This is a genomic window from Pseudomonas boreofloridensis (assembly GCF_030580795.1).
Taxonomy (GTDB): Bacteria; Pseudomonadota; Gammaproteobacteria; order Pseudomonadales; family Pseudomonadaceae; genus Aquipseudomonas; species Aquipseudomonas boreofloridensis.
In genome coordinates, this window is record NZ_JAUQOQ010000013.1 from 1 (window position 1) to 55395 (window position 55395).

A 55395-nucleotide genomic window follows, 5' to 3' on the forward strand; every position below is an offset into this window, starting at 1 on the left:
GGGGTGGAGGCGAAGGACCTCGATGTTTTGAACGGGTTTTACGGCGGGGGTTTGTTATGGTCGCGGGTGTGTGCGGGTGTGCGATCACTCGCAGACGCGAACTCACCCGTAATCACCGACAAAGCCGCTGTCACCACTCAATGCTCCGCCACCACCTTGCGCCGCCGGCCCCGGGCGCCCGGCTCGGCCTCGTTCTTCACCGGCACTTCGTGGCCCTCGGCATCGAACAGCTTGCCGTCCTTGAAGTAGTCGCCGTCACGCAACTGCGAGATGTCCGAGTACTGGATGGTGCGCTCGTAGCCGGCGGCGAACACCGACTGCTGGTCCGAGTTGCCGGTCTTGAGGTGGTTGAAGATCAGGTTGAGCACGATGGCCATGATCGCCGCCGAACTGATGCCAGAGTGGAAGATGGTCTCGAACCAGCCGGGGAACTGGTGGTAGAAGGTCGGCGCGGCGATGGGGATCATGCCGAAGCCCAGCGAGGCGGCGACGATGATCAGGTTGACGTTGTTGGTGTAGCTCACCTTGGACAGGGTACGGATGCCGCTGGCCGCCACCGTGCCGAACAGCACGATGCCGGCGCCGCCCAGCACGGGCGTGGGCACGGCGGCGATCACCCGGCCCATGATCGGCAGCAGGCCGAGCACCACCAGGATCAGCCCGCCGGTGGCCACCACATAGCGGCTCTTCACCCCGGTCACCGCCACCAGGCCGACGTTCTGGGCGAACGCGCTCTGGGTGAAGGAGCCGAAGATCGGCGCCAGGATGCTCGAGGCCATGTCCGCGCGCAGGCCGTCGCCCAGGCGCCGGGAGTCGACCTTGGTGTCGATGATCTCGCCCACGGCGAGGATGTCCGCCGAGGTTTCCACCAAGGTCACCATGATCACGATGCACATCGACAGGATCGCGGCGATATGGAAGGTCGGCAGGCCGAAGTGGAAGGGCGTGGGGAAGGCCAGCAGCGGGCCGTCGCCTACTTTGCTGAAGTCGGCCATGCCCAGCGCCCAGGCGATCAAGGTGCCGGCGACCATCGCCAGGAGGATCGACAGGCGTGAAATGCTGGCGCTGCCCAGCTTGCTCAACAGCAGCACGATGGCGAAGGTCAGAGCCGCGAGGCCGACGTTGGCCATGCTCCCGAAGTCGGCGGCGGCGCTGTTGCCGCCCATCACCCAGCGCGCGGCCACCGGCATCAGGGTCAGGCCGATGGTGGTGATGACGATGCCGGTCACCAGCGGCGGAAAGAAGCGGGTGATGCGCGAGAACACGGGGGTGATCAGCAGGCCGATCAGCGAGGCGGCCATCACCGCGCCGAGCACGGCCGGCATGCCGCCGCCATTCTGGCTGCCGAGGATCGCGCCCATGGTCGCCACGCCGGCGAACGACACCCCTTGCACCAGCGGCAACTGGCAGCCGAAGAACGGCAGGCCGAGGGTTTGCAGCAAGGTCGCCAGGCCACCGGCGAACAGCGAGGCGGCGATCAGCAGGCCGATCTCCGCCGGCGCCAGTCCCGCCGCCTGGCCAAGGATCAGCGGTACGGCGACGATGCCGCCGTACATGGTCAGGACGTGCTGCAGGCCGTAGGCCAGGTTGGCCCCGACGCCGAGGTTTTCGTCCTCGGGGCGCCGGGCGGGAGACGTGCTGGAAGACGTGGTCATGGGAGCAGGCTCTCTGTTTATTGTTGTGCCGCTACTGTAGACAGCTCTTACAAATCATTGCCACATGAATTGTATACAATATTTTGATCAAGCCGCCCCCAGGAGCGCCAGGAAGGGGTGCCTAGCGCTAATGCAGAATGCGTTCCAGGTGAGGGAGACGGTGCCAGAGGGGTGTGTACAAAAAACCAGACACCCCATTGAAAGCTGTCTGGTTGGGCAGGATTTGCGACGTGGCTAGATGCTTAGCGAGCTAACAGATTTCAATATTCGATCAGTTCACGCAGCTCGCGCATCATTTCGGTGCTGTCGGCCAGGTTCAATTCCACAAGTCGGTGCAGGTGGGACATGGATTCCAGGTCGATGTACAGGCAGATGAAACCGAGTCGCTCAGGCTCTTCGTGGCGAAGTTCGACCTGCATCCTCACCTCGGTGGCCTTGTCCAGGTGGATGATGGCTTCGAAATCCTGGCTCAAGTCCGCTTCCCAGGCTTCGGGTCGCTCCACCAGCAGGCCTTTGAGGGAGAGGTCGAGCAGGGTCACCGGCCAACGGCGCTCGCCCTGGCGCAACTCGGTGGGGGCATCGAAGGCAATGCGCTGGAAACGTCGACGCTCGTCATGGTCGCTCATGGGACAGTCCTCGGCGTTCGGCCTGGGGGAGAGTAGAAGGGCGTAATCGGCTCGCAGAGGCTCTAGACCAAAGCAAGTATGGCAATGCGTAATGACTGGCTCTAGACTCGAAAGGCGGTCTAATTCCAATTCACCAGCTGGAAGCCAACCATGAACAACAATAATAGCCTGCTCCGCCACATTCCGTGGCTGGCGCTGGCAATCATAGGAGCCTGCGCGCTGGGTGTGGTCGCCCTGCGTCGCGGTGAAGCGATCAATGCCTTGTGGATCGTGGTCGCGGCAGTGGCCATCTACCTGGTCGCCTACCGTTACTACAGCCTGTTCATCGCCACCAAGGTGATGCAACTCGATCCGCGTCGGGCCACCCCGGCGGTCCTCAACAACGACGGCCTGGACTACGTCCCGACCAACAAGCACATCCTCTTCGGTCACCACTTCGCCGCCATCGCTGGCGCCGGTCCCCTGGTCGGCCCGGTCCTGGCCGCGCAGATGGGGTATCTGCCGGGCACCCTGTGGCTGATCGCCGGCGTGGTCCTGGCCGGTGCGGTGCAGGACTTCATGGTGCTGTTCCTGTCCACCCGCCGCAACGGCCGCTCCCTGGGCGACATGGTGCGCGAGGAGATGGGTCGCATCCCCGGCACCATCGCGTTGTTCGGCTGCTTCCTGATCATGATCATCATCCTCGCGGTGCTGGCGCTGATCGTGGTCAAGGCCCTGGCCGAGAGCCCATGGGGCATGTTCACGGTGATGGCGACCATCCCGATCGCCATGTTCATGGGTATCTACATGCGCTATATCCGCCCGGGGCGCATTGGCGAGATCTCGCTGATCGGCGTGGTCCTGCTGCTCACCTCCATCTGGCTGGGCGGTGTGATCGCGGCGGATCCGACCTGGGGTCCGGCGTTCACCTTCACCGGCGTGCAGATCACCTGGATGCTGGTCGGCTACGGTTTCGTCGCTGCCGTGCTGCCGGTGTGGCTGGTGCTGGCGCCGCGTGACTACCTGTCGACCTTCCTCAAGATCGGCACCATCATCGGCCTGGCCATCGGCATCCTGATCATTGCGCCCGAGCTGAAAATGCCGGCCCTGACCCAGTTCACCGACGGCACCGGGCCGGTGTGGAAGGGCACCCTGTTCCCGTTCCTGTTCATCACCATCGCCTGCGGCGCGGTGTCCGGCTTCCATGCCCTGATCAGCTCGGGCACCACGCCCAAGCTGCTGGACAACGAAACCAACGCCCGCTACATCGGCTACGGCGGCATGCTCATGGAGTCGTTCGTGGCGATCATGGCCATGGTCGCGGCGTCGGTCATCGAACCGGGCGTGTACTTCGCCATGAACAGCCCGGCGGCCGTGGTCGGTGGCGACGTGGTGGCGGTGGCGCAGACAGTCAGCAGTTGGGGCTTCAGCATCACCCCCGAGCAGCTCGAGGCGACCGCCCGTGACATCGGCGAGCACACCATCCTGGCCCGTGCCGGGGGCGCGCCGACGTTGGCGGTGGGGATCGCGCAGATCCTGCACCAGGTACTGCCGGGTGAAAACACCATGGCCTTCTGGTACCACTTCGCGATCCTGTTCGAAGCGCTGTTCATCCTGACCGCCGTGGACGCCGGCACCCGCGCCGGACGTTTCATGCTGCAGGACCTGCTGGGCAGCTTCGTGCCGGCGCTCAAGCGCACCGAGTCGTGGACCGCCAACCTGATCGGCACCGCCGGCTGCGTGGCGCTGTGGGGCTACCTGCTGTACCAGGGCGTCATCGATCCGCTGGGCGGCATCAACACGCTGTGGCCGCTGTTCGGCATCTCCAACCAGATGCTGGCAGGTATCGCCTTGATGCTCGGCACCGTGGTGCTGATCAAGATGAAGCGCGAGCGCTACATCTGGGTCACCCTGCTGCCGGCGCTGTGGTTGCTGATCTGCACCACCACCGCGGGTCTGATCAAGCTGTTCGACCCGAACCCGGCCGTCGGCTTCCTGGCCCTGGCCAAGAAGTACAGCACCGCGCTGGACGCCGGCCAGGTGCTGGCCCCGGCCAAGGACATCGGGCAGATGCAGCACGTGATCTTCAACGCCTACACCAACGCCGGCCTCACCATCCTGTTCCTGGTGGTGGTGTTCAGCGTGCTGTTCTTCGCCATCAAGGTCGGCATCGCCGCCCTGGGCCGCAAGGAGCGCAGCGACAAGGAAACCCCGTTCCAGGCTCTGCCTGACGCTTGAGAGGACCGCTGCGATGTTCAACGACCTGGGACGACTGGGTAAGTACCTGGGGCAAGCCGCTCGGCTGATGGTCGGCATGCCCGACTACGACAACTATGTCGAGCACATGCAAAAGACCCATCCGGACCAGCCGGTGATGAGCTACGAGGCGTTCTTCCGCGAGCGCCAGGAAGCCCGCTACGGCGGCAAGTCCGGGCCCAAGTGCTGTTGAGTCGCTACCCTGCCTGACCCTGTGGGAGCCCGCGCAAGCAGGCTCCCACAGTCTTTTTTGGCTTCAAGGAGGCAAACGCGTGCATACCCCCATTCCCGTCACCGTGCTCACCGGCTTTCTCGGTGCTGGCAAGACCACCCTGCTCAAGCACATGCTCAAGGCCGAGCACGGCCTGAAGATCGCCGTGATCGAGAACGAGTTCAGTGACGCTGGCATCGACAGCCAACTGCTGGGCGACGAACCGGTACAGGTGATGACCCTGGCCAACGGCTGCGTGTGCTGCAGCATCCACGGCGACCTGACCCGTGCGCTGTACCTGCTGCTCGAGCGCCTGGACGCGGGCGAAATCGCCTTCGACCGTCTGGTGATCGAGTGCACCGGCCTGGCCGATCCGGCGCCGGTGGCCCAGACCTTCTTCATCGATGAAGAACTGCGCGATCGCTACATCCTCGACGGCATCATCACCCTGGTCGATGCCAAGCACGCCGAGTTCCACCTGACCCAGGCCATCGCCCAGGCCCAGGTGGGCTTTGCCGACCGCTTGCTGCTGAGCAAGACCGACCTGGTCGAACCGGCGGCGGTGGAGGCGCTGCGTGAGCGGCTGGCGCGTATCAATGGCCGCGCGCAGTTGCGGGTGGTCGAGCACGGTCGCATCGACCTGGCCGAGTTGCTCGATGTGCGCGGTTTCAACCTCAACCCGGACCTGGGCGCCAGCCTCAAGCCGACGCTACGCCCCGTGTTGAAGCCCGCCACCCCGGACCGTATCTCCACCCTGGTGCTGCGCAGCGACACGGCGCTGGACATCGACCAGCTCAGCGACTTCATGAATGGATTGCTCGAAGCGCACGGCAAGCAGTTGCTGCGCTACAAGGGGGTGCTGAACATCGCCGGCGAAGATCGCCGCCTGGTGTTCCAGGGCGTGCTCAAGCTCTACGGTTTCGATTGGGATGCCCCGTGGCAGGACGGCGAGGCGCGGGAAAGCGTGATGGTGTTCATCGGCGACGAGCTGCCCCAGGAGAAGATCCGCGAAGGCTTCGCAGCGCTCGGCCGCTGAGGGCTCCGGGGCCGCGAAGCTTGGCTGTCTGGTGCTTTCAGCTGGCGCTGAGCCAGTCGACCTCGCGCTCTAGGATCGTCAGACCCAAGCAAGAGGGCTCTGCCTGCGGCAGGCACGCCAGGAAGCCGCCGACCGGGTACATCAGCTGCGTGTAGAGGCGTTGCCCGGCTTCGCTGGTCATCGTCACGCGCAGCGTATCGCCGGCCTGCTGGAGCACGTCCAGGGGCGCACCGCCGCTCAGTTCGTCGATCTGCCAGTAGGTCGGATCGTGCCGCTCGACGGGGCTGATCTCCACCAGCCCGGACTGGGCGACGAACACACCCTGGCCATGCAAGGCGCCGCCGCGTACGTAAATCCGGTACCCACGTTCGCTGTCGCGAAAGTACAGCCGCAGCGGCGCGGGCTGCGGGGCCTTTTCGAAGGTGATCAGGCCCATTTCCTGGCCGTGGGCGAAGTCGCTTTCGCTGCCGTCCAGATAGCCCATTGCCTGGCCGCCATCGACCGCCGTGGCGGGGAGCGTGCCGGGTGTCTCCAGGACAACCGGCCCACGGGTCGATTCGGCAAAGCCGTTGAGGGGCTGCCCATTGAATGACAGGGTGGCGATGAATGAACGCTGCTTTGACATGCGCTTGCTCTCCTTGAAGGGGAGCCGAACGTTACGAAGCCGTGGCTGCGCGGCGAAGCCGGAATCAGTTCCTCGCCCCATGTCTTCAGACTTCATCGGGACTGCTCAACCACGGCACCTCACGTTCGATGACGGTCATGCTCCAGGTCAGCGGCGTCTGACCTTGTCCGCCAAGGTACTCGAAGGGCGATGGCAGGCGCTGTCGCGGATGGACGTGACCCTGCTCAGTGATCAGCCACACGGGGTGCTGTGACCCAGCCAACTCGCTCAGTGCCAGCGCATCACCTTGCAGGGTTTGCAACCTCAGGGTGGTGGGCGCCTGTTTGCGGGTCGAAACCAAACCTAGATGGCCGTGACCGTGCAGCCATACGCCCTTGCCGAAGTGCTCACCCGGGGTGCGGGAGTACAGACGGTAGCCACCCTCGCTGTACCGAAAATAGAGCAACACGGCCTGGTCGCCGACGCCCGGTTGGCAACTGAGCATCGAGGAATCGTTGCGCACGGTGCTGGCCAGCTGTGGCAGCGTCGAGGCGCCGCCGAACCAATTGACCCACGCGGGCTTGCCCAACAGCGCATCGAGCGTGTTGAGCGGGCGATCCTGCAGGTGCAAGGTGGCGAGGAAGGATTGTTGGCGGTCGGTGAGCATGGGCGTTTCCCTGTGCCGTCGGGCGCTGACATAGCGACCGTCCACCGAGGATGCTCAGAAGCGCGTGCAGGCAGGAAGCGGCAGGCATTGCCCAGGGACGGCCAAGCGCCGGCCGAAAACGACGAAGCCGCTGCACGGGCGGCAGCGGCTTCGGGTCAAGCGAGTGCCGCAGCAGCGGCCCTCAAACCTTGCTTGCGATCAGTTGCCGTAGACCGGCAGCTTTTTGCAGATGGCCTTGACCTTTTCCCGCACGGCGTCGATCACTGCCTCGTTGTTCAGGTCGGCGAGGATGTCGCAGATCCAGCCGGCCAGTTCGCGGCACTCGGCTTCCTTGAAACCACGGGTGGTGACGGCCGGGGTGCCGAAGCGCAGGCCGGAGGTGACGAAAGGCGAGCGTGGGTCGTTCGGCACCGAGTTCTTGTTCACGGTGATGAACGCTTTGCCCAAGGCGGCGTCCGCGTCCTTGCCGGAGATCTCCTGCTTGATCAGCGACAGCAGGAACAGGTGGTTCTCGGTACCGCCGGACACCACGTCGAAACCGCGCTCGATGAACACGCTGGCCATGGCCTGGGCGTTCTTCACCACTTGCTGCTGGTAGGCCTTGAATTCAGGCTGCAGCGCTTCCTTGAAGCAGATCGCCTTGGCCGCGATCACGTGCTCCAGCGGGCCACCCTGGGCACCTGGGAACACGGCGGAGTTCAGCTTCTTCTCGATCTCTTCGTTCTTGCGCGCCAGGATCAGGCCACCGCGCGGACCGCGCAGGGTCTTGTGGGTGGTGGTGGTGACCACGTCGGCGAACGGCACCGGGTTGGGGTAGACGCCTGCTGCGACCAGACCGGCAACGTGGGCCATGTCGACGAACAGGTAGGCCCCGACCTTGTCGGCGATGGCGCGGAAGCGTGGGAAGTCCAGCACCTGGGAGTAGGCGGAGAAACCGGCGACGATCATCTTCGGCTTGTGCTCGAGCGCCAGACGCTCCACTTCGTCGTAGTCGATCAGGCCGTTACCGTCGATGCCGTACTGGATGGCGTTGTACAGCTTGCCCGAGGACGACACGCTGGCGCCGTGGGTCAGGTGGCCGCCGTGGGCCAGGCTCATGCCCAGGATGGTGTCGCCGGCCGACAGCAGGGCCAGGTAGACCGCCGCGTTGGCCTGGGAACCGGCGTGCGGCTGAACGTTGGCGTAGTCGGCGCCGAACAGTTGCTTGGCGCGGTCGATGGCCAGCTGTTCGACCACGTCGACGTACTCGCAGCCGCCGTAGTAACGCTTGCCTGGATAGCCTTCGGCGTATTTGTTGGTCAGAACCGAACCCTGGGCTTCCATGACCGCTGGGCTGGTGTAGTTTTCCGAAGCGATCAGCTCGATGTGCTCTTCCTGGCGCAGGGCTTCTTGCTGCATGGCTTCGAAGAGCTCGGCGTCGTACTTGGCAATGGTCAAATCACGGCTGAACATGGCGGTCCTCAAGGATCGGGGCTGAAGTGGGGTGGCATTCTAACCCATTGCTCCGGGGGCTGGCACATGAAGTGGCGTCATGTCGCGGCGCAAAGGCGTTCAGGATCCTGGGCAGCCTTTGCAGAATCCAGCGCGCCTCGTGGCAGCCGCGGCCAAGCAGACGACGCGGGACTGCCTGACACACGGCGGGTGCTCGAATGACGGCCGCTTCGCGCCCGATCGCGACACAAGGCCGCTCCTACCGAGAGCGAGTGGGGCGGGATGGGGTCTCACGTTACTGGAACATGAACAGCGTTTCGTTGCTGAACTGGGCTTCGAACTGGTTCGCCGGCATCGGCCGACCGAACAGGTAGCCCTGCACTTCGTCGCAATCGTGCTCGCGCAGGAACTCCAACTGTTCGTGGGTCTCCACGCCCTCGGCGATCACCGCCAGGTTGAGGCTGTGGGCCATGGCGATGATCGCGCGGGCGATCTGCGCGTCCTGTTCGCCCTCGGGCAGGCCGTCGACGAAGGTACGGTCGATCTTCAGCACATCGATGGGGAACTGCTTGAGGTAGTTGAGCGACGAATAGCCGGTGCCGAAGTCGTCCACCGCGATGCTCAGGCCCAGGTTCTTCAGGCTGTCGAGGATGTGCATGGCCTCGTTGACCTCGCGCATCAGGATGCTCTCGGTCAACTCCAGCTCCAGGCAGGCCGGCGGCAGGCCGGTGGCCTCGAGAATGCTGGCGATCTGCGTGCCCAACTGGCCGTCGGAGAACTGCCGCGCAGAGATGTTCACCGACACCTTCGGTACCCGCACTTTGGCCTTGTGCCAGGCCTTGAGCTGGCGACAGGCCTCACGCAGCACCCAGTCGCCGACATCCACCACCAGCCCCAGCTCCTCGATCACCGGGATGAAATCGCCTGGCGGCACCAGGCCGCGACGCGGATGACGCCAGCGCAGCAGCGCCTCGGCGCCGGTCAGGCGCTTGCCGTCGCCGCTGAACTGCGGTTGGTAGTAGAGGATGAACTCGTTCTGCTCCAGCGCGTGGCGCAGGTCGCTCTCCAGCTCCAGGCGCTCCAGGGCGCTGGCGTTCATGTCGGCCTGGTAGAACTGGAAGTTGTTCTTGCCGCGCTCCTTGGCGTGGTACATGGCCGTGTCGGCGTTCTTCATCAACTGGCTCAGCTCGTTGCCGTCCTGCGGACTCAGGGCGATGCCGATGCTGGCGGTGACGAAGAATTCGCGGCTCTCCAGCACGAACGGCCGCACCAGGCTGCCGAGGATGTTCTCGGCCACATGGATCGCCCGGTTCAGGGCCATCTCGCGGCTGCTGCGCGGTTGCAGCAACAGGGTGAATTCGTCGCCGCCCATGCGCGCCACGGTGTCGTCTTCGTCGACGCAGGCCAGCAGGCGCTCGGCCATGTCCTTGAGCATGCGATCGCCAGCGGCGTGGCCGAGGGAGTCGTTGATCGGCTTGAAGCGGTCCAGGTCGAGGAACATCAGCACCACCCACGACTTGTGCCGTTCGGCCTGTTGCAACGCGGTGTGCAGACGGTCCTGGAACAGCGTGCGGTTGGGCAGGTGGGTGAGGGCGTCGTAGTAGGCCAGGCGGTGGATGCGCTGTTCGCTGGCCTTGCGCTCGCTGATGTCGGTGAAGAAGCACACGTAGCTGGCCAGGTCGCGTTCTTCGTCCAGCACTGCGGTAATGCCGACCCACGCCGGGTAATGCTCGCCGCTGCGGCGCTTGAGCCACACTTCGCCTTCCCAGGTGCCGCGCTGGTTGAGTTGCTTGAGCACGTAGCCCAGGTGAGCGTCCTGTTGGCCTTCGACGGTGAGCATGTTCGGGCGCTGGTCGAGCACCTCGTCCGGCGCGTAGCCGCTGACCCGGCTGAAGGCCTCGTTGACCTGGACGATGAACCCGGCCGGGTCGGTGATCAGGATCGCCGATGTGGAATGCTCGAACACCGTCGCGGCCATGCGCAGGTCTTTTTCGGCGCGGCGCTGCTGGCTGATGTCGCGGCCCACGCCGAGCAGGCCTTCGAAATGCTCCTGGTCGTCCCACACCAGCACCAGGCGCAGCTCGATGGGAATCTTGCGGCCATCGGCGCGCAGGCAGTCGAACAGAAACACCTGGGTCGGCAATTGGCTGCGCAGGGCCTGCAGTTGCTCGCGGTTGCCCAGGGCCTGGGTGAGCCGCTCCATCAGCGCGTGGATACCGCTGAGCTGGGCTGGGTTGGCCACCACCGTCGGCCAACCGTTCTCGAAGATGTAGTCCACCGAGTAGCCGAGCACGCTGTGCACCGACGGGCTGATGTAGTTCAGTTGCAGCGCGCTGTCGGTGGAGAAGATCACGTCGCTGATGCTCTCGGCGAGCATGCGGTAGCGCTGCTCGCTGTCGCGCAGCGACTGGCTGGCCTCGATCTGCACGGTGACGTCCTTGCCCACGCCGATGATCCGCGTGACTTGGCCGGCATTGTCGCGGGTCAGCGCCTGTTCGCGGATCTCGTAGCAGCGCCAGTTGCCGTCGCGGTGACGGAAACGCAACTGGCAGTGCAGCAGTTGGCTATGGCCGGTGTCTCGGCGCAACTGGCGCAGGCGCTGGTATTGGTCGGCGTCCTCGGGGTGCAGCAGCACCTCCCAGAAGTGATCGCCCATCTGCGCCAGTTCCGCGCGGTCGTAGCCCAGGGTCTGGCCGAGGTGACGGTTGCTGAAGATCATGCGCCGGCTGTGCACGTCCTGCACATACAACTGGTCGGGCACGGTGCGCACCACGTCCGACCAGAAGCTTTCGCGCTCCAGCAGCGACAGCTCCACCTGCTTGCGGCTGGTGATGTCGCTGATGCTCAGGATCACCGCCTGATAGTCGCGGCGCTGCTGCGGCAGGCGGGCCATCAGCCACAGGTGCAGGTCGCCGCCCTGGGGCGCGGGCAGGCGCACTTCCATCTCGAACTGGGCACGCTGCTCGATCAGGGCGTCGAGCAACTGCATGCCGATGCTGTCACGGCCTTCGCCGCTGCCCTCGATCAGCCGTTGCCAGGCCCCTTCGCTGTTGGACACATTGAGCAACTGACGGGCGACCTGGTTGATCTCGGTGATTTTCAGTTCCTGCAACAGGTTGCGCCGCAGGGTCGGCTCCAGCGCCAGGCTGTGCTTGAGCGCGGTGTGATTGCGCGTGTGGTGACGGTCGAGTTGAGCGGGCAGGCTGGAGAGGTCGAGCACGCACAGGGCCACGCCGGTACTGTCGAAGATGTCCTGATAGCGGCGACGGTCTTCCTGCAAGGCGCGGTGGCGACGGCGCATGTTGATCAGCGCCAGGCCCGGCAGCAGCGCGCAGAACAGCACCAGCAGGCTCTTGCCCAGCAGCGGCGGCAGCAGCTTGTTGCGCACGGCGTTGGGGTCATAGAGCCCGCGCAGTTGCCAGGTGCTGTTGTCGATGAAGGTCAGCAGGATGCTGTGCAGGGCCGACAGATCGCCACGCGCGCTCGCGCTGGTGTCGAGCACACTGCCATCGCGGCTGTTCTCCAATAGCCACAGCGGATGCCGGGCGCCATTGAATCGGCGAGTCAGCACCTGGTAGTAGTCGTTGGACAGGCGCAGCAGCCAGTAGCCAGAGGTCGGCTCGCTGGACTGGCGCAACAGCAGGTAGATCAGGCTCTGGTCGGCGGCATTGCCATAGAAGAAGCCGGCGCCCTGACTCTGGCGCAGCAGGCGCTCGATGGCCTCGCGGTCCGGGCTGGCGCTCAGGCTGTCGCTGCGCATCGCCCCGTCACGGTCCAGCCAGGCGAGGTCGCGCAAGCTGGGCAGTTGCTCGCGCAAGGACTGCAGCAGCGCCGGCAGGGCTTCAGGCGACGGTGGATTGCCGTAGGGCTGAACCAGGTTGATTGCCTGTTGCGCCTCAAGAGCCATGCTCAAGGTCAGGTGATTGGCCAACTCTTCGCCCGCTGCCACGCTCTGCTCGCGCACATCGATCTGGGTCTGGCGGAACTGCGAGAACAGTTGCCAGGCCAGCAGGCCGAGCAGCACCAGGGCCAGCAGGGCGAGCGCACCCTTGAGCGAGCCACGCAACGAGGCGGGCGACGCCGGTGACTCAATAGGCGGTCGAATGAAGTGGGTCAAGCGTTGGTCCTGCGATTGGGCTGGCGTAGGCAGGGGCAGGCATGCACGCGGCAGGCCGCCGTGGCGCACTATAGGCCGGTCGCACGAAAGCGGCTAGCATGCCTTGGATTATGGCTAAGTGCCAGCCCCTAAAACCGCCATTCGCCGGACGGTGTGACGTTCTGCACGGTGGGCAAGCTGTGCGAGAATGCCGGCCGTTTCATAGTCAATGCATCGGAGAAGCTCGGTTTGGTTACCCACTATTCCACCAATGGTCTCGATTCCGCCTGCGGGCGCAGCAGCCAGACGCTGGCCAGCACGGCCGTGGCCGAACAGGTGTCGTGCAAATCCTGTCAGCGCTCGTTCGCCAAGCCCGACGTGGCGACGGCGGTGCGCAAGAGTCCATCGCTGGCCGAGCTGCGCAAGTCGGCCAAGGCCGCGGTCGAGCCGGTGGCGGTGGCTGCAGCCGTCGCGGCTCAAGGCACGCCAGCGCCCGAGGCGGTGACCAAGTCCGCCAGCAAACCGGCTGGCAAGACCGTGCAGACGCCGGCCCGTGCGGGTGGGTTCAGCGCCAAGGCCGAATGGGCCGCACGTTTGGCCGAGCAGCAAGGGCAGTCGCGCCTGCCGCGTGGCAAGGGTAGGCAGCGGCTCGTCTGAGGTCGGGCGTTCGAGGGCTCCTGGCATGAACGTGACGTAGCCAGCGGCAATCTGTTCAGCAGTGCGCTGGATTCACGCCACCGCGCCGCCTTGCCCCAGTGCAGGTGCCGCGGTTGAGTTGGCACAGCGGGGCGGACATAATGCCCGGCTTGGCTGCGAGCGCCAGGACTTCCGAGCGCAGCGGGGCCAGTAGGCCTCCATTGGCGCGCCCAGGCGCGCGGCACGTGTTCTCTCCCATGCCGTCAACGCGTCCTGGCGCGGCTCAACGGGATTCACTCATCATCATCGAGGTGCCTGGAATGGCTCAATACGTCTACACCATGCATCGGCTGAGCAAGGTCGTGCCGCCGAAGCGGGAAATCCTCAAGAACATCTCCCTGTCGTTCTTCCCCGGCGCCAAGATCGGCGTGCTGGGCCTGAACGGCGCCGGTAAGTCGACGCTGCTGCGGATCATGGCGGGCGTGGATAAGGAATTCGACGGCGAAGCCCGTCCGATGCCCGACATCAACGTCGGCTACCTGCCCCAGGAGCCGCAGTTGGACCCGAGCAAGACCGTGCGTGAAGTGGTCGAGGAAGCGGTCAGCGTGATCAAGGACGCCCAGGCGCGCCTGGACGAAGTCTACGCGGCCTACGCCGATCCGGACGCCGACTTCGACAAGCTGGCCGCCGAGCAGGCCAAGCTCGAAGCCATCCTGCAAGCGGCCGACGGCCATAACCTGGAGCGTCAGTTGGACGTGGCCGCCGACGCCCTGCGCCTGCCGGCCTGGGACGCGCGCATCGAGCACCTGTCCGGTGGCGAGAAGCGCCGTGTGGCCCTGTGCCGCCTGCTGCTGTCGGCCCCTGACATGCTGCTGCTGGACGAACCGACCAACCACCTGGACGCCGACTCGGTGGCCTGGCTCGAGCGCTTCCTGCACGACTTCCCCGGCACCGTGGTGGCCATCACCCACGACCGTTACTTCCTCGACAACGTCGCGGGCTGGATCCTCGAGCTCGACCGCGGCGCCGGCATTCCGTACGAGGGCAACTATTCCGGCTGGCTGGAAGCCAAGTCTTCGCGCCTGGAGCAGGAATCCAAGCAACAGAGCGCCCACGAGAAGGCCATGAAGGAAGAGCTGGAGTGGGTGCGCAAAGGCGCCAAGGCCCGCCAGTCCAAGTCCAAGGCCCGTCTGCAGCGCTTCGAGGAAATGCAGTCGCAGGAATTCCAGAAGCGCAGCGAAACCAACGAGATCTACATCCCGGCCGGTCCGCGCCTGGGCGACAAGGTCATCGAGTTCAAGAACGTCAGCAAGGGCTACGGCGATCGCGTACTGATCGACAACCTGTCGTTCGCCATGCCCAAGGGCGCCATCGTCGGCGTGATCGGCGGTAACGGTGCCGGTAAATCCACCCTGTTCCGCATGATCATGGGCAAGGAGCAGCCGGACTCTGGCAGCATCGAGATCGGCGAAACCGTGCAACTGGCCTGCGTCGACCAGAGCCGCGAGGACCTGGACGGTGCCAAGACCGTGTTCCAGCAGATCTCCGACGGCTCCGACCAGATCCGCATCGGCAGCTACGAGATTCCGTCGCGTACCTACGTCGGTCGCTTCAACTTCAAGGGCGGCGACCAGCAGAAGTTCGTCAAGGACCTGTCCGGCGGTGAGCGTGGTCGTCTGCACCTGGCGCTGACCCTGAAGGAGGGCGGCAACGTCCTGCTGCTCGACGAACCGTCCAACGACCTGGACGTCGAAACCCTGCGTTCGCTGGAGGAAGCGCTGCTGGACTTCCCAGGCGCGGCCATCGTGATTTCCCACGACCGGTGGTTCCTGGACCGGGTGGCGACTCACATCCTGGCCTACGAGGACGACTCGAACGTGGTGTTCTTCGAGGGCAACTACACCGAGTACGAAGCTGATCGCAAGAAGCGCCTGGGCGATGCCGCTGCCCAGCCGCACCGCGTACGGCACAAGAAGCTGGCGCAGTAACTCAGTTTCGGATGCACAAGGATGGGGCCCTCAGGGGCCCCATTTTTGTGCCTGACCGCAAGGGTGTGTTGGCGTTGCAGCTGGGGTACTGCCGCTGAAAAGGCCGTTTCAGAGCGGGCCTGTGGCGTACTCAAGAATGCGGTAGCATTTGTATACATTTATATAATCGCACCAAAAAAATTCAGAAAAACGACATTTCGCCCTGTTGCAGTGCGATGGCTTCTTGCTAGAGTCCGGAAAAATCAATAAGTCCAATCCTCTTGGTGAGATGTCTACCATGATCGAATCCGTCGACCATTTCCTCGCACGCCTCAAGCAGCGTGACCCTGCCCAGCCCGAGTTCCACCAGGCCGTCGAAGAGGTGCTACGCAGCCTCTGGCCGTTCCTCGAAGCCAACCCCCATTACCTGCAGGCCGGCATTCTCGAGCGCATGGTCGAGCCTGAGCGCGCGGTGCTGTTTCGCGTGTCGTGGGTCGACGACCAGGGCAAGGTGCAGGTCAACCGGGGCTATCGCATCCAGATGAGCAGCGCCATCGGCCCGTACAAGGGCGGCCTGCGCTTCCACCCGTCGGTGAACCTGGGCGTGCTCAAGTTCCTGGCCTTCGAGCAGGTGTTCAAGAACTCCCTGACCTCGTTGCCCATGGGCGGCGGCAAGGGCGGCTCTGATTTCGATCCCAAGGGCAAGAGCGACGCCGAAGTGATGCGCTTCTGCCAGGCCTTCATGAGCGAGCTGTACCGGCACATCGGTGCCGACCTGGACGTACCGGCCGGTGACATCGGCGTCGGCGCCCGCGAAATCGGCTTCCTGTTCGGTCAGTACAAGCGCCTGGCCAACCAGTTCACCTCGGTGCTGACCGGCAAGGGCATGACCTACGGCGGCAGCCTGATCCGCCCCGAAGCCACCGGCTACGGCTGCGTGTACTTCGCCGAAGAGATGCTCAAGCGCCAAGGCCTGCGCATCGACGGTCGCCGGGTGGCGATTTCCGGCTCGGGCAACGTCGCCCAGTACGCCGCGCGCAAGGTGATGGACCTGGGCGGCAAAGTCATTTCCCTGTCCGACTCCGAAGGCACGCTGTTCTGCGAAGCGGGTTTGAACGACGAGCAGTGGAATGCGCTGTTGGCGCTCAAGAACGTCAAGCGCGGTCGCATCAGCGAGCTGGCCGAGCGCTTTGGCCTTGAGTTCCGCAAGGGCCAGACGCCCTGGAGCCTGCCGTGCGATATCGCTTTGCCGTGCGCCACGCAGAACGAATTGGACCTGGAGGACGCCCGCGCGCTGCTGAGCAATGGCTGCCTGTGCGTGGCCGAAGGCGCCAACATGCCGACCACGCTGGCGGCGGTGGACCTGTTCATCGAGTCCGGAACGCTGTTCGCACCGGGCAAGGCGTCCAATGCCGGCGGCGTGGCAGTGTCGGGGCTGGAGATGTCGCAGAACGCCATGCGCCTGCTGTGGACCGCAGGCGAGGTGGACAGCAAGCTGCACGCGATCATGCAGTCGATTCACCATGCGTGCGTGCATTACGGGGAAGAGGCGGATGGTTCGGTCAATTATGTGAAGGGGGCCAACATTGCAGGCTTCGTCAAGGTGGCCGATGCGATGTTGGCGCAAGGGGTGGTGTGATCCAACGCACGCAGGGCCGCAACGCGGCCCTGGCTCCATCAGCTATTGCATGACCGTCGGATCATTGCCTGGACCAATCTCCAGCACCTCGATGTGTTGATTACCGACAGGCCGGCGCCACAACACCTCATCGCCCGGCTTGGCCCCCAGCAAGGCACGACCCAATGGCGAGCCCCAGTTGATCAGGCCGTGTGCCGCATCGGCCTGGTCTTCGCCGACCAGCTGCACGGCATGCTCTTCATCCTGCTCGTCGACGAACCGCACGCGGCTGCCGATCTGCACCTTCTCTTGGGAATGGGCAGGCGGCACCACTTGGGCGCTTTGCACCCGCGTGCGGAAGTAGCGCAGGTCGCGCTCGGTGTCGGCCAACTGCTGTTTGTCGGCGCGTTCGCCTTCGGCCTTCAGGCGGCTGCGCAGGGTCTCAAGATCAGCGACGCGTTGCTGCAGTTGTGCCAGTCCGCTGGCAGTGACGTAGTTGGGTTGGTCGCTGACCTGGCGTTCCACCGGCTGGCTCGCCTGGGCGGCGGCCTGGTCCTCGTTGACGAATGCTCGACTCATGAATGGCCTCCTTTATCAGCAGACCATGGTGGGGGAGGCGGGGTTTCAGCGGATGCCTGTGGCCGACTCAGTTGTGGCGATAAGCGCGCGCAGCGTCACGGTCTTTTTCCTGTTGCCAATCGCGGTCACGCTCATCCCAGTAACGTTCGCGGTACTGGCGAAGGTCTTCACTGTTCTGCATTGCGTTGCACTGGCGGAAGCCATCGTCCCAGCCGGTTTCATACTGGCGTTCGTGCAGGTAGCGCGGCACGTCCTTGCGAAAATCGCCGACCATCAACCCCGCCGCCTGGCGACCGCTGCCGCAGCCGTCCTGGAAGCCGTCGGCGTAGGCGGGTGGGTAGCCTTGATGGAGCATCTGCTCGTGGGTCGACTGGCAGCCAACCAGCAGCAGGGTAAAGCACAGAGCGAAGCCATACCGCGACATGGACACTGGACCTCCGGGTGATAAGGAGAGTCTAGGCCGGGAATTGTCGCGGCGATGTCAAAATGCCGTAACCGGATTGCGATCTTTACGCGGTGCCTACCCAGGTGGTGTGTTCATTCGCGAGGCTGGCAGTCTTGGGGACCACCTCAGTACTGGTACCACTTCAACTCGAGCATCACTTCGTTCTGTGCGCTGGCCAGGTGGCTGAACTCGCGCTTGGCGCTGAGCCGCAGGCCCAGGTTCTGGGAAATTTCCCACTGCTGGTTCAGGCTCAGGCTGCGACGCACTTCGCCATTGGTGAAGTAGTCACCTTTGGCTTCCAGGGTCATGTTGCCCAAGCCGTTGCGCCATAACAGACCGCCATTGAAGCCGGCCGCTGGCGAGACGAATTCGGAGAAGTCGTTGTTGTGCTCGACGCGGACCGTGCCCAGGGCAAAGCCGAGCAGCCCATCGGCCAGTTGCCAGGTCCCACCGCCACCGCCGTTGACGTGGCTGACCAGCACCTCGTCGTCGTGTTTGCCCGGTACCCGTTCCAGGCCGCCTGCAACCTGCCAGGACCAGGGCTTGAGCAGCTCGTTGCGTGGCGTCAGCGAGCGGATGGTGGCCAGGTCCAGTCGCTGTACCTGCCATTCATTGTGTTCGTATTGACGCAGCTTGAGCTGGAGGATCTCGATCTGCGCACCCAGCGGGAAGCCATAGGCGTTGTCGTTGAGGTCGTGGTAGGCCATGCGCAGGCCGTACTCGGCGAAGGCACGATCCTCGCGGGTGCCGACGCCCAGTTGCCAGGTGCGTGACTGGTGACCGTCTTCGGGCAGGCCCGGGCGCTGGATGTCCAGCGGTGGTGGCGGATTGCGGTTGATCGCCCGCAGCAGCTCGAAGCTGCGCTTGGCTTGCTCGGGGTCGCGTTCCTGGCCGGTAGCGCGGTAACGCTCCAGGCGATAGGCGGCGTCCTGCACCAAGGCCTGGCGCTCGCGGGGCAGGGCGGTGAAGGCCGGGCTTTGCAATTGCGCGGTGTCGGCGCTGACCGCCAGCACTTGCTGTTTCTCGTCGTGATCGAGCGGCTCGGCGCGGGCCAGCAATTCGCGCTCGCGCGAGGGGCGGTAACGCACGTCCGAGACCAGGCCCGACTGCTTGACCGCCTTGACCGTGTCGGTGGGGATGGCGGTGAGCGGGAACTGCGAGGTCAGGTCCAGGCCGGGGCGGGCCACCTGCAGCAGCTCCAGCAATCGGTAGGAGCAGTTCTCGTCGAAGAAGAAATAGTCGAACTGCACCTGCTTGAGTTCCCACACGTGCTCGACCATGCGCCCGGTCTCTTCCGGCGTCAGGTCCAACTGGTACTCCCACAGGTCGCGGTTCTCCAGGCTGCGGTACTCGGAGAGTTTTTCCTGGTACGGCATCATCGCGAACAGTCCGGGGTAGCCGCCCATCAGGCCTTTCCAGGCGTAGAGGATGCTGTTGTCGCTGCCTTCGATGTAGGCGCCGAAGTTGATCGCGTAGCTGAGCAGCGTGGTGTCGTTGCTGCGGGTGTCGGCCTTGTCGATGCGCAGCAGGGTGTGGCCGAACATCGAGGACGGACTGTTCAAGTACGCCGCCGGGAAGATCAGCACCGCGCTGTGCGGCGCCACGTCGGCGTACCAGCGCTGGTATTCCTGGCAGTCCGGCGTGGGCAGGTCGGTGAGCTGCAGTTGCTCGCGCAGCCAGCGGGTGCGCGCCGGGAAAACGCATTGGGCGTGCTTGTCGCCCAGGCTCGCCGGCGCGTACAGCGCATCGATCGTGGCCCGCAGCTCGCGGTCCGGGTGATGGGCGCCATCGGCGGCGAGAAAGAATTTGTCATCGTCCACATAACTGCGCCAACCGCCGAGCTTGGCGGTCTCGTAATGGCCCAGGGCGATCCAGTAGCGATCGGCGGCCAGGCGTTGCACGCGGGCTTCGTCCAGCGAAGGGGTCGCATAGGCGGGCGCGCAGGCGCATAGCGTCAGGTAGGCGAGGCGTTTGAGCATGTGGGGCAACTACTTCTGAAAGGTGCCAAAGGAAGGCGAACGAATCCCGCCCCGTGTGGGGCGGGATGGGCCGAACTTACGCCTCGGTGGCGTACTTGGCCAGTTGCGGATCGTTTTTCAGGACAGCGATGGTGTTGCTGTGAACGTCTTCGGCAGTGACGTTGGCGCTGCTGAAGATCTGCTGGAAGTGGTCGTGGGTGACCGAGGCGAAGCGCGCGCGGTCTTCTGGTTTCACGCCCATGACCACGGCGTAGGTGGTCAGGGCTTCGCCCTGGCCTTGCGCCATGTCTTCGGACAGCTCGTTCATGGTGCCGTTCATGGCCAGCCAGGATTTGCCGCCGTAGGTCAGCGCAGCCTTGGTGGAGCAGCCGTTGGTGCCGGAGGTCATGCCGAAGGTGGCGTTACCGGAGGTGCCGTTGGTGGTGGAAGCCAGGAAGTGCGCCGGCGTGCCGCGCTGGCCTTCGAACAGCAGGTTGCCCCAACCGCAGTTCGGGCCGCCTGGCGCTTCTGCCATGGCGTTGATCGAAACCGCGGCGAACAAGGTACCCAGAAGAATCCGTTTCATAGCGTTATTCTCTTTTTCGATACGTATCAATGATCAGGGTTGTCTGGCAGTTCATTGCCAGGCGGGAAAGCATGAAACCCACCCGCGCAGTTTGGAGTTTAGGCGCTAACCATTAGTTGCGTCAGCGATTGCGAAAAATTCTATTGCACGCGCTTTTTGCGCTGCGACATAAAGTCTCGGCGAGCCTTGCCAGGCGCGCGCCCACAGCCCCAGAATGCCTTCATCCGCCCCGCCGAAGTAAGGAAACCCGATGCCCGATCCCGTTGCCGCGCGCCTGCGTCTGGCGCCCGAAGCCCTGACCCGGCGTTTCACGCCCGAGCAGTTCGCCTTCACCCACACCGACGATCTGGAGCCGTTTCGCGGAGTACTGGGCCAGGAACGTGCCGTCGAGGCCCTGCAGTTCGGCGTGGCCATGCCGCGGCCTGGTTACAACGTCTTCGTGATGGGTGAGCCCGGCACCGGCCGCTTCTCGTTCGTCAAACGCTACCTGAAGGCCGAGGGCAAGCGCCAGAAGACGCCCTCGGACTGGGTCTACGTCAACAACTTCGACGACCTGCGCGAACCGCGCGCCCTGGAGTTGCCGTCAGCCAGCGCCAGCGAGTTCATCGCCGACATGAATGGCCTGATCGGCAACCTGCTGGCGACCTTCCCGGCAGTGTTCGAACACCCGGCCTACCAGCAGAAGAAAGGCGCCATCGACCGCGCCTTCAACCAACGCTACGACCGCGCCCTGGATGTGATCGAGCGGGCGTCGCTGGAAAAGGACGTGGCGCTGTACCGCGACGCCAGCAACGTGGCGTTCACCCCCATGGCCGACGGCAAGGCGCTGGATGAAGCCGAGTTCGCCCAGTTGCCCGAAGAGGTGCGCGAACAGTTCCACGAGGACATCGCCGCGCTGGAGGAGCGTCTCAACGAGGAGCTGTCCAGCCTGCCGCAGTGGAAGCGCGAGTCGAACAATCAGCTGCGCGAGCTCAACGAAGAAACCATCACCCTGGCCCTGCAACCGCTGCTGGCGCCATTGTCGGAAAAATACGCCGAGAACGCGGCGGTGTGCGCCTACCTGCAATCGATGCAGTTGAACCTGCTGCGCACCGTGGTCGAGCAACTGGTCGACGATGCCAAGACCGACGCCGTGGCGCGCAAGATGCTCGAAGAGCAATACGCGCCGAGCCTGGTGGTCGGTCATCCGCTGGACGGCGGCGCGCCGGTGGTGTTCGAGCCGCATCCGACCTACGACAACCTGTTCGGGCGCATCGAATACAGCACCGACCAGGGCGCGCTTTCCACCTCCTACCGGCAACTGCGCTCCGGGGCTCTGCACCGGGCCAACGGCGGCTTCCTGATTCTCGAAGCCGAGAAAATGCTCGGCGAGCCCTTCGTCTGGGATGCACTCAAGCGCGCGTTGCAATCGCGCAAGCTGAAGATGGAGTCGCCGCTCGGCGAATTGGGGCGTATCGCCACCGTCACCCTGACGCCGCAGATGATCCCGCTCAACGTCAAGCTGGTGATCATCGGCTCACGCCAGCTCTATTACGCCCTGCAGGACCACGATCCAGATTTCCAGGAAATGTTCCGCGTCCTGGTCGACTTCGACGAAGACCTGCCGATGGTCGACGAGAACCTGGAGCAGTTCGCCCAGTTGCTGCGCACGCGCACCAACGAGGAAGGCATGGCGCCGCTGACCAGCGATGCGGTGGCGCGCCTGGCCACCTTCAGCGCACGCCTGGCAGAGAACCAGGCGCGGCTGTCGGCGCGCATCGGCGACTTGTTCCAGCTTGTCAGCGAGGCCGACTTCATTCGCCAATTGGCCGGTGACGAGATGACCGATGCCGGGCACATCGAGCGGGCGCTCAAGGCCAAGGCCACGCGCACCGGTCGGGTGTCGCAGCGAGTCCTCGACGACATGCTCGCCGGCATCATCCTGATCGACAGCGAAGGCGCAGCCATCGGCAAGTGCAACGGCCTGACCGTCTTGGAGGTGGGCGACTCGGCGTTCGGCATGCCGGCGCGGATCTCGGCCACGGTCTATCCCGGTGGCAGCGGCATCGTCGACATCGAGCGCGAAGTCAACCTCGGTCAGCCGATCCACTCCAAGGGCGTGATGATCCTCACCGGTTACATGGGCAGCCGCTACGCCCAGGAATTCCCCCTGGCCATTTCGGCGAGCATCGCCCTGGAGCAGTCGTACGGTTACGTCGATGGCGACAGTGCCTCGCTGGGCGAGGCCTGTACGCTGATCTCGGCGTTGTCGCGCACGCCGCTCAAGCAATGCTTCGCCATCACCGGATCGATCAACCAGTTCGGCGAAGTGCAGGCGGTCGGTGGGGTCAACGAGAAGATCGAAGGCTTCTTCCGGCTGTGCGAGGCACGCGGCCTGACCGGCGAGCAGGGGGTAATCATTCCGCGCGCCAACGTCGCCACGCTGATGCTCGACGAGCGGGTGCTGCAGGCGGTGGAGGCGGGGCGCTTCCATGTGTACGCCGTCAGCCAGGCCGACGAGGCGCTGAGCTTGCTGGTGGGCGAAGAAGCCGGCACGCCGGACGAAAACGGCGAGTTCCCCGAAGGCAGCGTCAATGCGCGCGTGGTGGAGCGCCTGCGGGTCATCGCCGAGATGATCAGCGAGGACGACATCAAGGACGCCGAGAAGGAACGGCTGGAAGAGATGGTGGCCCAGGCCAAGCCCGCCTGAGTCAACAAACCGGCGCTGACGGCCAGTGGCTACCGTTCGGCGCCGGTTTTCCAACTCGACCTGTAGGCGTCTAGGCTGGAACTAAGGACGCTTTCAGGGTTCAGGATGAAAACAGCCTGCCGGTCGCAGGCTGAACAAGGCTTTGAAGGAGGGGACGCTGCCATGCGCAACCTCAGCCTTACCCGCCAGTGCCTCGGCCTGGTGACCCGTATCGAGTGCAGCATTCGTCCGCTGGCCGGCGACAATGGCCTGTGGACCTTGCTGTTCGCCGCCGGCATGGCCGGTGAGCAGCCATCGGCCATCAAGGCCCAAGGCCCGTTCCACGGTCCGCAGGTGGCCGAATCAGTGATGAACGCCGTGGTCGACAGCCTCACCCTGCACGGCTACCAGCTCAGCGATGACCCACAGATCTGGTGTCTGCATTTGCAGGCGCAGTTGCGTCAGATCAATGGTGACCGCTGCCGCAACCTGGGTGACTACCGCTTCCGTCCGGACAACTGAACGTCGCTGAGGCAACGCTGCGGGCTTTTGCTGTCACAGGTGGCTGGCTATACTCGCGCGCCCTATGTGCGTCATTCACGAGTCCCTAGCCTCCATGGAACGTATTCTCGAAAATGCGATGTATGCCTCACGTTGGCTGCTCGCGCCGATCTACTTCGGCCTGTCCCTGGGCCTGCTGGCCCTGGCGCTGAAGTTCTTTCAGGAAGTGATCCACGTCCTGCCCAGCGTTTTCTCACTCAGCGAAGCCGACCTGATCCTGGTGATTCTGTCGTTGATCGACATGTCGCTGGTCGGCGGCTTGCTGGTGATGGTGATGATCTCCGGCTACGAGAACTTCGTCTCGCAACTGGACATCGACGACAGCAAGGAGAAGCTCAACTGGCTGGGCAAGATGGACTCTTCGTCGCTGAAGATGAAAGTCGCCGCCTCCATCGTCGCCATCTCCTCGATCCACCTGCTGCGGGTGTTCATGGACGCGCAGAACATCTCCACCGAGTACCTGATGTGGTACGTGATCATTCACATGACCTTCGTGGTGTCTGCGTTCGTCATGGGCTACCTGGACAAGCTCACCAAGCATTGAGCGGCAAGCTTCGAGCTTCAAGCGGCAAGAAAGAGCGGATAGGTGATGGGCTCTCGCTTGTAGCTTGTAGCTTGTAGCTTGTAGCTTGTAGCTTGCCGCTGGCAGCGTCCCGCTGCCCAATGTTAGGCTGCTCGCCCTTTTGACGAAGGGCGCGGATGTCAGGCGCCCTCAAGTGGAGCGAGCAATGTCCGAACTGAATCTGTCCACCGACGAAACCCGCGTCAGCTACGGCATCGGCCGTCAGTTAGGTGGCCAACTGCGTGACAACCCGCCGCCGGGCGTGAGCCTGGAAGCGATCCTGGCGGGCCTGACCGACGCCTTCAATGGCGCCGACAGCCGTGTCAGCGAGGCGGACCTGTCTGCCAGCTTCAAGGTCATCCGCGAAGTGATGCAGGCCGAAGCGGCGGCCAAGGCCGAAGCCGCTGCTGCCGTTGGCAAGCAGTTCCTGGCCGACAACGCCAAGCGCGACGGGATCACCACCCTGGCCTCGGGTCTGCAGTTCGAAGTGCTGACCGCCGGCAGCGGCGCCAAGCCGAGCCGTGAAGACAATGTGCGCACTCACTACCACGGCACCTTGATCGACGGCACCGTGTTCGACAGCTCCTACGAGCGCGGCCAACCAGCCGAATTCCCGGTCGGTGGCGTGATCGCCGGTTGGACCGAGGCGCTGCAACTGATGAATGCCGGCAGCAAATGGCGCCTGTACGTGCCGAGCGAACTGGCCTATGGCGCCCAAGGCGTGGGCAGCATCCCGCCGCACAGCACACTGGTGTTCGACGTCGAGCTGCTCGACGTTCTGTAAGACCACGGCGTATTCATCCCAGGGTAAGCCCGTGCCGGCAGGCTTCGGGTTCACCCTGGGATGTCGTCGGCCCTGCCACACTCAATTCCAATCGGTTCCGCCAGGGCGCAACGCCCGTGCATAGCAGAACAGGAACAGGTTGCGCACCACCTCTTTCAGTACCCCCGGTTCACTCGAATTCAGCCCAGTGAGATCCAGGTCGCCCTGGTCGCGCAGTTCGTCGAGCGCTTCTTCTTCGAGCACGGCGCAGACTTCGCCGGTCTCGCGGTGCAGGATGCGCAGGTAGGGATGGGGACGGTCGAGCCAGGCGTCGATCAGGTAGGTCATGGCAATTCTCCTTGGAGAGCGATTTCCAATGAGAATAATTCTTATTATCAGAATAGCAAGTGTCTATTAGCCGAATTCTGCCAAATGGTGCAGCGGACCCCGTTGCAGGACCCGGCCGGACCGCCTGTGGGCAGCCCGGCGGCGGCAGGTCAGACCTTGCGCACGAACTCGGACTTGAGCTTCATGGCGCCGATACCGTCGATCTTGCAGTCGATGTCGTGATCGCCATCGCACAGGCGGATGTTCTTGACCTTGGTACCGACCTTGACCACCAGCGACGAGCCTTTGACCTTGAGGTCCTTGATCACGGTAACGGTGTCACCGTCCTGCAGGACGTTGCCGACCGAGTCCTTCTTCACCACGTCGTCGCTGGCCACCTCGGCTTCGCCGCTGGCCGACCATTCGTGGGCGCATTCGGGGCAGATCAGCTGGGTGCCATCCTCGTAGGTGTATTCGGAGTTGCAGGCGGGGCAGGGCGGCAAAGTGCTCACTTCGGTTCCTTGGTAGATAGGGGGATCAAAGGCGCACATTGTATAAGGTTTTGCCACGCAGAGGTATTTTCTCTGGGCCAACGCAAGCGCGGGGCAGGCGCGCTCCCACAGGATGACGACGATCCTGGGAGCGGGCTTGCCCCGCGATAAGCACGATGGGGTCTATCGGTCAGTGCGTACGCGCGACCGCAAACTCGCTGAGCTCCACCAGCGCATCGCGATAGTCACTCGCCGGCAGCACTTCCAGGCAGGCGATGGCGCGGGCGACGTAGTCGCGGGCCAGGTTCGCGGTGTAGTCCAGCGCGCCGGAGGCTTCGACGGCCAGGCGGATCTGCTCGAGGTCTTCCAGGCCGCCTTTCTGGATGGCCTGGCGCACCAGTGCGGCCTGCTCGGCAGTGCCTTCGCGCATGGTGTAGATCAGTGGCAAGGTGGGCTTGCCTTCGGCCAGGTCGTCGCCGACGTTCTTGCCCAGGGTCTCGGAGTCGCCCTTGTAGTCGAGCAGGTCGTCGACCAGTTGGAAGGCCACGCCCAGGTGGTCGCCGAAGGTACGCAGGGCTTCACGCTGCTGCTCGCTGGCACCGGCCAGCGCCGCGGCGCTGTGGGTGGAGGCCTCGAAGAGCATGGCGGTCTTGCCGCGGATGACGTCCATGTACACCTCTTCACTGGTGCTGGCGTCACGTACCCGCGACAGTTGCAGCACTTCACCCTCGGCAATCACCCGGGTGGCCTTGGAGAGGATCTGCATGACCGACATCGAGCCCAGTTCGACCATCATCTCGAACGAACGCGAATAGAGGAAGTCGCCCACCAGCACGCTGGGCGCATTGCCCCACAGGGCATTGGCGGTGGAGCGGCCGCGGCGCATGCCGGACATGTCCACCACGTCGTCGTGCAGCAGCGTGGCGGTGTGCAGGAACTCGATGGTCGCGGCCAGCAGGCGCAGGTCGTCGCCTTCGCGGCCCAGGGCCTTGCCGCACAGCAGTACCAGCAGCGGGCGCAGGCGCTTGCCACCGGCCGATGTGATATAGTCGCCGATCTTCGATACCAGCGGCACGCGCGAGGTCAGCTGCTTCTTGATGATCTCGTCGACGGCACTGAAATCGTCAGCCACCGCGCGGTAGAAGGATTGGGGTTGCATCGGCTGCTCCATTGAGGTTGCGCGGCATGCTAGGTCGCGGGTCCCGGTGTGTCAAGGCGCGCCGCCTGCGCCGCAGGGCCGGCACTTGCAAGGCTTCGACCGGTTGCGTACAATCGCGCACCCTAACTTCCTGGGCAGCACCTGCCTTACGCAATTGCACCGGGCCGTTCCAGCCTTGTGCAGCCATGCCAGCCAATACTCATCATATAAAGCGCTGGGTGAGCAGGATTATCGGAGATTCAAAATGTCCTACGCAGTAATCGTTACCGGCGGCAAGCAGTACAAAGTCGCTGAAGGTGAATTCCTCAAGATCGAGAAACTGGAAGTCGCCACTGGCGAATCCGTGACCTTCGATCGCGTTCTGCTGGTTGCCAACGGTGACGCCGTCACCATCGGTGCTCCAGTCGTTGCTGGCGCTAAAGTAGTGGCCGAAGTCGTTTCGCAAGGCCGCCACGACAAGGTTCGCATCATCAAGTTCCGCCGTCGTAAGCACCACATGAAGCGCATGGGCCACCGCCAGTGGTTCACCGAAATCAAAATCACCGGTATCCAGGCTTAATTGCCACGATCCCCTGAATTTATTGGAGAATTGAACCATGGCACACAAAAAAGCTGGTGGTAGTACTCGTAACGGTCGCGACTCAGAATCGAAACGCCTTGGCGTGAAGATGTATGGCGGCCAGGTCATCAAGCCGGGCAACATCATCGTCCGTCAGCGCGGTACCGAATTCCACGCTGGCTACGGCGTTGGCATGGGCAAGGACCACACCTTGTTCGCCAAGATCGACGGCGTGATCAAGTTCGAGAAGAAAGGCGAGTTCAACCGCCGCTATGTGAGCATCGTCGCCGCCTGATCGCGACGTCGCTCCAGAAGCCCCGTCATGCGACGGGGCTTTTTCGTTTGTGGTGAGCCTCTTGCAAAGCTGTTTGTCTGGGCTGCCGGCGTTGGTTTCTGGTTCGTACGGGGCCGCCGCGCTCATTTTTGCAAGAGCCTCAAGGTTTTCTGGTTTTCAACTCGTCGTTCGGCGAGAGGCGGTTTTGAATGAAGTTTGTTGACGAAGTATCGATCCGGGTAAAAGCCGGTGACGGCGGTAATGGTTGCATGAGCTTCCGCCGCGAAAAATTCATCGAGAACGGTGGTCCCAACGGCGGTGACGGTGGCGACGGCGGCTCGGTGTTCATGGTGGCCGACGAGAACCTCAATACTCTGGTCGACTACCGCTACACCCGCCACCACGAAGCCCAGCGCGGGCAGAACGGCGGCAGCACCGACTGTACCGGCAAGAAGGGCGAGGACCTGTATCTGCGCGTGCCGGTCGGCACCACCGTGATCGACGCCTCCACCCAGGAGATCATCGGTGACCTGATTACCCCCGGCCAGAAGCTGATGGTCGCCCAGGGCGGCTGGCACGGCTTGGGCAACACCCGCTTCAAGTCCAGCACCAACCGTGCGCCGCGCCAGACCACGCCAGGCAAGCCGGGCGAGCAGCGTGACCTGAAGATGGAAATGAAGGTGCTGGCCGATGTCGGCTTGCTGGGTCTGCCCAATGCGGGCAAGAGCACCTTCATCCGCTCGGTCTCGGCCGCCAAGCCGAAGGTCGCCGACTATCCGTTCACCACCCTGGTGCCGAACCTGGGCGTGGTCAGCGTCGACCGCTGGAAGAGCTTCGTCATCGCCGACATCCCCGGCCTGATCGAAGGCGCTTCCGAAGGCGCCGGCCTGGGTATCCGCTTCCTCAAGCACCTGGCGCGTACCCGCGTGCTGCTGCACCTGGTCGACCTGGCGCCGCTGGATGAAAGCAGCCCGGCCGATGCCGCCGAAGTGATCATCAACGAGCTGGCGCAGTTCAGCCCGGCATTGGTCGATCGCGAGCGCTGGCTGGTGCTGAACAAGGCCGACATGATCATGGACGAGGACCGCGACGCGCGGGTCAAGGAAGTGGTCGAGCGCCTGAACTGGGAAGGCCCGGTCTACGTGATCTCGGCCATCGCCAAGCAGGGCACCGAGCAGCTCAGCCACGACCTCATGCGTTACCTGGAAGACCGCGCCGACCGCCTGGCCAACGATCCGGCCTATGCCGCCGAGCTCAACGAGCTCGACCAGCGCATCGAAGACGAGGCCCGGGCCCAGTTGCAAGCCCTGGATGACGCCCGCACCCTGCGCCGCACCGGGGTCAAGAGCGTGCATGACATCGGCGACGATGACGACTGGGACGACTTCGAGGACGACGAAGACGGCCCGGAAATCATTTACGTGCGCGACTGACCGGTTGCAGTACACTGAACGCCGCTCTTCGAGTAGTGTGCCGTGATCAGGCTTGGGCGTTGAGCCCATCGCGGGACGAGCCCGCTCCCACAGGTCCGCTGCGATCCTTGTGGGAGCGGGCTTGTCCCGCGATGGCCTCAACACCCTCTCACGGTACGCCGCTCGAATGAGCGGCGTTTTGGTATCTACAGATTCGACATGGGTTGGAAGAGAAGATGCGAAGCAAGGTGACGGGCGCCCGGCGCTGGGTCGTGAAGATCGGCAGTGCGCTGCTGACCGCCGACGGCAAGGGCCTGGATCGTGGTGCGATGGCGGTCTGGGTCGAGCAGATGGTGGCGCTGCGCGAAGCGGGCGTGGAACTGGTGCTGGTGTCCTCCGGGGCCGTGGCCGCGGGCATGAGCCAACTGGGCTGGACTGCCCGACCCAGCGCGATGAACGAGTTGCAGGCTGCCGCGTCCATCGGCCAGATGCGTCTGGTGCAGGCCTGGGAGTCGAGCTTCGGCGAGCACGGCAAGCACACCGCACAGATCCTCCTGACCCACGACGACCTGTCCGACCGCAAGCGCTACCTCAACGCCCGCAGTACCCTGCGCACCCTGGTCGACCTGGGTGTGGTGCCGGTGATCAACGAGAACGACACCGTGGTCACCGACGAGATCCGTTTCGGCGACAACGACACCCTGGCGGCGCTGGTAGCCAACCTGGTCGAGGCCGACCTGCTGGTGATCCTCACCGACCGCGACGGCATGTTCGACGCCGACCCGCGCAACAACCCCGAAGCCCAGCTCATCCATGAAGCCCGTGCCGACGACCCGTCGCTCGACGCCGTGGCCGGCGGCACCGGTGGCGCGCTCGGTCGCGGTGGCATGCAGACCAAGCTGCGCGCCGCGCGCCTGGCAGCCCGCTCCGGTGCCCATACCATCATCATCGGCGGGCGCATCGAGCGCGTGCTCGATCGGCTCAAGGCCGGCGAGCGCCTGGGCACGCTGCTGTCGCCCGAGCGCGGCATGCTCGCGGCGCGTAAACAGTGGCTGGCCGGCCATCTGCAGACCCGTGGCACGCTGGTGCTCGATGCCGGTGCCGTCAAGGCCCTGCGCGAGTCGCACAAGAGTCTGCTGCCGGTCGGCGTAAAGACCGTGCAGGGCAGTTTCCGGCGCGGCGAAATGGTGGTCTGCGTGGGCCCGGACGGTCTTGAAGTGGCACGCGGCCTGGCCAACTACAGCGCCCTGGAGGCGCAGAAGATCATCGGTCAGCCGTCCGATGCCATCGAGCGTCTGCTGGGCTACAGCGCCGAGCCGGAGCTGGTGCACCGCGACAATCTGGTACTGGTCTGAGGAGTTCGCACATGCTGAAAAGGATGATTGCCGTGGCCGCGCTGGCGCTGGCGCTGCCGATGCTGGCTGGGGCCGATGAAATCGGTCAGGTGTCGACCGTGTTCAAGTTCCTTGGGCCGAATGACCGTATCGTGGTCGAGGCCTTCGACGATCCCAAGGTGGAGGGTGTGACCTGCTACTTGTCGCGGGCCAAGACCGGCGGGGTGAAGGGCGGGCTGGGCCTGGCCGAAGACCGCGCTGAGGCCTCCATCGCCTGTCGTCAGGTCGGGCCGATCAGCTTCAAGACCGAGCTCAAGGACGGTGAGGTGGTGTTCAAGGAGCGCACCTCGCTGGTGTTCAAGACCATGCAGGTGGTGCGCTTTCTCGACAAGAAGCGCAACACGCTGGTGTACCTGGTGTACAGCGACCGTATCGTCGAAGGCAGCCCGCAGAATGCGGTGACGGCAATTCCGATCCGGCCGTGGGCGCAACAGTGAAACTGCGCTGATGTTGCGCTCGATGACGCTGCAGTCGAGCGCGCCCCTGTAGGAGCGGCCTTGTGTCGCGATCGGGCGCGAAGCGGCCGCAAATCTGGCGACCGAGATCTTCCTGAAAGTCCGCAGTGGCTGATTTCACGGCCGCTTCGCGCCCGATCGCGACACAAGGCCGCTCCCACACGTGTTTGAACTGCGTCCCGAACGTAGAGGGGTGTCCAACATTTGGGGCGCAGCTCATCTTCACGATATCAGGCCAGTTCCTCGGCCTGATCCTCCCGCACGATCGCCTTCTCCACATCCCGCCGACTGATGTACTTCCAGTCCGATTCGTCGATGTAGATCCCGTTCGGCCCGCTGCCGCCCTCCAGGTCGATCGCCACGTGGGCCGACACCTGCGGCTTCACGCTCGCCAGGATCGGCACGAAGCCCAACTGCTGGCTGGTCTCCAGCAACGCCGCCTGGTTGCGCTCGTCGATGTCCGCCGCTTCGTCGAGGTAGTACGGCAGTCGGATGCGGCCGGCCAGGTCGCGGTCCATCAGGTGCAGCAACAGGTACATGTTGGTCAGCGCCTTGATGGTCATGGTGGTGCCGTTGGAGGCGGCGCCGTCGATGTCGGCGTGGATCACCGGCTGGCTGTTGATCTTGGTGATCTCGAAGGCCAGTTCGAACAGGTCCTTCAGGCCCAACTGGTTATGGTTGGCCGCCACCAGGCGCGCCAGGTACTCCTTGGCCTCTTCGTTCTTGTTGTCCTGCTCGGCGTTCTGTGTGAGGTCGAACACCGACAGGGTTTCGCCTTCCTCGTACTGGCCGGCGCTGTGGATGATCTGGTCGATGTGCTTGAGCGCTTCCTTGTTCGGCGCCAACACCACGCGGAAGCTCTCCAGGTTCGACACCTGGCGACGGTTGATCTCGCGGTTGAACAGGGCCAGTTGGTGCTCGAGGCTGTCGTAGTCGCTGCGGATGTTGCGCAAGGTCCGGGCGATGTCGGTGACGGCGGCGCGGCGGGCCTTGGCCAGGGTCAGCGCTTCCTCGGTGCGGTGCGAATAGGCGTTGATCAACAGCGACAGGCGGCGCTCCATGTCGTCTTCGCTGTCGAACTTGGCCACGCCCTTGAGGCGCACCTGGGCATACAGCGCCTCGATCTGGTTGTCCACGCGCTGCAAGGCCTGCCAGCTGTCCTGGTAGTCGTTGAGCAGCGGCAGCAGGTTGTCCATCGAGTCGTCCACCGGCTCCATGAACGGCGTGCCGAATGGCAGGTCGGCCGGCAGCAGTTGGCGGCGACGCAGGGCGTCGTCCAGGGTGCGTTGCTTGGCTTCCATGTCGGCGATCTGGCGGCCGACCAGTTGCAGCTTGGCCGACAGTTGCTGGACGCGCTCGGTGAACGCGTCGCTGGAGCGCTTGAGCTCGTCCTGGGCCGCTTCGAACTGGGCCAGCTGTTCGAGCTTCTCTGGCTCTTCTGCGCTCAGCGTTTCGCTGCGGCGGAAGTCTTCCAGGGCCTTCTGCGCGTCCAGCACCTGCTGGTACAGCGCCTCGGTCTGGGCCTTGCTCGCGGCGCGATCCAGGGCCACGGCCTGCTGGGTCTTGAGCTGGCGCAGCTCTTTTTCCAGGCGCTCCTTCTGATCGCGCAGGGCGGCGCGGTCGGCCAGGGCCTGCAGCGCTGGCGGTTCGATGTGCGACAGGTCGATGGACAGCCCCGGCACCTCGAAACGTTCGCCCTTGAAGCGGTCGAGCACCTGCTCCAGGGTGCTCACCCACTGGTCGCCGTCGTCCACCTCGATGCCGCGCTCGCCCAGCGGCAGGCTGAACAGCGCGCCGTTGAACAGGCGCATCAGGCGGTCGACGTCCTGCTGCGAGAATTCCTCGCGCAGGCGCGCATAGCTGTTGTTGTCGGCGTGCTCGAGCTGCTGCTTGACGGCCTTGAGGCGTTTTTCCAGGTCGCGCACGCGCTCGTCGAGGTCTTCGGCGGAGAACTGGCGCGACTGCGCCAGGGCGCCGGCCAGTTCGTCGTGGGCGTCCTTGGCCGCCAGCAGTTGCTGCTCCAGTACCTTGACGTCATCGATCAGGGCGAAGCGGTGCTTGAGCACCGACAGCTCGCCGAGCCAGCGCTGGATGCCGGTGATCTCCCGCTCCAGGCGCATCAGCTCCTGGGTGCCGCCGCGCTGGTCGTTCTGCAGGGCGTCCTGCTCGGCCCGGTAGTGCTCGGCCTGGATCACCAGTTCGTCCTTGCGCGCGGCCGCGTAGTCCTGCCAGGTGCCGAGCAGGCTGTCGAGCAGCGGCGAGAGGCGGTGCAGCTTACCGCGCAGAATGTCGCGCTGAGCCACGCCACCGGCCAGGGCCTCGACCAGCGGACCGGCCGCGACCAACGCGTTGTAGTCCTGCTCCATGCGTCGCACGTCGCGGAAAGCTTCTTCGCACGCCGCGATGTAGTCGACACTGCCCGAGCGCAGGCTGTGCTCGAAGGCGTCGAGGAACAGTTGCTTGAGCTTGGCGGCGGTGATCTCGCGCATGTGCAGCAGGTTGATGAACAGCGCGCGGAAGGTCTTCAGGCTCTGTTCGCTGGTCGAGCGCAGCGGAATTAGGGTCAGGTCCAGCGGCACCGAGGTGTGTCCGCCCACCAGCAGCCGGCGCAGTTCGTCCGGCTTGAGCTCGTAGGCCTTCAGGCCATTGCGCTCCAGGTTGGTGAACAGCTCCTTCTGGCGCAGGCAGGTGTCGTCTTTCTGGTAATGGGCCAGGTCCAGCTCACCCTGGTAGGCGAAGAACTGGTGACCGAAACCGCCGCCGGGTCCACGGCCGACCACGCCGATCACGTGCGGGCCGTGGGGCAGGTTCAGTTCGCAGAGGATATAGCTGGTGTCGCTGGCGAAGTAGAACCGCCGCGACTGCTCCAGGCTGTACTTGCCGAAGGCCATGTCCGACATGCGCGCCAGAATCGGGAATTGCAGCGCGTTGATCGATGCCGATTTACCCAGGTTGTTGGCGCCGTACACCGACAGCGGGTGCTCCAGCGGGAACAGGCCGAGGCTGTAGCCGGCGGTGTTGAGCAGTGCGAAGCGGCGAATGCCGTAGCGTTCCTGGCTCATGCGTCAATCTCCTGTTGCTCTTCGCGGATGGCACGGGCCAGGGCGTCTTCTTCGGACTCCTCGCCGTCGAACGGCGTCAGGTCCAGTGGGTCGTCGGTGCGGTGCAGTTCTTCGGGCGTTTCTTCCTCGATCAGCACCGGTGTCGGCAACGGCAGGTCGCTGTGCAGGGTGGCGGCCAGGTCGCGGTCCTGCTGGACCGACAGGCACACGTCGAGGAAACGGTGCATCGGCGGCAGGAAGCGGTAGATGCCACCTTCCTCGAAGGCGAAGCCCAATTGCGTCATGCGCCGCAGGATTTTCTCTTCGAGCTCCTCGACCGTCTGCACCTCGGCCTGCAGGAACAGGTCGCGGTACTTCTCCAGCAGCGAGGGCAACTCGTCGCGGCCGATGCTGCCGCCGTCGAGCACGGCGATCGGGTCGCGGCCCTGGTCGGCCAGGTGCTCGACCAGGATGAAGGTGAACAGTGCCAGGCGTTGGGCGGTCTTGTTCACCTGTGCGGCGGCCTGTTCGGGGACGAAGTAGTAGAAGCCGCGGGTGTCGCACACCAGTTCGAAGCCCAAGGCCTTGAACAGGCTGCGGTAGGCATCCTGGAAGTTCGACAACTGGGCGTACAGCTCCGGGTCGCGGCGGCTGATGTGGAAGCCCTTGAACAGCTCGCGGAAGATCGGCGCGAGCTGGGACAGTTCGGAAAGATCAAGATGCATGGACGGGACTCGCGGTGGATTCGGTGGCGGCCGGCGAGGGCTCGCGGCTGGAGGTCAGGGCGAAGGAGCGCAGGCTGACCACGTGTTCGCGGGTGAGGTAGTCCTGGCGCTCCAGGCGCGCGCGGCTGAAGCGCTTTTCACGCGACAGGCGCGAGAACCAGTACAGCAGTTCGTCGGTGGCGCCTTCGGGCTCCTGCTCCAGCAACCAGACCATCAGGTCGGGCAGCGGCAGGGCGTCTTCGCAGCGTTCGAGCATTTCCTTGACCGTGCGTGGCGCGCGCGGCTGCGGGCCTTTGTCGGTCCTGTGCGCCTTGGGGAAGCGCGCCGGCTTGGGCTCGAAGCGGGCCAGCGCATACACATAGGCTTCGACCTGGCTGGCGCTGCCAAGGAAGGTGCTCTGCGGTCGGGTGAACAGCGGCATGGCCGCCTGTGGCACGGCGTCCAGGCCTTTCTTGCGGATCACCGACAGGGCCAGCGCGGCGCCGCGGGTCACGGCGTTGTGCCGACGCGCTTCCTCGCGCAGCGGCAGCAGCAGTTCGCGGGCATGGCGCAGGGTGAGCTGGGCGCTGGTCTGCATCTCGAGGATGCGCGCGTGGGTGCGCAACAGCATGTCGTCGTCGACCAGATGACCCAGGCGTGCCTGCTCGCCGAGCAGGCGCAGCAGCACGGTCTCGACCTTGCGTACGCCCTGCTCGAAGGCACCGTCGGCATTGACCAGCTGGATCATCGGCTCGACGTATTCGTCCCAGGTCGCCAGCACTTCGGCGTAGCGCTGGCGCAGGGGGATCTGGCGGTTGCTGGTCTTGGCCCGTTCGGCCACGGCCACCAGCGCCTGCTCGTCGTTATCGAGCTTCTTCAGCACGTCGCGCACGCGCATGTCGAGCAGGCGCAGTTGGCGCGCCAGGTCGTCGCTGTCGCGGTTATCGAAGGCGTCCTGGATATGCCCGGCCAGACGCTCGAGGTGGCGCAGGTAGGCTTCGATCTCCAGGCACAGGCCCAGGCGGTGCTCGCGGCGCAGGTAGGCGAGGAAGTCGTGGATCTGCGCGTTGAGCTCGAAGCGGTTCGGGCTCTTGGCCACCGGGACCAGGATGTCCAGGCGGATCCACACGTCGAGCAGTTGGGTGATGTCCTGCGCGGTGCTCTCCACCTGCTGGCGGGCCAGTTGCTGGCGCAGCTCGACCAGGCTCAGGGTGCCCTGGTCGAAACGCTCGCACAGCGGCTCGATCAAGGCCCAGTGTTCGGCTAGGGCGCGCAGGACGCGCTTGGGTTCGATCATTGGCGGGTCGACTCGTTGCCAAATAAAAGCGGCGATTGTACTGCATCAGGGGGGCAGGGTTTCACCCCTTGGTCCGGGTTTTGCCCGGCCTGGGTGGCTTGGTCGCGGATGAACCCGCGCCTGGGCGGTGCGCGCGGCCTCGGAAGCGGGATTGGCTCGGAAAATTTCCGCCAACGGCGTTAGAATGCCCGACCGCCACCCAACCCTCCGGAACCTGAGCCGTGCTGACCGAGCCCCGCCGCCGCGCCTACCTGTCCGCCATGCAAGTGGTGCACTGGCTGCCGCGCGCCGAACTGCCGTTCGCGGCGCCTTCGCGGCCCGAGTTGCTGCTGCCGGTGGAGACACCGGACTTCGAGGTGCAGCCGGCGCGCCCGGCAGCCGCCACTCAGGCCGAGGCGGTGCCGGTCGCCGGCCAGGTGCGTCAGATCGAGCGGCCGAAGATCGAGATTCCGCGCCCAGGCAGCACGCCCAAACCGGCCGCCCCGGTGGCCGAGCGCGAGCCGGAGGCGCCCAAGGTCGCAAGGCCCGCGCCGGTGCCGCCGCCGCGCTTCGCTTTACAGTTGCTGCGCGCGGGCAAGTGCCTGCTGTTGGTGGAGTTGGCCACCGGGCAGCCGTTCCAGAGCCGCGACCCGTCCTATCTGCTGCTCAAGGACATGCTGCGCGCTGCCGGCCTGCCCGACGCCCCGCAGATCGTCGGCGAGCCGGTGCGTTGGCCGCTGCTGTTGCGCAGCACCATGGACCAGGGCCCGGAGTCGGCGCGCGACTTCGTCCAGGGCTTTGTCCAGGCGCGCCTGGAGGAAGTCCCCAGCCACTGTGTGTGGTTGGTCGGCCTGCCTGCGGTACGCTTCGCCGCCGCTGCTGACGAGCAGGCGTACTACCAGATGCTCACGGTCGAGGGCCTGGGCGAGGTCTGGGCACTGCCGGGTCTTGAATTGTTGATGGACGAGCCGCCGCGCAAGGCGCTCGTCTGGAAAGCCATGCGCCAGCTGATGGCGCGCTGGAAGAGCGTTGAATGAGTGACTCGATCAGTTTCCGCCCGATGACCGAGGCGGATCTGGATGCCGTACTGAAGATCGAATATGCCGCCTTCAGTCATCCCTGGACCCGCGGCATCTTTCAGGATGCGCTCAAGTCCTACGAAGTGTGGTTGATGTTCGACGGCCAGCAGCAGGTGGGACACGGGGTGATCAACGTGATCATCGACGAAGCGCACCTGCTCAACATCACCGTCAAGCCGGAGAACCAGGGGCGCGGGCTGGGCCTGCGCCTGCTCCAGCACCTGATGGCACGGGCCTGGCAGCTCAATGGCCGGGAATGCTTCCTGGAAGTGCGCGCCAGCAACCAGTCGGCCTATCGGTTGTACGAGCGTTACGGCTTCAACGAAATCGGCCGGCGCCGGGACTACTACCCGGCGCCAGGCGGACGCGAAGATGCGTTGGTGATGGCCTGCACCTTGCTCGAGGACTGACGCGGGCTAAAGCTCCACCTCGACCGGCTTGCGCAAATCGCGCAGGCTGCGCGTCACGCTCCCGGTGTTGCACTTGACGGCGGCCTGTGCCGGCGTCATGTCGCGGATGGTGCGGTAGAACAGCTCGCAGGTCTGCTTCTTCTGCGTCACTTGCCACTTGGTCGCACAGGCCTCCAGCGTCGCCTTGGCATCGGCGTTAGGATTGCGCCCCATCCCGGCCTGCCAGCAGGCGGCGGTCAGATCCTGGCCCATCATCTTCAGCCCCGCCGCGTCGGCCTTGTCCTGATCGCCGCCAGTGTTGTTCTTGTCCGCTGCATACCAGATCGCACTGGGGTGGTTGGCGCCGAGCACCGGCACCTGGCTGCCGGCCTGCGGGCTGATGCTGACCAGCCCCAGCACGTTCACCTTAGGCCCGTACTGCTGCTGGATCCAGCTGCGCACCGGGGCGCCGAAGGCCACCATCGGCAGCGGCTGGGCGCCCTGGCGCAAGGTCATCTGCTTGACCATGCGCGTCTGGTAGTCGCTGAAGTAGGTGTAGGTGCCCTCCAGGTCCTTGCCGGCGCTGGCGGGCGCCGCAATCGGGGCAATGTCGACGATGGTCTGGTAGGCCGGGGTCTGGCTGGCGTCGATACCGTTGAAGGTGAGCAACTGTGCCCAACGGTCGGTGGTGTTCGAGCGCAGGTAGTCCTGGGCCTGGGTGAGCGAGTAATCCGGTGGGAAATGCAGCAGCTCGATGCTGCGGCGGTTCTCCAGGGCCATGCCCAGCGGCAGGAACAAGTACCAGTCGTAGGCCCATTTGCCGTCCTTGTTCAGACGGGTGGCGCCCTGATAGGCCAGCTCGCCACTGTCGAGCAACTGGCGCAGGGGCTCGGCGTAGCTCGGTGGGACATCGCTGATGAGGGCTTGCACATGGTCGTCGCTGTTTCGACTGACCTGAACCTGGGCGTTGGCGTAGCCGTCGCGACGAACGCTTTGGGTCAGGTAGTGCTCGACGGTCTGCTCCAGAGTCCAGTCGCGAAAGCAGATCACATGGCAATTATTGGGAAAGGCGAACAGGCGGGTGACCCGCTGCGCGTCGCCCAGGTCGATGCGCGCATCGGCCTGGACCAGGCCGCTGAAGGCGAGGGCGGCCAGGGCCGATACAGCCAGCTTGTGCATGCGTAACTCCTTGTCGGTGGCCGCCGGGGCCGGCGGGCTGTCCATACTGGATGAAGAAGCGGGTTCCTGAACAGCGCCAGGTCATGGCTCTGTGCCACTTTTTTCCGGCGCCGCCGGGATACGGTCGGCCTCCCGTTCCAGACCCAACTCAACCAGGCTCTTGCGACACTGCAGCCTCGCCCAGTCGGCGAAGCGCTGGCGCTTGCTGCCGTCGTCCAATGGCTGCGGGCTGAGCAGGTGGTAGGCCGAGCCATCGCGCACAAAGCCGAAGGGGGCCTGCAACTGGCCGCTGTCCAACTCGTCACCGACCATCAGCGCCGAGGCCATGGCCAGACCCAGCCCGGCACTGGCGGCCTGGATCGACAGGTAGAAGTGCTGGAAGTCGCTGCGCTGTGCCCCCGCGACGCTATGGCCGCTCAGCCGTTGCCAGGTGTTCCAGGCCGTGGGCCGGGTATCGCTGTGCAACAGGCGTTGGCCGTCGAGCACGCTTGCAGCGGCCGAGCCCGCGACCGGGCCGATCCATTCTTCGCAGAGCTTGAGGCTGTGCAGGGCGCGATCCCAATGGAAATCGTCGCGGCGCAGGGCCAGGTCGATGCCGCCACGGGCGAAATCCACCGGGCCGCCTGCGGCCACCAGGTGCAGATGCAGGTCCGGGTGGCTGGCGTGGAAATCCGGCAGGCGCGGGATCAGCCAGCGCATGGCCAGCGTCGGCTCGCATGACAGGACGAGAATGTCGTCCTGTTGCTGCAAGCGTTCGACGGTGCTCGCCAACTGCTCGAAGATCGCCTGGGTGGTGTCGTACAGCGCGCGTCCAGCCGCGGTGAGAAATACCGCGCGGTTGCGCCGTTCGAACAACGCCACTCCCAGCCCTTCCTCGAGCAGACGGACCTGACGACTGACGGCGCCATGGGTGACGTGCAACTGCTCGGCTGCGGCGACGAAGCTTTCGTGGCGGGCAGCGCTGTCGAAGTAGCGCAGGGCGGCGAGAGGAGGGAGTTTCACCAGGCAGTCATCCAGGTTCGAGTGGGGGATCTGTGATGAAAACTAGCAGATCAGAGGCCGAGGAAATCGTTTTTCGCCTGTCTGACGGCCCTCGATAATGACGCTCACTGTGTCTATTCATCGCCTATCGAGGATTCACTATGACCGAACTGCTTGCCGTCGCCCTGTTCACCCTGTTGGCCGTGATCAGTCCTGGGGCCGACTTCGCCATGGTCACCCGCAGCAGTTATGCACAGGGCCGTCGCGCTGGGTTGGCGGCGGCGCTGGGCATCGCCCTCGGGGTGCAGGTGCACGTGTTCTACACACTGTTCGGCATCGGGCTGGTCATCAGCCACAGCCCAGCGCTGTTTTTGTCGATGAAGGTGATGGGCGCGGGGTATCTCATCTACCTGGGCTACAAGTCGCTGACCAACACCCAGCGCATCCGCCTCGATGGGCCCACGCAAGCCGGTGCGACCAGCACATCCGCCGCACTGCGCACGGGCTTTCTCACCAATGCCCTGAATCCCAAGACCATGCTCTTCGTGATCAGCGCCTATACCCAGGTGGTGACGCCGGGCAGCGCGCTGACGGTGAACCTGGCGTACGGGGCGTTCATGTCGTTCGCTCACTGGGCATGGTTCAGCCTGGTAGCGGTGTTTTTCTCGAGTGAAAGGCTGCGTGGGGCGATGATCGAGCGACAGCACGTGGTGGACCGGGTGATCGGTGTCGCGCTGATCGGCCTGGGGTTGACCGTGGCTGTGGCGGGTGTGCGCTGAAGAAATCGCAGGCAAAGAAAAAGGGCTTACCTTGCGGTAAGCCCTTTTCAGGTTTGGTGGCTACACAGGGACTTGAACCCCGGACCCCAGCATTATGAATGCTATGCTCTAACCAACTGAGCTATGTAGCCAATGGCGCGCATTATTCTCTTGTGATGCCCCTGTGTCAACACTCATTTCAAAAAAAATCTACACGGTTTCAGATGCTTAGCCGTGCACCTCACCTCAATGGACGATCAGCGCCTGGCCGAGCAAGGGGTAGGCCCGCAGTTGCTGGTCGGCGATCAGCGCATCCAGCGTGTTGCTGGCAGGGTCCAGCGCAAAATCGCCGCTGATTCGGCGTTGCCCGATCTGCGCGTCGAGCACCCACACCCGCATACCCCGATAACCGGCCAGCGCCTCCAGCACCTGCTGCAAAGGCAGGTCGCGGGCGATCAAGCGACCGTCGCGCCACGCCTGAAGGCTGCGGGTGTCGACTTTTTCCACCGCCTCCAGATGCCCCGAATCGAACCGCACCCGCTCGCCGGCCGAGAGCAGGCGCTGGTCGCCGCCCTGGCGGATCAGGGCCTTGCCGTTGAGCACCACCAGCTCGTCGTGATCGCCGTAGCGGCTGAGCCTCAGGCGCGTGGCGAAGACCTGGATCGACACGTCGTCCACCTGGACTTCCAGCGCGCGCCCATCGAGGTTGACCTCCAGATCCATCAAGCCCTGCACCAGTTGCAACTGTCGGGTGCGACCGCGCAAGTCCACGTTCATCGCGCTGGCACCGTCCAAGTGCAGGGTGGAGCCATCGGCCAGACGCACGCTGCGCCGCTCGCCAGCACTGGTGTGCAGTTCGCTGCCCAGGCGCTGCATCAGTGGCCAGTAGACAAAGGCCAGTGCGGCCAGCAGCAGCAGGAACAGCGCGCCGAGCAGGCTGCCCCAGTGGCTGCGGCGCAGCGCCAGCGGTCGTGGACGCGGCCGCCCGGCCAGGGTCGGCACTGAGCCAGGACGGTGCTGCAGGGCGGCGAAGGCGCGAGCGTTTTCCGGGTCCTGGCACCACTGGGCGAAGGCCTTGCGCTGCTGCGCGTGACTGCCGGGGCGGCTCAGCAGGGCCAGCCACTGCAGCGCTTCTTGGTGGGGATCAGGGTCGAACCGCGCGGCTGGCATCGGGCTCATGGTATCGGTCGGCTCGCGAAGCGGGCAGGGTGCCCGGAACTGAGGGAAGGGAGCGAAAGATGCTAATTGTAGTGAGAACCATTTACAAGTACGCATCGGATGGATGGCACCCCGCTGGCAAATTAGGGGTGGCTTCGTATCGAGATGTTTCTAATAATCGGAGCCCAACCAGAGCACGGATGTCGAGCCCATGGCCATCAGCAGTACCCCGAGCAGCCCCGCGATCCCCAACGCTACGCCGACCTCCGGCAGCAGTCCGCTGGTGATGCGGATCATCACGTTCTGCGCGCTGGCGCACCTGATCAATGACCTGATCCAGTCGGTCCTGCCGGCCATCTATCCGATGCTCAAGGCCAACTACGACCTGAGCTTCGCCCAAATCGGCCTGATCACCTTGACCTTCCAGGTGACCGCCTCGCTGCTGCAGCCCTGGGTCGGCTTCTACACCGACAAACGCCCTACGCCGAACCTGTTGCCGATGGGCACCCTGTGCACCCTGGTGGGCATCGTCATGCTCGCGTTCGTCGGCAGCTTTCCGATGATCCTCCTGGCCTCGGCGCTGGTGGGCATCGGCTCGTCGACCTTCCACCCGGAGACCTCGCGCATCGCCCGGCTGGCGTCGGGTGGGCGCTTCGGCCTGGCGCAGTCGACCTTCCAGGTCGGCGGCAATGCCGGCTCCGCATTCGGCCCATTGCTGGCAGCGGCCATCGTCATTCCGTTTGGTCAGACCCATGTGGCCTGGTTCGGTCTGGCAGCCCTGTTCTTCTTCGGCGTGACCCTGGTGCTGCGGCGCTGGTACAAGGACCACCTGAACCAGTACAAGGCGCGCAAGGGCGGCGTCGCCAGCCATGGGCTGTCGCGTCGACGTGTGCTGGCGGCGCTGGTGGTGCTGGGCCTGCTGGTGTTCTCCAAGTACTTCTACATGGCCAGCTTCACCAGCTACTTCACCTTCTATCTGATCGAGAAGTTCGGCCTGTCGGTGGCCAGTTCGCAATTGCACCTGTTCCTGTTCCTCGGCGCCGTAGCCGCTGGCACCTTCTTCGGCGGGCCGATCGGCGACCGCATCGGGCGCAAGGCGGTGATCTGGTTCTCGATTCTGGGGGTGGCGCCCTTCACCCTGGCGCTGCCGTATGCCGATCTGTTCTGGACCACCGTGCTGAGCCTGGTGATCGGTTTCATCCTGGCCTCGGCGTTTTCCGCGATCGTGGTGTACGCGCAAGAATTGGTGCCGGGTAACGTGGGCATGATCGCCGGGATCTTCTTCGGCCTGATGTTCGGCTTCGGCGGCATCGGCGCGGCGCTGCTCGGTTACCTGGCCGACCTGCGCGGCATCGAGTACGTGTACGGGTTGTGCTCGTTCCTGCCGTTGTTCGGCTTGCTGGCGGTGTTCTTGCCATCGACCGGGAAGCGTTGAGCCGGGGTCGCGAAGCGGCCCAATCGCGACACAAGGCCGCTCCCACAAGTTCCGCGCAGCCCCATGTCTACGGCTTTACGCGGACTTTGTGGGAGCGGCCTTGTGCCGCGAAAGGGCTGCGCAGCAGCCCCAATGCCAGCACTATAGATCTTGAGTGAACAGCATCCCGGCGCTGCCTGGGCGTTGACGGATCGGGCGGCCCTGGCCTAGAGTCCGACCCCCTGATCTTCTTGCAGCGAACTTCGCAATGCGCCGCACCCGTAGCCTCAGCCCCTGCTGCCAGCCTGTCGCCCCGACAGCGCGCCGCGCGTGGCCGAGCGACACGGTGCTCAAGCGTCGACGCAGCGTGCTGTTCGCCTTCACCTTCTCCCCGCACCTCGCCTCGCGCTGATCCATGCCTGCGTCTGCCGTGTGTTCTCGACACGGCCGTGGGCGCCTGCGTTTGTCGATCCTTCGGTGGGGTGGAAAAGTACATGAACATGCGTTTGCTGGCGGGCCTGTTGTTCGCCGTGTCGGTGGTGGGCTTCAGCCTGGGGGCCAGCCTGCCGCTGGTGTCGTTGCGTCTGCACCAGGCCGGGGCGGGCACCCTGGAAATCGGCATGGTCTCGGCGATTCCTGCTGCCGGGATGATGCTCTCGGCCTTCATGGTCGATGCCTGCTGTCGGCACTTCACCCGGCGCACCCTCTACCTGCTGTGCTTCAGCCTGTGCGCCTTGAGCATCGGTTTGCTGGAATGGGCTTTCGACAGGCTCTGGCTGCTGGCGCTGCTGCGCCTGGCCTTGGGGATCGGCATGGGCATCGCCATCATTCTCGGCGAGTCGTGGGTCAATGCGCTGTGCGCGGAGCACAACCGCGGCAAGATCATGGCGCTGTACGCCACCAGTTTCACCGGCTTTCAGGTGCTCGGCCCGGCACTGCTGGCGTTGTTCGGGCCGAACAGCCCATGGATCACCGCCGTGGTCACCGCCGGTTACGGCCTGGCCCTGCTGTGCATTGTGTTCAGCGTGCCGAACGACTGCGTCGAGCATGACGAGGAGGACGCGCGCAGCTTCACCCTGGCGGGGTTCTTCCGCGTCGCACCGGCACTGTGCGTAGCGGTGCTGTTTTTCTCGTTCTTCGACGCTGTGGTGCTCTCCTTGCTGCCGGTCTACGCCACCAGCCACGGCTTTGCCGTGGGCGTGGCGGCGCTGATGGTGACGGTGGTGTTCGCCGGCGACATGCTCTTCCAACTGCCACTGGGCTGGCTGGCCGATCGGGTCGAGCGTACCGGGCTGCACCTGCTGTGCGGCCTGGTGGCCATGGCCATCGGCATCGCCTTGCCCTGGCTGCTGAACCTGACCTGGCTGTTATGGCCGCTGCTGGTGCTGCTTGGCGCAGTGGCCGGCGGCATCTACACCCTGGCGCTGGTGCTGATCGGCCAGCGCTTCAAAGGACGCGACCTGGTCACCGCCAACGCCAGCGTCGGGCTGCTGTGGGGCGCCGGTAGCCTGGTCGGTCCGCTGCTCAGCGGGGCGGCGATGGATGTCGCGCCCCACGGCCTGCCCATGGCCCTGGCGCTGATGGCCGGGCTGTTCGTGTGCTTCGCCCGCCAGGCGTATCGGCAGGTTCAGCGGGTGTCAGTCCAGGCGGGCTAGGCCTCAGAAGCTGCCGCGCAGGGTGACCGAAACGTTGCGTGGGTCGCCCCAGTAGTAGCCAGTCGGCGTCGGCGCCACCTGACGGTAGTAGCGGCGGTCGAACAGGTTGTTGGCGTTGACCTGCAGCGAGTACTGATCGTTGAAGCGGTAGTTGACCATGGCGTTGTACACCGCGTAGCCCGACTGGCTGGCCACCGCATTACCACTGCGGTTGTAGATGTCGCTCTGCGCCTGCACCCCACCGCCAACGGTCCACGCCTCCCATTCGCCTGGCAGGCGATAGCTGGTGAACAGGCGCAGCAGACGCTTGGGGTCGGTGGTGCGAATGGCGTTGCCGGTGTTGCCGGTGGTGTCCTTGAGGTATTCGGTGGTGTTGTAGGTGTAGCCGCCACTGACGTTCCAGCCCGGCAGCACTTCGCCGGAAATCTCCAGTTCGAAGCCCTGGCTACGGTTCTTGCCGGCCGCCACCTTGCAGTAGCCGCTGGTGTAGTTCGGCGGGCAGGGGTTGGGGCCGCTGATGTCGTCCAGCGGGTTGCCGACCTGGTAGATACGGAAGAACGCCAGCGAGGTGTTCAGTCGGCCGTCGTAGAACTCGCCCTTGATGCCCGTCTCGTAGGCTTCGCCGGTGACCGGTGCGAGCACCGAGCCGCTGGCGTTGGTGGCGGTCTGCGGGTTGAAGATTTCGGTGTAGCTGGCGTAGGTGCTGAAGGTGTCGTTGAGGTCGTAGATCAGCGCGGCGTAGGGCACCACCTTGTTGTCGACGCTGAATGTGCCGTTGGAGCGGGTGTTGTTTTCCTGCTCGTAGTCATACCAGTTGCTGCGCGCGCCGATGATGGCAGTGAGTGGGTCGGCCAGGGAAATGCGCCAGGTGGCGTAGGCACCTTCCTGGGTGGTGCGGGTGCGCACCGGGTGCGCGGTGATGTCGATCGGGGGATTGGCCAGGCTGCGCTTGGGGTCCCAGGTGCGGATGTCGAACAGTCCCGACTGCACGAAATTGGTGGCCGAGGCGTAGGAATCGTTGCGAATACGCTCGACCCCGACCATCAGTTCATGGCGGCGACCGAACAGGTCGAATGGCCCGTTGAGGGTGGCGCTGAGGTTGTTCTGCAGGCTTTCGCCGCCATCGCCCTCGGTGACCTGGTAGCGCATCAGGTAGGGGTTGTTGGTGGGATTGGCGGTGCCGGTGGCGCGGGTGAAGTAGGTCTGCTTGAAACCGTCGTCGGCCAGTTGGAAATGGGTGCGCTGGGCCATCAGCTTGAGCGTCCAGTCGTTGTCGAAGCGGTGTTCGAGTTCGGCGAAGCTTTGCAGGTTGCTGCGGTTCCAGCGGTTCCAGTCGGCGCCCAGGTAGGTGCTGCGGCCCAGCGGCAGGGGCGAGCCGTCGTAGTCGGCCGGCAGGTTGCCCCAGGCCCCGGTGGCATCGAGCTGGGTCCATTCAAGACCGGTGGTCAGGGTGGTGCTGTCGCTGAGGTCGAAGGCCAGCGCGCCATACAGCACGTCCTTGCGCTCCTGGCGCGAGCGCTGGAAGTGGTCCTTGTCGTCGTGCACGGCAATGATCCGGCCGCGCACGTTGCCGGTGTCGGTCAGCGGGCCGGAAACGTCGGCCACATAGCGTTGCGCGTTCCAGGTGCCGAGGGTGATGCTGCCGCTGCCTTGGTAGTCGTAGGTCGGCCGCTTGCGCACCAGGTTCACCGTGCCCGACGGGTTGCCCGAGCCGCGCAGCATGCCGGTGGCCCCGCGCAGGATCTCGGCACGGTCGATGATCGCGGCATCGCTCTGGATGAAAGAGCCGCCGCCGCTGCTCTGCACCACGGTGGCGCCGTCGTACTGGATGGCGTCGATGGAGTAGCCGCGCGAGTAGTACTGCACCCGCTCGCTGTCGGTGAGGTTGACCACCACGCCGGGCGTCTGCTCCAGCAGGTTGGTCAGGTTGGTGATCTGCTGGTCGTCGATGCGCTGGCGGGTGACCACGGTGACCGACTGCGGTGTACGGCGGATGCTCTGCGGGGTTTTGCCGATGGTCACCGCACCGGTGGTGTAGGAGCCGGTGTGTTCGGTGGTTTCGCCCAGCAGGTCGCTGGAGATGCTGGTGGCGCCCAGTTGCAGGGCATCGCCGACGTCCAGCGCCGGCATCAGGATGAAGCTGTTCGCGCTTTGCTGCTGGGCCTGTACGTCGCTGCCCTGCAACAGGATCGACAGGGCCTGGGCGCTGTCATGGCGGCCCTGCACGCCGCCGGTGGTCTTGCCCGCGAGGCTGGCGGCATCGAACGAGAGGTTCAGCCCGCCCTGGCGCGCCAGTTGTTCCAGCGCTGCGGCCAAGGGCCCCGGAGCAATGTTCCAGGAAAGCTGCTGGCGTTGGTCGGCCGGGGCGGCCACGGCTTGGACACAAAGGCCGCTGCCGGCCAGGCCCAGGCCGAAGGCGGCGGCGTGGATGGCACGGCGCAGGCCAGTGGAGGAGGGGGAACACGGGCGAATCATGGAGCGCTCCTGAAGATGGGGGTGAGCCACGTATGGGCTTGATTCCTTCAGGCCGGACGAGAATGAGATTCCACCTCATTTATTTTGTGCAATCGATGTTTTCGGTGCGCGCGATTCGTTCGGGGAAATGCATTAAGCTGTCGCGCCGCGGGTTTGTCGCTGCGCCAAGCGCCACTGGACCGGGGTTATGGATTGGGATCAGGTGAAGGAATACAGCGTGAAGCGTTGGACAGTCGTTACGATTTTTGCCGTTTTAGTGATGTGGCTGGGTGGGCTTTCGCTCTGCACGGCGGCTCAAGCTTCCCCGAATACCCCTGAGGAACAGCTCATCCACGATCAGTTCGCCAGGCGAATGCTGAAGGCGATCCGTGCGCAGAAGAGTTATCCGCGTGCGGCCGTGGAACTGGCGCCTGATGCGGATCTCTATCTGCGTCTACTGCTGGACCACAAGGGTCGAATCGTCGCTTTCAACACCCAACTGGTGTCGGGCAATCTCATTTTCCGTGCAGAAACCGTGTTGATCGGCGTCAGACTTTCCCGTCTTCCTGTGACGGTGCCGTCGCCCATTTTATTGACGAACGGCGTTGTCGAAGTGATCGCACCCTTGGTGTTCAGAAGAGCGGATGCGGACGATGAGCGCCAGGATGAGCCATTCATCAGCCCTCTGGCGCTTTGAGTCTTCGGCTCTCCAGTCAATGTCCCACCACCCTGCGCCACTAGGCGCCGATACTCACCCAATATCGCGTCCGATAGTCGACACGCACCGGCAGCGTGTGGGCGATCAGATACAGAATCTGATCGGTGTCGGCCAACTGATAGGTGCCCGACACCTCGAGCCCGGCCACCTGCGGGGCGCAGCGGATGAACCCTGGTCGATAGCGTGACAACTCCGTCACGAAGGCACCGAGCGGCATCTTCTGCACGCTCAGCACGCCCTCGGTCCAGCCCCACGGATCACCCTGCAAATGGGCCGCCTCGACCCCGCCCGCAGGACTGACGTTCAGCACTTCACCCGGCCCCACGCGCCGCGACTGAGCGGACGCCGGGAACAGCTGCACCTCGCCGCTGCGCACGGCCAGCAGCAGGCCGGCGTCATGCTCGCGCAGCAGCAGGTGGCCATCGCGGGTGTTCAGCTCGCCGACCGGCGTCTGAATATGGAAGGGGCGCTTATCGTCGGCCTGGCTGGCCAGGCTGACCTCACCCCGGATCAGCGTCAGCAACCGCTGGTTGGCGCTGTAGCGCAGGTCGATAGCGCTGGCGGTATTGAGTTGCAGGCGGCTGCCGTCGCTGCCGCGCAGGTCGCGGCGCTCGCCAGTGGCGGTGCGGCTGTCGGCCATCAGCGCGGGCAGGCCCAACGGCTCGCGCAGGCCCCAGGCCGCGCCCGTGCATACCGCCAGGCCTGCCAGCAGCTTGAGCGTGTCGCGCCGGGCCAACCGCTGGCGCTGGCTGTGGTCGAGGGTGCGCCGGCTCAGGGCCGAGGGCAGACCCGCCAATTCCTCGCCCATGCGGCTGACCCGCTGCCAGGCCAGGGCGTTGAGCGGATGACGCTGCAGCCAGCCCTGGAACTGCCGTTCAAGCCGTGCATTCGGCTCGTCGAAGCGCAGCTTGACCAGCCAGGCAATAGCCTCGTCCACCTGCGCCTGGGCTGGTGACTGCTCAGTGTTCGGCATAGTGCACCCGGTAGCAGGCGGCCAAGGCCTTGGCCAGGTCGCGTTCGACCGTGGCCCTCGACACCTTCAGATGTGCGGCGATCCGGGCGATGCTCAGACCGTCGAGCTGGGCCAGCAAAAAGGCCTCCCGCGCCCGCAGCTTGAGCTGATGCAGGGCGCGATCCAGGCGCTCGAGGGTGTCGAGGATCACCAGACGGTGTTCCTCGCTCGGCACCTCGCCTTCCGGCACGCCGGCCAAACTTTGCTGATAGGCACGCTCCAGGGCGCGGCGGCGGTACTGGTCGATCATCAGGCCGCGGGCGACGCTGCTCAGATACGCGCGCGGTTCCTTGAGCGGCGAAACGTTGCGCGCACGCAGCAGGCGCACGAAGGTGTCCTGGGCCAGGTCGGCGGCATGCTCCCGACAGCCGACCCGCGCCCGCAGCCAGCCACGCAGCCAGGCGTTGTGGGTCTGGTAGAGCTGATCGATGTCGGCAGGCGCGAGCGTGTCGTTGAGCGGCATCAGACGGCGGTCCTGGAGGAGAAGAGGTTGGAAGTACGATTGTTAATGGTTCTCAATTCTAGGCGCGTGACGATCTGCCAGCAATGGCGCAGTGCGAATTCGCTGCGCAGGATTCGGCGATACGTTGAGCCGCACGTGGTCTACCCTGTGGGCTTCGTCTCTGCGCCACCGGTAGCCGCCCCATGATGCAAGCCGACCTTTCGCCCCAGGCTTTCGAGCAGGCTCGCGCGTTTCTCAGCGACCTGGACCCGGACTGGGCTCGGCTCGTTGCCCGCGTCGGCCCCTGCCTGCACCGCGCCAAACCCGGACGGGAACCCTTCGAGGCGTTGGTGCGTGCGGTGGCCTACCAGCAATTGCACGCCCGGGCCGCCGAGGCGATTCTCGGCCGGCTGCTGGTGCTGTACCCGAATCAACGCTTCCCCGCGCCCGAGCAACTGCTCGCGACCGATCCGCAGCTACTGCGCGATTGCGGGCTCTCGGCGCGCAAGCTGGCGACCATCCTGGGCATCGCCCAGGCCCGCCTGGACGGGCAAGTACCGACGTTGCAGGAGGCGCGGACGATGGCCGACGCTGCGTTGGTCGAGCGCCTGGTGAGCCTGCACGGTGTCGGCCGCTGGACCGTGGAAATGCTGCTGATCTACAGCCTTGAGCGCTCGGACATCCTGCCGGTGGATGACTTCGGCATACGCGAGGGGTACCGTCGCCTGAAGGGGCTGGAGCGCGCGCCGACGCCTGCGCAGATGCGCGTGTTGGGCGAGCCGTGGCGTCCGTATCGAACCGTGGCAGCCTGGTATCTCTGGCGTGCCTGACAATAACTGAGCAAGAAGCGGAGTGCTCGCCTGAGCGGCGCCTGTCACCGTTGCAGCCAATTCCGTCAGAGGCGTCGATCATGTCTGTCATTCCTTACTGCACCGATGCTCAGCGCTGGCAGGCCGTACAGACCCGTGACCCTGCCGCGCGAGGCCACTTCGTGTATGCCGTGCGCAGCACTGGCATCCATTGCCATCCCGGTTGTCCCTCGCGCCTGGCCAAGCGCGAAAATATCGAGTTCTTCAGCGACACCGTCGCCGCCCAGGCGGCGGGCTACCGGCCTTGCAAGCGCTGCACGGCCAAGAGCGGCGAACCCGAAACCCGGCGCACTACGCTGGTGGCTCGGGCCTGCCGCCTGATCGAGTCCAGCGACAGCGCCGTGCCACTCGCGCAGTTGGCTGCGCAACTGGCGGTCAGTCCCTTTCATTTGCATCGCCTGTTCAAGGCCGAAACCGGCCTCACGCCCAAGGCCTACGCCACGGCGTTTCGGGCCAGGCGACTGCGCGATGGGTTGGAGCAAGCGGGCAGCATCACCGAGGCGATCTTCGAGGCCGGCTTCAATTCCAACAGCCGGTTCTACGCCGATGCCGACCAGCGCCTGGGCATGCGCGCCCGTGACTACCGGGCCGGTGGTGCCGGGGCCTGCATTCGCTTCGCGCTGGGCCAGTGTTTTCTAGGGGCGATCCTGGTGGCGCAGAGCGAGCGGGGCATTTGCGCCATCGCGCTGGGCGATGACCCGCAGGCGCTGCTCGAACACTTGCAGGATCAATTCCCCAAGGCCGAACTCATCGGTGGCGACAGCGCGTTCGAGCGTCTGGTGGCCGAGGTGGTGGGCTTCGTCGAACAGCCGTCGCTGGGCTTGCGCCTGCCCTTGGACGTACAGGGCACGGCCTTCCAGGAGCGGGTCTGGCAAGCCCTGCGCGAGGTGCCGGCCGGCACGCAGGTGAGCTACAGCGATATCGCCGAGCGCATCGGCGCGCCCAAGGCGGTGCGTGCGGTCGCCCTGGCCTGTGCAGCCAATCGCATCGCCGTGGCCATTCCCTGTCATCGGGTGGTGCGCCGCGATGGCGATCTGAGCGGCTATCGCTGGGGCGTGGCGCGCAAACGTGCGCTGCTGAAACGAGAAACGGTGCTCACCTGAGCGCGGAGGCAGCGTAGAATTCTTCGCCTATCGATTTGCATAGAGGGGAAGTCGATGAGGCATGTCAGCCTTGAGCGTTTTTATGCAGTGATCTTGGCTTTGTTGTTGTGCGTAGCGACGCCGGCCTGGTCGGCACCCGGCGATGCCCCGGCGAGCCTGGCGGCCGCCGAGCAGCAGACCCTGGACGAACACGCCAGCCTGCAGGATTTGAGCGATCGGCTCGACCAGATCCGCCAGGGCGTCACCACCAACGCCAACGACGATGTGCTGTCGCAACTGCGCCAGTCGGCCTTGCAGGTGCAGCGCCAGGCCGATGCCCTGGCCACCCAGCGCACCGCCGACGTCGCCCGTCTGGACGATCAGCTCAACGTACTCGGCCCGGTGCAGCCGGACGAGCCCGACAGCCTGACCCGCCAGCGCCAGCAACTGGACAAGCAGAAAAAGGCGCTGGTCGGCGAACAGACCGAGGCCACCCAACTGACCCAGTCGGCCCGCGACCTGTCCACGCAGATCGTCAACCTGCGCCGCAGCCTGTTCAACTCGCAGATCAGCAGCCGTGCGGCCAGCCCGCTGAGCCCGGCGTTCTGGTCGAGCTTCATTCGCCCCACCGATGAAGACGTGTCGCGCCTGCGCGACCTGCGCGGCGAAGCGGCCGATGCCGTGGCCACGGCGTTCAATGCCGAGCACCGCTGGTGGTTCATCACCTCGCTGGTGGCGGCGATTCTGGTCTGGACCCTGGTGCGCCGCGTGCTCGAACGGTTGTTGGCCGACGCCATGATCCGCTGGCTGCCCGAAGGCCGGTTGCGTCGCAGTGCCCTGGCCCTGAGCGTGGCCCTGGCTACATTGGCGACCATTTCCGGGTCGGTGTCGCTGCTGCGCTGGGGCCTGGAAAGCAGCGCCGAGCTGGGCGCGGACCTGGCCAGCCTGACCAACCATATCCTCACCCTGGTGGTGTTCAGCGCCTTCATTTCCGGCCTGGGCCGCGCCATGCTGATGCTGCAACGGCCGTCGTGGCGCTTGCCGCCGATCCCCGACGAGGTGGCCGAAGCGCTGGCCTGGTTCCCGCAAGTGCTGGCCCTGACCCTGGTGCTGCTGCTGACCCAGGAGCGCATCAACAGCGTGATCGGCACCAGCCTGGCGCTGACCCTGGCCACCAACGGTCTGACCGCACTGGTGGTGTCGCTGCTGTTCGTCGCGGCGCTGGTGCGCTACCGCCGCACCCGACGCCAGCACGGCCTGGAGCGCCCCGCCGGCCTGGCTGGGCTGATTCCGTTCGTGGTAGTGCTGTGGGTCATTGCGATTCTGGCGTCTCTGCTCGCCGGCTACCTGACCCTGGCCTACTTCCTCACCGCCAAGCTGCTGTGGATCAGTGTGGTGGCGGTGTGTGCCTACCTGCTGGTCACGGTGTTCGGCGACCTCTGCGAAACCCTGCTGTCGCCACGTCAACCCGGCGGCGCGGCCCTGGCCTCGGCGCTCGGCCTGCAGCACCGCCATCAGGCCCAGGCCAGCACCTTGCTCGGCGGGCTGGGGCGCACGGTGATGCTGTTCATCGCCGCACTGCTGGCGTTCATGCCCTCGGGCACCAGCCCCAGCGAGCTGCTGCTGAGCCTGGCCGACTGGGACGGCAGCGGCGGCAAGCTGCTGGGCAACTTGAACATCGTGCCCCAGGACATCTTCCTGGCCCTGGCGATCTTCCTCGGCGGCCTGTTCGCCTTGCGCGTGCTCAAGCGCTGGCTGAGCGAGCGGCTGCTGCCGGAAACCGACATGGACGCCGGCATGCGCGCCTCGCTGGTGACCCTGGTCGGTTACCTGGGCTTCCTGTTCCTGGCCATGCTGGTGATGTCGACCCTGCACATCAACCTGACCAGCCTCACCTGGGTGGTCAGTGCGCTGTCGGTGGGTATCGGTTTCGGCCTGCAACAGATCGTGCAGAACTTCATCTCCGGCTTGATCCTGCTCACCGAGCGACCGGTGAAGGTCGGCGACTGGGTCAGCCTGGCCGGCGTCGAGGGCGATATCCGGCGCATCAATGTGCGCGCCACCGAGATCCAGATGTCCGATCGCTCGACGGTCATCGTGCCCAACTCGCAGTTCATTTCCCAGAACGTGCGCAACGTCACCATGGCCAACGCGCTGGGTGTGGTCGGCGTGACCCTGACCCTGCCGCTGGACACCGATGCCGGGCGGGTGCGCGAGTTGCTGCTGCAAGCGTTCAAGGAACATGAAGGCATTCTCGATGCCCCGGCGCCGTCGGTGACCTTCAAGGATTTGACCGCCAGCGGCATGCTGATCAGCGCCAGCGGCTACGTGGCCAGCCCCCGCCAGGTGGGGGGTGCGCGCAGCGACCTGCTGTTCACCATTCTGGGCCGCCTGCGCGATGAAGGCATTGCGCTGTCTTCGCCGCAGAGTATGGTGCTGCTGCAAGATGCCCAAAAGCCTTCTGAGGAACCGACGACATGACGCTCGACGCCCATCAGCACAGCCTGACCCTGGCCACCGATTACCTGGCCGAAGTGCGCAAGCGCCTGGGCGAAGACGAAGCCGAGCAGTTCGCCCGCGCCCATGGCGCTTCGCCTGAAGAGCTGCAGCGCCTGGTGCAACGCTACCCACAGTGCCCGCCGGCGCTGATCGGCTTGCTGCAGCAGGTGGACGGAACCCATTGGCGCGCGTATCCGGGCGGCGAAATCGCCGTACCGATCCTCGGTTCCGATGTGGTGGAGTACCCGTACTACCTGCGCTCGGTGGCGCAGATCCTCGAGGACAGCGAGGCCACGCCGACCAGCATCGCGCAGATCTATGAGGAATATCTGGACGAAGACCCCGAGTTGCTCGGGGCCGGCATCGATGCTCAGGTGCCGCTCAGTCGACGGTTGTGCTTCGCCTACTGCATCAACAATGGCGGCACCTCGCAGTTGTACGTCGACTTCGACCCGGCACCGGGCGGGGTGTCGGGGCAGGTGGTGCGCTACCTGCACGATCCTGACAGCTACAAGGTGATCGCGTCTGATTTCAACGCTTACCTGCATACGCTGTTCGAGGCTGAATTCGACTTCATCTTCGAGGACTGAGCGACGCTAAGCGCCGTGCTCAACCGCTGCGGTCGGCGAGTGCATGCTCGGCCAACAGTCGGCCCAATTGCGCGCTTTGTGCGGCATTGAGCAACATCGCCGTGCCTGCTGCGCCCGCGTTGGCGCAGCAGAATTCGTCGAGGGTGTCCTCGATACCGCGCAGCAGTTGGATGAGATGGACGAGGGCGTCCGGGATCGGCAGGTTGGGTTGGAGGGTGAAGAGGGGATGTGGCCGAGTGGTGTCAGGAGGATCGGGGACGCTCTTTTTCATGGCTTTATTCCGAGTTCGTCTCTAGAACCTGCCAGATGTGTTCCTCTCACAGAATCAGGTGGCAGCCGTACGCGGGGTGAGAGACCGGCGAACATCGGAATTCCGGCCAGGCCAAAGCCTGCCCACGAACGGCTGCCATAACGCTGGCACGATGTATCGCCGGGCTCTCACACCCGGTCGCCAAATGACGACCTGGGGAAATTAGCCCTGCTTGCCATGTCCAACAACAGCGACGCTTCTGGAGCGGGCGTAGGATAGTTCCCAAGTAGTGGCACATGAAGATCCGCCCGAAGGGTTCAGAAAATTCCCACGCTTTCTATCGGTCACGCTTTTGGCTGTGCGGCTACAAATCTGCGTTACGCGGTTGTACCTTCCGTTGCGGCGTCCAGCACGCCATTCAGCTATCAGGAGCTCCCCATGAGTGAACTGCGCAGCAAGGATCAAAGCAAATCCGTGGCGTTGAACTTGCGAGTCGCTGAGGATAACCGCGCTCTTATCGATGCTGCCATTGAGATCGTGGGCGGAGATCGCACCACGTTCGTGCTCGACGCAGCGTGCAAGCGTGCCGAGCAGGTACTTCTTGAGCAACGTCAGTTTTTGCTCGAGGGGCAAACGTTCGATCAGTTCTCCAAGGCATTGGAAGAGCATCCCATCAGGAGTAACGCCTGCGTGAATAAGTTGCTAGCAAGGCCCAAGCGTTGGGACTGTCGCTGAAATAGCGGCCTTTCGATGCTCGTTGAGCGAACACGAGCGCCAATCGGCCTACGGCAGTCTGAAGACTCAAGGCCCTTCCTCAAGCTCGACCAGCACAGCCCCATCGGCCACCAACTCACCCTCGCTGCAATACAC

Annotated in this window: 50 protein-coding genes, 1 tRNA gene and 1 pseudogene (1 of these 52 only partly in view); 27 read left to right on the forward strand and 25 right to left on the reverse strand. The window is 64.7% G+C overall.

The window, feature by feature from the left end:
* Positions 1 to 137 precede the first annotated feature (137 nt).
* Both Q6A47_RS15930 and Q6A47_RS15935 read right to left on the reverse strand, forming a co-directional pair.
* Positions 138 to 1655: a nucleobase:cation symporter-2 family protein gene (locus tag Q6A47_RS15930; protein WP_304484768.1), complete on the reverse strand. Its 1518-nt coding sequence runs from the start codon at positions 1653 to 1655 to the stop codon at positions 138 to 140.
* A gap of 260 nt (positions 1656 to 1915) precedes the next feature.
* Complete coding sequence (locus Q6A47_RS15935; protein ID WP_116889222.1) at positions 1916 to 2281, reverse strand: PilZ domain-containing protein; 366 nt, start codon at positions 2279 to 2281, stop codon at positions 1916 to 1918.
* Between the two features lie 150 nt (positions 2282 to 2431).
* Here Q6A47_RS15935 and Q6A47_RS15940 point away from each other — a divergent pair, with 150 nt between their 5' ends.
* The 3 genes from Q6A47_RS15940 (at position 2432) to yjiA (ending at position 5763) form a co-directional block, all read left to right on the forward strand.
* Entirely contained in the window at positions 2432 to 4498 is a 2067-nt protein-coding gene (locus Q6A47_RS15940) for a carbon starvation CstA family protein (protein WP_116889220.1), read from the forward strand.
* A 13-nt stretch (positions 4499 to 4511) separates the two neighbouring features.
* Positions 4512 to 4709, forward strand: coding sequence for a YbdD/YjiX family protein (locus tag Q6A47_RS15945; RefSeq protein ID WP_029614786.1), 198 nt, complete (start codon positions 4512 to 4514; stop codon positions 4707 to 4709).
* Positions 4710 to 4788: 79 nt separating this feature from the next.
* The gene (gene yjiA, locus Q6A47_RS15950; RefSeq protein WP_039580323.1) at positions 4789 to 5763 is read left to right on the forward strand and encodes a GTPase; all 975 of its coding nucleotides are present in this window, start codon (positions 4789 to 4791) and stop codon (positions 5761 to 5763) included.
* Between the two features lie 37 nt (positions 5764 to 5800).
* Here yjiA and Q6A47_RS15955 read toward each other — a convergent pair whose 3' ends face one another.
* The 4 genes and pseudogenes from Q6A47_RS15955 to Q6A47_RS15970 all read right to left on the reverse strand — a co-directional run.
* Positions 5801 to 6388 (reverse strand): hypothetical protein, encoded by a 588-nt coding sequence (locus Q6A47_RS15955; RefSeq protein WP_039580321.1) that lies wholly within the window; start codon positions 6386 to 6388, stop codon positions 5801 to 5803.
* Between the two features lie 85 nt (positions 6389 to 6473).
* Entirely contained in the window at positions 6474 to 7034 is a 561-nt protein-coding gene (locus Q6A47_RS15960; RefSeq protein ID WP_029614788.1) for a hypothetical protein, read from the reverse strand.
* A gap of 198 nt (positions 7035 to 7232) precedes the next feature.
* Complete coding sequence (gene glyA / locus Q6A47_RS15965; RefSeq protein ID WP_039580319.1) at positions 7233 to 8486, reverse strand: serine hydroxymethyltransferase; 1254 nt, start codon at positions 8484 to 8486, stop codon at positions 7233 to 7235.
* 274 nt (positions 8487 to 8760) lie between these two features.
* Positions 8761 to 11745: pseudogene (locus Q6A47_RS15970) on the reverse strand (sensor domain-containing protein); the annotation flags it as partial.
* Between the two features lie 1065 nt (positions 11746 to 12810).
* Between Q6A47_RS15970 and Q6A47_RS15975 the strand changes: the two are divergent.
* The 3 genes from Q6A47_RS15975 (at position 12811) to gdhA (ending at position 16803) form a co-directional block, all read left to right on the forward strand.
* Positions 12811 to 13218, forward strand: a complete 408-nt coding sequence (locus Q6A47_RS15975; protein WP_304484832.1) for a hypothetical protein — start codon at positions 12811 to 12813, stop codon at positions 13216 to 13218.
* 299 nt (positions 13219 to 13517) lie between these two features.
* Positions 13518 to 15185 carry an energy-dependent translational throttle protein EttA gene (ettA, locus tag Q6A47_RS15980; RefSeq protein ID WP_039580317.1) on the forward strand — a complete coding sequence of 556 codons (1668 nt, stop codon included), beginning with the start codon at positions 13518 to 13520 and terminating at the stop codon, positions 15183 to 15185.
* Between the two features lie 277 nt (positions 15186 to 15462).
* Entirely contained in the window at positions 15463 to 16803 is a 1341-nt protein-coding gene (gene gdhA, locus Q6A47_RS15985; protein WP_116889218.1) for an NADP-specific glutamate dehydrogenase, read from the forward strand.
* A 42-nt stretch (positions 16804 to 16845) separates the two neighbouring features.
* Here the strand turns inward: gdhA and Q6A47_RS15990 are convergent, their stop codons facing one another.
* The 4 genes from Q6A47_RS15990 to Q6A47_RS16005 form a co-directional block, all read right to left on the reverse strand.
* On the reverse strand, positions 16846 to 17361 hold the full coding sequence (locus tag Q6A47_RS15990) for a GreA/GreB family elongation factor (protein WP_304484770.1): 516 nt from the start codon (positions 17359 to 17361) through the stop codon (positions 16846 to 16848).
* Positions 17362 to 17428: 67 nt separating this feature from the next.
* The gene (locus Q6A47_RS15995) at positions 17429 to 17785 is read right to left on the reverse strand and encodes a hypothetical protein (RefSeq protein ID WP_304484833.1); all 357 of its coding nucleotides are present in this window, start codon (positions 17783 to 17785) and stop codon (positions 17429 to 17431) included.
* A 146-nt stretch (positions 17786 to 17931) separates the two neighbouring features.
* Positions 17932 to 19785, reverse strand: coding sequence for an Lnb N-terminal periplasmic domain-containing protein (locus Q6A47_RS16000; protein WP_304484771.1), 1854 nt, complete (start codon positions 19783 to 19785; stop codon positions 17932 to 17934).
* Between the two features lie 76 nt (positions 19786 to 19861).
* The gene (locus Q6A47_RS16005; RefSeq protein ID WP_039580305.1) at positions 19862 to 20350 is read right to left on the reverse strand and encodes a DUF3015 domain-containing protein; all 489 of its coding nucleotides are present in this window, start codon (positions 20348 to 20350) and stop codon (positions 19862 to 19864) included.
* A gap of 250 nt (positions 20351 to 20600) precedes the next feature.
* Between Q6A47_RS16005 and Q6A47_RS16010 the strand changes: the two genes are divergently transcribed.
* The 4 genes from Q6A47_RS16010 (at position 20601) to bamJ (ending at position 24925) form a co-directional block, all read left to right on the forward strand.
* Positions 20601 to 23039, forward strand: a complete 2439-nt coding sequence (locus Q6A47_RS16010) for a Lon protease family protein (protein WP_304484772.1) — start codon at positions 20601 to 20603, stop codon at positions 23037 to 23039.
* Between the two features lie 162 nt (positions 23040 to 23201).
* Positions 23202 to 23540 carry a PA4575 family protein gene (locus Q6A47_RS16015; protein WP_029614217.1) on the forward strand — a complete coding sequence of 113 codons (339 nt, stop codon included), beginning with the start codon at positions 23202 to 23204 and terminating at the stop codon, positions 23538 to 23540.
* Between the two features lie 94 nt (positions 23541 to 23634).
* A complete protein-coding gene (locus tag Q6A47_RS16020) occupies positions 23635 to 24123 on the forward strand; it encodes a TIGR00645 family protein (protein ID WP_039580301.1) in 489 nt (162 codons plus the stop codon).
* 184 nt (positions 24124 to 24307) lie between these two features.
* The gene (gene bamJ, locus Q6A47_RS16025) at positions 24308 to 24925 is read left to right on the forward strand and encodes a BamJ family beta-barrel-assembly machinery protein (RefSeq protein WP_304484773.1); all 618 of its coding nucleotides are present in this window, start codon (positions 24308 to 24310) and stop codon (positions 24923 to 24925) included.
* Positions 24926 to 25006: 81 nt separating this feature from the next.
* Here the strand turns inward: bamJ and Q6A47_RS16030 are convergent, their stop codons facing one another.
* From Q6A47_RS16030 to Q6A47_RS16040, 3 genes are all read right to left on the reverse strand, one after another.
* Complete coding sequence (locus Q6A47_RS16030) at positions 25007 to 25252, reverse strand: PA4570 family protein (protein ID WP_029614214.1); 246 nt, start codon at positions 25250 to 25252, stop codon at positions 25007 to 25009.
* Between the two features lie 149 nt (positions 25253 to 25401).
* Complete coding sequence (locus tag Q6A47_RS16035) at positions 25402 to 25743, reverse strand: zinc ribbon domain-containing protein YjdM (protein ID WP_029614213.1); 342 nt, start codon at positions 25741 to 25743, stop codon at positions 25402 to 25404.
* Positions 25744 to 25912: 169 nt separating this feature from the next.
* Entirely contained in the window at positions 25913 to 26881 is a 969-nt protein-coding gene (locus Q6A47_RS16040; RefSeq protein ID WP_039580294.1) for a polyprenyl synthetase family protein, read from the reverse strand.
* 244 nt (positions 26882 to 27125) lie between these two features.
* On the opposite strand from Q6A47_RS16040, the gene rplU reads away from it, so the two are divergent.
* From rplU to Q6A47_RS16065, 5 genes are all read left to right on the forward strand, one after another.
* The gene (gene rplU, locus Q6A47_RS16045) at positions 27126 to 27440 is read left to right on the forward strand and encodes a 50S ribosomal protein L21 (RefSeq protein ID WP_029614212.1); all 315 of its coding nucleotides are present in this window, start codon (positions 27126 to 27128) and stop codon (positions 27438 to 27440) included.
* Between the two features lie 37 nt (positions 27441 to 27477).
* Positions 27478 to 27735 carry a 50S ribosomal protein L27 gene (rpmA, locus tag Q6A47_RS16050; RefSeq protein ID WP_029614211.1) on the forward strand — a complete coding sequence of 86 codons (258 nt, stop codon included), beginning with the start codon at positions 27478 to 27480 and terminating at the stop codon, positions 27733 to 27735.
* A gap of 188 nt (positions 27736 to 27923) precedes the next feature.
* Positions 27924 to 29147 carry an Obg family GTPase CgtA gene (cgtA, locus tag Q6A47_RS16055; protein ID WP_039580292.1) on the forward strand — a complete coding sequence of 408 codons (1224 nt, stop codon included), beginning with the start codon at positions 27924 to 27926 and terminating at the stop codon, positions 29145 to 29147.
* A gap of 215 nt (positions 29148 to 29362) precedes the next feature.
* Positions 29363 to 30481 (forward strand): glutamate 5-kinase, encoded by a 1119-nt coding sequence (gene proB, locus Q6A47_RS16060; RefSeq protein WP_039580289.1) that lies wholly within the window; start codon positions 29363 to 29365, stop codon positions 30479 to 30481.
* A gap of 23 nt (positions 30482 to 30504) precedes the next feature.
* Positions 30505 to 30957: a CreA family protein gene (locus Q6A47_RS16065; protein WP_304484834.1), complete on the forward strand. Its 453-nt coding sequence runs from the start codon at positions 30505 to 30507 to the stop codon at positions 30955 to 30957.
* Positions 30958 to 31205: 248 nt separating this feature from the next.
* Here the strand turns inward: Q6A47_RS16065 and mksF are convergent, their stop codons facing one another.
* From mksF to mksB, 3 genes are read right to left on the reverse strand one after another with little or no spacing between them, the layout of a single operon-like run.
* Entirely contained in the window at positions 31206 to 34037 is a 2832-nt protein-coding gene (gene mksF / locus Q6A47_RS16070; RefSeq protein WP_304484774.1) for an Mks condensin complex protein MksF, read from the reverse strand.
* Positions 34034 to 34741, reverse strand: a complete 708-nt coding sequence (gene mksE, locus Q6A47_RS16075; protein ID WP_029614188.1) for an Mks condensin complex protein MksE — start codon at positions 34739 to 34741, stop codon at positions 34034 to 34036. Before mksE ends, mksF begins: the two co-directional genes overlap by 4 nt.
* Positions 34731 to 36017 (reverse strand): Mks condensin complex protein MksB, encoded by a 1287-nt coding sequence (gene mksB / locus Q6A47_RS16080; RefSeq protein WP_304484775.1) that lies wholly within the window; start codon positions 36015 to 36017, stop codon positions 34731 to 34733. The genes mksE and mksB overlap by 11 nt, the downstream gene beginning before the upstream one ends.
* Positions 36018 to 36238: 221 nt before the next feature.
* On the opposite strand from mksB, the gene Q6A47_RS16085 reads away from it, so the two are divergent.
* Both Q6A47_RS16085 and rimI read left to right on the forward strand, forming a co-directional pair.
* Positions 36239 to 37033: an energy transducer TonB gene (locus Q6A47_RS16085; RefSeq protein ID WP_304484776.1), complete on the forward strand. Its 795-nt coding sequence runs from the start codon at positions 36239 to 36241 to the stop codon at positions 37031 to 37033.
* Entirely contained in the window at positions 37030 to 37485 is a 456-nt protein-coding gene (gene rimI, locus Q6A47_RS16090; RefSeq protein ID WP_039580275.1) for a ribosomal protein S18-alanine N-acetyltransferase, read from the forward strand. Before Q6A47_RS16085 ends, rimI begins: the two co-directional genes overlap by 4 nt.
* 6 nt (positions 37486 to 37491) lie before the next feature.
* Here rimI and Q6A47_RS16095 read toward each other — a convergent pair whose 3' ends face one another.
* Together Q6A47_RS16095 and Q6A47_RS16100 are read right to left on the reverse strand one after the other, a co-directional pair.
* On the reverse strand, positions 37492 to 38643 hold the full coding sequence (locus Q6A47_RS16095) for a hypothetical protein (protein WP_304484777.1): 1152 nt from the start codon (positions 38641 to 38643) through the stop codon (positions 37492 to 37494).
* An 81-nt stretch (positions 38644 to 38724) separates the two neighbouring features.
* Positions 38725 to 39645 carry a LysR substrate-binding domain-containing protein gene (locus Q6A47_RS16100; RefSeq protein ID WP_029614190.1) on the reverse strand — a complete coding sequence of 307 codons (921 nt, stop codon included), beginning with the start codon at positions 39643 to 39645 and terminating at the stop codon, positions 38725 to 38727.
* 140 nt (positions 39646 to 39785) lie between these two features.
* Here Q6A47_RS16100 and Q6A47_RS16105 point away from each other — a divergent pair, with 140 nt between their 5' ends.
* A complete protein-coding gene (locus tag Q6A47_RS16105; RefSeq protein WP_304484778.1) occupies positions 39786 to 40403 on the forward strand; it encodes a LysE family translocator in 618 nt (205 codons plus the stop codon).
* A gap of 54 nt (positions 40404 to 40457) precedes the next feature.
* Here the strand turns inward: Q6A47_RS16105 and Q6A47_RS16110 are convergent.
* Both Q6A47_RS16110 and Q6A47_RS16115 read right to left on the reverse strand, forming a co-directional pair.
* A tRNA-Met gene (locus tag Q6A47_RS16110) sits at positions 40458 to 40534 on the reverse strand.
* 94 nt (positions 40535 to 40628) lie between these two features.
* Positions 40629 to 41561: a FecR family protein gene (locus Q6A47_RS16115; protein ID WP_369811523.1), complete on the reverse strand. Its 933-nt coding sequence runs from the start codon at positions 41559 to 41561 to the stop codon at positions 40629 to 40631.
* 190 nt (positions 41562 to 41751) lie between these two features.
* Between Q6A47_RS16115 and Q6A47_RS16120 the strand changes: the two genes are divergently transcribed.
* The 3 genes from Q6A47_RS16120 to Q6A47_RS16130 all read left to right on the forward strand — a co-directional run bounded on the left by Q6A47_RS16120 (position 41752) and on the right by Q6A47_RS16130 (position 44609).
* A complete protein-coding gene (locus Q6A47_RS16120) occupies positions 41752 to 42975 on the forward strand; it encodes an MFS transporter (protein WP_029614192.1) in 1224 nt (407 codons plus the stop codon).
* Positions 42976 to 43222: 247 nt separating this feature from the next.
* A complete protein-coding gene (locus Q6A47_RS16125; RefSeq protein WP_304484779.1) occupies positions 43223 to 43366 on the forward strand; it encodes a hypothetical protein in 144 nt (47 codons plus the stop codon).
* An 82-nt stretch (positions 43367 to 43448) separates the two neighbouring features.
* Positions 43449 to 44609, forward strand: a complete 1161-nt coding sequence (locus Q6A47_RS16130; RefSeq protein WP_304484780.1) for an MFS transporter — start codon at positions 43449 to 43451, stop codon at positions 44607 to 44609.
* Positions 44610 to 44612: 3 nt separating this feature from the next.
* On the opposite strand, the gene Q6A47_RS16135 is transcribed toward Q6A47_RS16130, so the two are convergent.
* The gene (locus Q6A47_RS16135) at positions 44613 to 47084 is read right to left on the reverse strand and encodes a TonB-dependent siderophore receptor (RefSeq protein WP_304484781.1); all 2472 of its coding nucleotides are present in this window, start codon (positions 47082 to 47084) and stop codon (positions 44613 to 44615) included.
* Positions 47085 to 47271: 187 nt separating this feature from the next.
* Here Q6A47_RS16135 and Q6A47_RS16140 point away from each other — a divergent pair, with 187 nt between their 5' ends.
* Entirely contained in the window at positions 47272 to 47760 is a 489-nt protein-coding gene (locus Q6A47_RS16140; protein ID WP_304484782.1) for a hypothetical protein, read from the forward strand.
* A gap of 40 nt (positions 47761 to 47800) precedes the next feature.
* Here Q6A47_RS16140 and Q6A47_RS16145 read toward each other — a convergent pair whose 3' ends face one another.
* Entirely contained in the window at positions 47801 to 48754 is a 954-nt protein-coding gene (locus Q6A47_RS16145; RefSeq protein WP_295481407.1) for a FecR domain-containing protein, read from the reverse strand.
* Positions 48741 to 49256 (reverse strand): sigma-70 family RNA polymerase sigma factor, encoded by a 516-nt coding sequence (locus tag Q6A47_RS16150; RefSeq protein WP_304484783.1) that lies wholly within the window; start codon positions 49254 to 49256, stop codon positions 48741 to 48743. Before Q6A47_RS16150 ends, Q6A47_RS16145 begins: the two co-directional genes overlap by 14 nt.
* A gap of 182 nt (positions 49257 to 49438) precedes the next feature.
* Between Q6A47_RS16150 and Q6A47_RS16155 the strand changes: the two genes are divergently transcribed.
* From Q6A47_RS16155 to Q6A47_RS16170, 4 genes are all read left to right on the forward strand, one after another.
* Positions 49439 to 50065 (forward strand): DNA-3-methyladenine glycosylase family protein, encoded by a 627-nt coding sequence (locus Q6A47_RS16155; protein WP_304484784.1) that lies wholly within the window; start codon positions 49439 to 49441, stop codon positions 50063 to 50065.
* Between the two features lie 80 nt (positions 50066 to 50145).
* Positions 50146 to 51207 carry a bifunctional DNA-binding transcriptional regulator/O6-methylguanine-DNA methyltransferase Ada gene (ada, locus tag Q6A47_RS16160; protein ID WP_304484785.1) on the forward strand — a complete coding sequence of 354 codons (1062 nt, stop codon included), beginning with the start codon at positions 50146 to 50148 and terminating at the stop codon, positions 51205 to 51207.
* A 54-nt stretch (positions 51208 to 51261) separates the two neighbouring features.
* Complete coding sequence (locus Q6A47_RS16165) at positions 51262 to 53667, forward strand: DUF3772 domain-containing protein (protein ID WP_116889190.1); 2406 nt, start codon at positions 51262 to 51264, stop codon at positions 53665 to 53667.
* Positions 53664 to 54275: an SMI1/KNR4 family protein gene (locus Q6A47_RS16170; RefSeq protein ID WP_304484786.1), complete on the forward strand. Its 612-nt coding sequence runs from the start codon at positions 53664 to 53666 to the stop codon at positions 54273 to 54275. Before Q6A47_RS16165 ends, Q6A47_RS16170 begins: the two co-directional genes overlap by 4 nt.
* Positions 54276 to 54294: 19 nt before the next feature.
* Here the strand turns inward: Q6A47_RS16170 and Q6A47_RS16175 are convergent, their stop codons facing one another.
* Positions 54295 to 54546 (reverse strand): hypothetical protein, encoded by a 252-nt coding sequence (locus Q6A47_RS16175; protein WP_304484787.1) that lies wholly within the window; start codon positions 54544 to 54546, stop codon positions 54295 to 54297.
* A gap of 417 nt (positions 54547 to 54963) precedes the next feature.
* Here Q6A47_RS16175 and Q6A47_RS16180 point away from each other — a divergent pair, with 417 nt between their 5' ends.
* Positions 54964 to 55260 (forward strand): type II toxin-antitoxin system TacA family antitoxin, encoded by a 297-nt coding sequence (locus Q6A47_RS16180; protein ID WP_304484788.1) that lies wholly within the window; start codon positions 54964 to 54966, stop codon positions 55258 to 55260.
* A gap of 66 nt (positions 55261 to 55326) precedes the next feature.
* Here the strand turns inward: Q6A47_RS16180 and Q6A47_RS16185 are convergent, their stop codons facing one another.
* Positions 55327 to 55395 carry the 3' portion of an acetyl/propionyl/methylcrotonyl-CoA carboxylase subunit alpha gene (locus Q6A47_RS16185; protein WP_304484789.1) on the reverse strand. The gene runs 1866 nt beyond the window's last position, so 69 of the gene's 1935 nt are visible here — the last part of the coding sequence; the start codon falls outside the window, past its right edge; it ends in the stop codon at positions 55327 to 55329.

Excerpts from the sequence above, each read along its gene's own strand:
- rplU (WP_029614212.1), top strand. The coding sequence starts at position 27,126 with ATGTCCTACGCAGTAATCGTTACCGGCGGCAAGCAGTACAAAGTCGCT.
- Q6A47_RS16040 (WP_039580294.1), bottom strand. The coding sequence starts at position 26,881 with ATGCAACCCCAATCCTTCTACCGCGCGGTGGCTGACGATTTCAGTGCC.
- Q6A47_RS16010 (WP_304484772.1), top strand. The coding sequence starts at position 20,601 with ATGCCCGATCCCGTTGCCGCGCGCCTGCGTCTGGCGCCCGAAGCCCTG.
- Q6A47_RS16145 (WP_295481407.1), bottom strand. The coding sequence starts at position 48,754 with ATGCCGAACACTGAGCAGTCACCAGCCCAGGCGCAGGTGGACGAGGCT.
- ada (WP_304484785.1), top strand. The coding sequence starts at position 50,146 with ATGTCTGTCATTCCTTACTGCACCGATGCTCAGCGCTGGCAGGCCGTA.
- Q6A47_RS16005 (WP_039580305.1), bottom strand. The coding sequence starts at position 20,350 with ATGAAACGGATTCTTCTGGGTACCTTGTTCGCCGCGGTTTCGATCAAC.
- ettA (WP_039580317.1), top strand. The coding sequence starts at position 13,518 with ATGGCTCAATACGTCTACACCATGCATCGGCTGAGCAAGGTCGTGCCG.
- mksB (WP_304484775.1), bottom strand. The coding sequence starts at position 36,017 with ATGATCGAACCCAAGCGCGTCCTGCGCGCCCTAGCCGAACACTGGGCC.
- proB (WP_039580289.1), top strand. The coding sequence starts at position 29,363 with ATGCGAAGCAAGGTGACGGGCGCCCGGCGCTGGGTCGTGAAGATCGGC.
- cgtA (WP_039580292.1), top strand. The coding sequence starts at position 27,924 with ATGAAGTTTGTTGACGAAGTATCGATCCGGGTAAAAGCCGGTGACGGC.
- Q6A47_RS16135 (WP_304484781.1), bottom strand. The coding sequence starts at position 47,084 with ATGATTCGCCCGTGTTCCCCCTCCTCCACTGGCCTGCGCCGTGCCATC.
- rimI (WP_039580275.1), top strand. The coding sequence starts at position 37,030 with ATGAGTGACTCGATCAGTTTCCGCCCGATGACCGAGGCGGATCTGGAT.
- gdhA (WP_116889218.1), top strand. The coding sequence starts at position 15,463 with ATGATCGAATCCGTCGACCATTTCCTCGCACGCCTCAAGCAGCGTGAC.
- Q6A47_RS15960 (WP_029614788.1), bottom strand. The coding sequence starts at position 7,034 with ATGCTCACCGACCGCCAACAATCCTTCCTCGCCACCTTGCACCTGCAG.
- mksF (WP_304484774.1), bottom strand. The coding sequence starts at position 34,037 with ATGAGCCAGGAACGCTACGGCATTCGCCGCTTCGCACTGCTCAACACC.
- Q6A47_RS16150 (WP_304484783.1), bottom strand. The coding sequence starts at position 49,256 with ATGCCGCTCAACGACACGCTCGCGCCTGCCGACATCGATCAGCTCTAC.
- Q6A47_RS15995 (WP_304484833.1), bottom strand. The coding sequence starts at position 17,785 with ATGTCGCGGTATGGCTTCGCTCTGTGCTTTACCCTGCTGCTGGTTGGC.
- Q6A47_RS16125 (WP_304484779.1), top strand. The coding sequence starts at position 43,223 with ATGCGCCGCACCCGTAGCCTCAGCCCCTGCTGCCAGCCTGTCGCCCCG.
- Q6A47_RS16030 (WP_029614214.1), bottom strand. The coding sequence starts at position 25,252 with ATGACCTACCTGATCGACGCCTGGCTCGACCGTCCCCATCCCTACCTG.
- Q6A47_RS15940 (WP_116889220.1), top strand. The coding sequence starts at position 2,432 with ATGAACAACAATAATAGCCTGCTCCGCCACATTCCGTGGCTGGCGCTG.
- Q6A47_RS15935 (WP_116889222.1), bottom strand. The coding sequence starts at position 2,281 with ATGAGCGACCATGACGAGCGTCGACGTTTCCAGCGCATTGCCTTCGAT.
- Q6A47_RS16105 (WP_304484778.1), top strand. The coding sequence starts at position 39,786 with ATGACCGAACTGCTTGCCGTCGCCCTGTTCACCCTGTTGGCCGTGATC.
- Q6A47_RS15945 (WP_029614786.1), top strand. The coding sequence starts at position 4,512 with ATGTTCAACGACCTGGGACGACTGGGTAAGTACCTGGGGCAAGCCGCT.
- Q6A47_RS16120 (WP_029614192.1), top strand. The coding sequence starts at position 41,752 with ATGGCCATCAGCAGTACCCCGAGCAGCCCCGCGATCCCCAACGCTACG.
- Q6A47_RS16155 (WP_304484784.1), top strand. The coding sequence starts at position 49,439 with ATGATGCAAGCCGACCTTTCGCCCCAGGCTTTCGAGCAGGCTCGCGCG.
- Q6A47_RS16000 (WP_304484771.1), bottom strand. The coding sequence starts at position 19,785 with ATGCTCAAACGCCTCGCCTACCTGACGCTATGCGCCTGCGCGCCCGCC.
- glyA (WP_039580319.1), bottom strand. The coding sequence starts at position 8,486 with ATGTTCAGCCGTGATTTGACCATTGCCAAGTACGACGCCGAGCTCTTC.
- mksE (WP_029614188.1), bottom strand. The coding sequence starts at position 34,741 with ATGCATCTTGATCTTTCCGAACTGTCCCAGCTCGCGCCGATCTTCCGC.
- Q6A47_RS16095 (WP_304484777.1), bottom strand. The coding sequence starts at position 38,643 with ATGCACAAGCTGGCTGTATCGGCCCTGGCCGCCCTCGCCTTCAGCGGC.
- bamJ (WP_304484773.1), top strand. The coding sequence starts at position 24,308 with ATGTCCGAACTGAATCTGTCCACCGACGAAACCCGCGTCAGCTACGGC.
- Q6A47_RS16130 (WP_304484780.1), top strand. The coding sequence starts at position 43,449 with ATGAACATGCGTTTGCTGGCGGGCCTGTTGTTCGCCGTGTCGGTGGTG.
- Q6A47_RS16170 (WP_304484786.1), top strand. The coding sequence starts at position 53,664 with ATGACGCTCGACGCCCATCAGCACAGCCTGACCCTGGCCACCGATTAC.
- Q6A47_RS15930 (WP_304484768.1), bottom strand. The coding sequence starts at position 1,655 with ATGACCACGTCTTCCAGCACGTCTCCCGCCCGGCGCCCCGAGGACGAA.
- rpmA (WP_029614211.1), top strand. The coding sequence starts at position 27,478 with ATGGCACACAAAAAAGCTGGTGGTAGTACTCGTAACGGTCGCGACTCA.
- Q6A47_RS16140 (WP_304484782.1), top strand. The coding sequence starts at position 47,272 with ATGGATTGGGATCAGGTGAAGGAATACAGCGTGAAGCGTTGGACAGTC.
- Q6A47_RS15990 (WP_304484770.1), bottom strand. The coding sequence starts at position 17,361 with ATGAGTCGAGCATTCGTCAACGAGGACCAGGCCGCCGCCCAGGCGAGC.
- Q6A47_RS16020 (WP_039580301.1), top strand. The coding sequence starts at position 23,635 with ATGGAACGTATTCTCGAAAATGCGATGTATGCCTCACGTTGGCTGCTC.
- Q6A47_RS16115 (WP_369811523.1), bottom strand. The coding sequence starts at position 41,561 with ATGAGCCCGATGCCAGCCGCGCGGTTCGACCCTGATCCCCACCAAGAA.
- Q6A47_RS16180 (WP_304484788.1), top strand. The coding sequence starts at position 54,964 with ATGAGTGAACTGCGCAGCAAGGATCAAAGCAAATCCGTGGCGTTGAAC.
- Q6A47_RS16165 (WP_116889190.1), top strand. The coding sequence starts at position 51,262 with ATGAGGCATGTCAGCCTTGAGCGTTTTTATGCAGTGATCTTGGCTTTG.
- Q6A47_RS16065 (WP_304484834.1), top strand. The coding sequence starts at position 30,505 with ATGATTGCCGTGGCCGCGCTGGCGCTGGCGCTGCCGATGCTGGCTGGG.
- Q6A47_RS16175 (WP_304484787.1), bottom strand. The coding sequence starts at position 54,546 with ATGAAAAAGAGCGTCCCCGATCCTCCTGACACCACTCGGCCACATCCC.
- Q6A47_RS16015 (WP_029614217.1), top strand. The coding sequence starts at position 23,202 with ATGCGCAACCTCAGCCTTACCCGCCAGTGCCTCGGCCTGGTGACCCGT.
- Q6A47_RS15955 (WP_039580321.1), bottom strand. The coding sequence starts at position 6,388 with ATGTCAAAGCAGCGTTCATTCATCGCCACCCTGTCATTCAATGGGCAG.